The following is a 53,026-nucleotide window of genomic DNA, read 5'->3' as shown; positions in this document are numbered from 1 at the left end:
TGCGCGGGCGTGCCATAAAGGTGCGCATACCAGCCCGGCGAGGTGACGCCCGCGCCGTAACCGCTGGCCTGTGTAAGCCGCCCGTGTGTCCAGGGTGTGATGGTGAGGGCGACTTTTGCCTTGGGCAGCCCTTTTAAGCGCGCCGTGTCGGCCTTCGCCTCACGGGCCAGGACTTCGGGAGTCAGCGCCGGGGCGTGCCACGCGCCGCACACGACGGCCACACTGCCCTTTTTCAGCGCCGCGCGGATGGTCTGGCGCATCTGGGCCTCACGAATGAGGTCACGCTCCGAGGTGTGCCCGTCCTCAGCCTCGCGAACCGCGGCCATGACCTCGGCAATGGCCGCAAACACGGCCTCGCCCTCGCCGCGTGACTCGACCAGGGCGTCCCACCAGCGTTCGAAGTCACTGTAGCCAGCGGCCTGGGCCAGCAGCGCGAGAGGGTCTTCGCACATGGCGTCGGCGGGGGCAGGGTCGGCAGGGGTGGCCTCAGCGTCCGGATTGACGTTGGGGAGAGTCTCCTCTTCTCCTGACGCCAGGGTCACGCTGGCGGGCAGGTCCATAAAGGCTATCGGCACGCCGCGCGCGAGTGCCCAGCGGATCGCCACGAATTCGGGGCTGAACTCGGCCAGCGGGTAGAACACCGAGCGTTCGGGCTGGCCCTGCACGTGTGCCATCACCGCGACGGGGGGCGTGAGCGCGGGGTCGTTCAGGAAGGGCAGCAGGCCGTCAGCGTCCGCAGGCCCCTCAACCAGCAGCGTGGCGGGCGGATGGGCCTCCAGCGCCCGCGCCATGCTGCGCGCCGAACCGGGACCGTGGTGGCGGATGGGGAGGATGGTGAGGTCAGATTGGACCATGTCGGGACTCCAGGAGGGACGGGGAACGTTCGTTCTATAGTGTATCTACGGTATATACTCTGATGAGGTGAATCCATGACGCGCAGCCGAACCTTCAAGAGTGGCAACAGCCAGGCCGTCCGCATTCCGCAGGAGCTGCAACTGCCTTACGGCGAGGTCGAGATCGTCCGCCGGGGCCGTGACCTGATCATCACGCCGGTTCAGCGGCAGGACGGCCAGGCCATCTTCGAGGCCCTGACGGCCTTTGAAGGCCCCCTCGAACGGGAACAGCCTGCGGCGCAGCAGGAGCGGGAAGCGCTGGTGTGACCCCGCCCCTGCTCTATCTGCTCGACACCAATATCTGCATCTTCACCATGAACCGCCGCCCGGAGCAGGTGGGCCGCCGGATGCGGGAGGTAACGGCGGCAGGGCACCAGCTGGGCATCTCCAGCGTCACCCTGCACGAACTCTGGTACGGGGTGCGCCGCAGCGGTCGCCCGGAGCAGAATGCCGCCCGCCTGTCGACCCTGGTGCAGACCCTGGACGTCTTCGACTTCGGCCCGGAGGCCGCCGAAGCCGCCGCCGGGATTCGGGCCGCGCTGGCGGGCAGCGGCTCGCCCATCGGCCCCTATGACGTGCTGATTGCGGGGCATGCCCAGAGCCTGAACGCACTGGTCGTCACGAACAACCTCGGGGAGTTTGCCCGCGTGCCGGGGCTGCACTACGAGGACTGGACGCGGGAGGAGGGGGAAGGCTGAGACGGGGCGGCCCTTTCCCCACTGTGAAGACATGCTCAACTCACCTCCCGGCAAGCCGTGTAAAACTCCTTCCACCCGGCCCGCTTCTTGACCGCCGTTTCCAGGTACTCGTTCCACACGGCCTGGTCCTGCACCGGGTCTTTCACCACGGCCCCGATGAGGCTGGCGGCCACGTCGTGGCTGCTAAGTTCGCCGTCGCCGAAGTGGGCGGCCAGGGTCAGGCCGTTGGTGACCACGCTGATGGCCTCGGCCACGCTGAGGCTGCCGCTGGGCGTCTTGAGCTTCGTCTTGCCGTCCTCGGTGACGCCCGCGCGCAGTTCGCGGAAGACCGTCACCACGCGCCGAATCTCGTCGAGGGCCGGGGGCAGGTCGGGCAGGCCCAGGCTGCGACCCAGCGACTCGACGCGGCGGGTCACGATGCTCAGTTCGTCCTCCAGGCTGTCGGGCACGGGCAGAACCACGGTGTTGAAGCGGCGTTTGAGTGCACTCGACAGGTCGTTCACGCCCTTGTCGCGGTTGTTCGCGGTGGCGATCAGGTTGAAGCCGCGCACCGCCTGCACCTCGGTGTTCAGCTCGGGCACCGGCAGCGTCTTTTCGGAAAGGATGGTGATGAGGGTGTCCTGCACGTCGCTCTGCACGCGAGTCAGCTCCTCCAGTCGGGCGATCTTGCCCTGGCGCATGGCGTGCATGACGGGGCTTTCGACCAGCGCGGCCTCGCTCGGCCCCTCGGCCAGCAGGCGGGCGTAGTTCCAGCCGTAGCGGATAGCATTCTCGTCCGTGCCCGCCGTGCCCTGCACCAGCAGGGTGGAGTCGCCCGAGATGGCGGCGGCGAGGTGCTCGCTCACCCAGCTCTTGGCGGTGCCCGGCACGCCGAGCAGCAGCAGCGCGCGGTCGGTGGCGAGGGTCGCCACGGCTATCTCCATCAGCCGCGCCTCGCCCACGTACTTCGGCGTGATTTCGGTGTCGCCCGCCCGGCCTCCCATCAGGTACGTCAGGACCGCGCGCGGGCTGAGGTTCCATTTGGGCGGGCGCGGGAAGCGGTCGTGCTGCGCCAGCGCAGCGAGTTCGTGGGCGTAGGCCTGCTCGGCGTGCTGGCGCAGGACTTCGGGGGCGGTGTTGTTCTGGGGGGGGGTCATGGGAGGCTCCTTGAAGGGAAAGGGTCAGGGGGTCGAATGGGCCGCCAGGGCGTCACGCCACTCGCGGCGCAGGCGCAGGGTGTCCGTCAGGTCGCGCCAGGCCCGGAAGGCGGCCTGCTCCCTCTGAGCGTGCTGCTGGCGCTGGCTTTCCTCCCATTCGGCGGGGGTCTGCCAGGAGGGGAGCTTTTTCGGGAGGGGCGGCAGCTCGAAAGGCAGCGGTGTGGGCGGAGGCAAGGTCAGGTCGGGCGAGAGGCGCTCGCCCAGCAGACCGGCCAGGCCAGGCACCACGCCGCTCTGGCCCTCACGTTGAAAGAGATTGAGTGCGCGCGCGGCCAGGGTGACCTGTAGGTCGACCGGTTCTGCCACCAGGTCCGCCCCTGGATTCAGCAGCAGCGCCCGCACCGCGTCCAGCAGCTTTTCCGGGGACACCTTCGGCTGCCCGGCGAGGTCGCGCAGCCGGGCGCGGGCCGTGGCTGGGTCCAGCGACTCCGGCACGGGAGGCGGCGGCTCCTGCAATTCATTCGCCAGGGACCAGTGATGCGCCCTGGCCGCCTTGTGCAGCTCGTCCCAGCCCACACCCAGTGTTTTCAGGATCAGCGGCGTGGGCAGCGCACCCAGCAAGCGGTGCAGGTCGCTGTCGTCGTACTGTCCGGCGCGCGGTTTGCCGAGCGCGGCGGGCAGGTCGAAGGCCCCGAAGGTGAGCTTCTTTTTCAGCGTGCCACTGACCTTCACCGCCTGGGGCAGCAGCGCCAGCAACTCATCCTGAAAGGCACCGGGGAGGTGGCCCAGAAGTTGCCGGGCCTGCTTCTGCACCTCGGGCGAGCGGTCGCGCGTCGCCGTTTCCAGCAGGGGGCGGTCCTCGGGGCGCGGGTCTCGGCGCAGCAAGGCCAGCAGTTCCTTGCGCCGGTCGGCGGGCTGGCTGGCCCAGAGGGCTTGCAGGTCCTGTACAGCCTGCGCAGGGCCGCTCCGGCGAAGCTCGGCCAACGCTGCCAGCCTCGCGGCCCAGGCTGCTTCTTCCCCGTCCTTTTGCGCCTGCCCATGCAGGGGATGGGCGTCCAGGGTAGCCCGCGCCCGCAAATCCGCCAGGGTCCAGAGGGCGGGCGCAAGGTCGGCCTCCTGACGGTACAGGGCCAGCACCTGCGCGGCATTTAGGGTCCAGCCGCGTGCGGACACCGTGTCCAGCGCCCGGGCAGCCAGCGACGGGTCGGTGCGGACCAGTGGAGGCAGCAGGGTCGCCAGGACTGGCGGCATGGGACGTTCGGGGGCGGGCAGAGCCGCGGGCGGCGCAGGGGCCTTCAGGAGGGGCGCTCCGGCGCGGGCGTGCAGGCCCAGCAGGGCGGCGCGGCCCAGCAGCCGGGCCTCGGGCGTGTCACCGGGCACACTCGACAGGGCCTGGGCCAGCGCACCGGCAGGAGCGGGCAGCTCGGCCCGGCTGGTACCGCGGGTGGCAATCACGGCCAGCTCACGCAGGTCGCGGCTCATGCGGGCACTCCAGGTTCGTGCAGGGTCCCGGCAGCCTCCGGCTGGCTCGCTTCCATGGAGACGGCCCCTATCGGCAGGAAGGTCACGCCGTCCCACTCACCGAAATACGTCTGCATCCGCGTTTCGGCCTGGGCGAGCATGGCCCAGAGGTCGGCCTGTTCCACCCGCTCGCTCAGGGGGACCGCGTGCCCCTCGGCGTCGCAAAGCTGCGGCGGGTCAAGGTGGAGGTACGCCGGGCCGACAAACGCGCCGATGCGCTCCAGCCAGGGGTTCAGGGCCAGGGCCACTGCGTAGCGCTCTTGCAGTTCGGCCAGCGTCCCGCCGGGGAGGGGCAGTGGGGCGGCCGCCACCGACACCTCCCCCTGCACGAGGGCGCGTTGGGCATAGGCTGAGGGCGCATAGGCCAAGGCTGCCGTGAAGGGCTGCTGCGGGGCCAGGGGCAGGGGCAAGGCCTGTCCTGTCGGCGCGAAGTCGAGCAGCAGCGCCAGCTTCGGTTCTTCACCGGGCGACCCCTCGCCCAGCAGCCAGGTCCGGCGCACGTTCAGTTTCCCCTCTTCCTCCTGCACCGAACCGAGGGCCTGCCAGACCTGCGGCGCGGCCTGGGGCAGGCTGGCACGGTCAAGCGGTGCGCCCAGCGCCGTCAGGAGGTCGGCACGCTCGGCCTCGCCCAGGGCGTCCCGCTGCCGCCAGCCCTGCGTGAGCAGCCACAGCTGCCCCAGATGGGCGGTCAGGGCCTGGCCGGTTTCGTCATGCAGCAACCCGGGAATCTGCCGGACCAGCCGCGCCGCGCCCGCAAGCTGGGCATCGACCAGCCGCGCCGCCTGCCGGTCCCAGTCGACATACGGGCGGGCACGGGCCGCCTGAAGCCCTTCGCGCACGAGGTCGCTCAGCCACACTTCAAGGTCCTCCAGGCCCGCCGAACGCTTGCGGTCACGGGTGGCCTGGGCCTTTGCCTGCGCCCTGGCCCGCGCGGCGGGATCAGCGTCATCGCCGGGAGATTGCGCGGCCTTTTCAGTCCGGGCCACGCGGCCCCCCAGCCATTTGACGAGGTCGGGGGGCGGGGAGGAATCTTTCCACTCACCGGCCCGCGCGGCATGCAGGAGCAGCAGCCCCAGGGCGTGCTTGCAGGGAAATTTACGGCTGGGACAGCTGCACTTGCTGGCGATCTCGGCGTTGCGGGCATCCACACCCACCAGGTAGGGGTGTGTGCCGCTGCCCTGGCATTCGCCCCAGAGGACATTGCCGTCGCGGGCCAGCTTGGGCCACCCGGCGGGACGGGCGAGCTTCTGGGCCGCCCTAGCGCTGCTGCTGTCAGGTGCGAGGGCCAGCGCGGTGTCGGCGGTCAGTTGGTCGAGGATCGGGGGCAATACGTAAGCTCCTTTTTAATTACGCTCAGGACGTAATAGTAACAGACAGACCATTTCTTCGCAAGCCAGACGGGTTGCGTGGCGTGCGTCACGCGCACCTACGGCACAGAGCAGGCCTCTGCCGCCTTGAGCTGATCGTGCGCAACCCGGCCAACGTGGTGCGACTGTCAAGCCGCTGAAATTGGCCTTTCCATGCTCTCTGCCCACAACAGAAAACCCCGCTTCCGGCGGGGCTTTTTTCTGGTGCACTCGACTGGATTCGAACCAGTGGCCTGCCCCTTAGGAGGGAGAACCGGCGTCATTTACGGACGAAAATGCACGGTGACGCACCTTCCCATTTTTCCCCTCTCAGAGGGCGTTTTCGCCTCTTCACCGCCCCGCTTCATACGCTCTGGATAACGGACGTGCGCGGATGTGTTGGTCACGGGTTGGTCACGTTGGTCATGCTGCGGTTGAGGCAGGGAAACGGGGCTGTGATGTGCGTGTCTACGGTAAACATGCGTGCTAATCTGTGTGTGTCTCGCTGCTGGAGCGGCGAGAAATTGGCGCAGCCGCCCCACCTACATGCACAACACGGGCATACCCACGGCACACTGACGGCACCTTACTGAGGCACGCACCCGCGCAGAGCGCACCTAACCGCCTCGACCCCAGCCACCGACCCAGCCACGAACCCCACGCCCAACAACGCATAACTGGCGAATTGCTGCTGCTGAGAACCAAGGCTTAGACCTTCGATTCTCGCGGTGTTTTGCTGTATCAGCAACGCCGACCCGCTGGGGGGCTACAACATGACGGCGATTGGACATGAGGTGCAGGCTGCCGTGCCTGCTTATTACAGCGCTCAGGGTGCTGCGGAATACCTGAACGTACACCCGGCCCTGATCTATAAGGAGATTCGCGCCGGTCGCCTGCGGGCTGTGAAGATCGGGGCGAAGGTAATCCGCATCCCCCGCGAGGCGCTGGAGGCATACATAGCGGCTCAGAGCACGGGGGCCAATTAATGCCCCGCCGTCCTGTACACGGCGGGGGGCAGGCAGCGCAGGCGGGCGCTGTGGGCAGCTTACCAAGTGGGGGCGGGCGGCTCTCTCGGCTGGAACACGCCCGCAGCGTTGACCGGGAGTACTTCAGGAAGAACCCCCGCTCCCGCAGCTATACGCGGCCCTACATCGAGGGCGAGTGCCTGGCGCTGCCCGACGGGGCACCCCGCCCGCTGTTCGTGGCGGTCGCGTTCGTGTCGGCCCGGATGACCAGTAAGGCTCTGGCCTTCGACCGGGCAGAGTTGCGCCAGGCCAAGCAGGAGGCTGAGGCACTGGCCGCCATGTGGCGCGACGGTGCGGCTGAGCGCGGGGTGTCGGCGTGAGTGCCCACAAGTTTCCCTATGACCAGGCGAAGGCTGACCGGATTGCCTCCGCTGAGGCTGTGCGGTTGCTGGAGGCGCTGCGATTGCCGGGCGAGACGGTCATGCTCCAGACGTTCGCTGACGGACCTGATGACCTGTACGTGACCGAGGAATTCAAGGGCCGGAACGGCCAGCCCATGAAGGCGCAGAAGTACGGCCTGAGAAAGCCGGACGGGAAGGGCTTCAGCACCGGGCGCACGGCCCAACAGGGCAGTTTCAGCCTGGAGGAAGTGGCAGAGGGACAGTACATCCGCCCGAACCTCGCGCGGTGTGGCGTGTTCTTCGCAGTGAACGTGTTCCCGCCAGATACCGAGAGGCGTTCCTCTGACGGTGTGCAGCGGGTGGCGGCGGTGTTCCTCGACCTGGACGGCACACCGTTACCAGGGGGCGGCTTCCCACTTCAGCCAACGGCGATTGTGGAGAGCAGCGCCGGGAAATTCCACGTTTACTGGGCTGTTCAGGACTTGCCGCTGAGCGAATTCACGCCGGTTCAGAAGCACCTCGCGGGCCTGTATGGCGGTGATCCTTCCGTGTGCGACTTGTCGCGTGTGATGCGCCTGCCGGGGTACTGGCACGGCAAGAAGGAAGAGGGCTTCCTGACGCGCATTCTGGAGCTGAACGCGGCGGCCCAGTACAGTCGCGCCGATCTGCTGGGGGCGCTGTGAGCGGCTTCCCGGGACTGCGCGAGGCGCTGGCAGTGGCTGAAGCCGAGGCACTGAAGCGCGAGCAGGACGCTGCGCGGCGCAGAGCTGAGGCTGACCAGTTGCGGGCGCAGCTTTCCAGCGACACGGCGAGCGACCAGGCCGAGGCGCGGCGCAAATGGGCGCAGGTCGCCTTGCTGGGCTGCACGGCGGACGTGCTGAGCGCAGGCGAGGGCAGCCGGAATAACACCCTGAACGGCGCGGCCTACCGCCTGGGGCGGATCGCGGCTGCTGGCCTGCTGGAAGAATCGGAGGCCCGCGTTTCCCTGGCTGACGCGGCGGAACGTGTCGGCCTGGGCCGCCATGAAGTCGAGCGCACCATCGAGAGCGGCATGAGCGCGGGCAAGCTGGAACCCATCGACCCGGCAGATATTGGGTCCTTCGCAAGCCTGAAGAAGCACAAGCCTAGAGTGCTGACAGTGGGGATCGAGGTGGGCACGCTGCCTGACCCGGCAGACATTCCCGCTGCTGAGCATTGGGTGGCTGAGGACCGGGCCGAGTACAGCGACCGGCAGGTGCTGGGCCTGCTGGAGCTGGAGCGGTGGCCCGTGACGGCACCGGACACGGATACAGCACACGCTCACCGCCTGGCCGAGCTGGCAGCGGGGGACCTCTGCTACACCGGCAAGCTGGGCGGGTGGCTGGCCTACAACGGGCGGCAGTGGCTGACTGGCGCGGGCCGCAAGGGGGACGGCGAAGGCGACCTGCTGGCGCAGAAACTGGCCCAGCAGCTCAGCGGCACGATGAAGCCGGAAGTTGCGCGGCTGTTTGCCCTGGGCGGCTTGCTGGCCCCCATTGAGGCCCGCAAGATCGACGCCGAGGCGATGGAGCGGGCGGCATGGCGGCACATCCGGGCCAGCAAGGCCGCCGAGGGACGCGGGAAGCAGAAAGCCATTCTGGAGGCGGCCCGCCCGCTGCTGATGGTCGCCCACGCCCGCTTTGAGCCGCGCCCGTGGGTGCTGGGCTTCCAGAACGGTGTCTGGGAACGCGGGCAGTGGCGGGAGCATCGGCGCGAGGACTACATGCTGACCCTCGCGCCAGTCGAGTACCACCCTGACGCGGATCGCGGCGCATGGCTGGAAGTGCTGGAGCGCATGACCGGCGGAGATGCCGACCTGGCCCGTTCGCTTCAGGATGTGACCGGGTACGTTCTAAGCGGCACCAGCACTCTCCGGCTACTGCCCTGGCTGTACGGCCCGAAGGGCACCGGCAAGAGTACCTATGCCGAGCTGCTGGGCACGGTGCTGGGCGACATGGCGGCCAGCCTGGACACGAAGCTCTTCACTACGGACAGCGCGCGTGAGCGTCTGGGCGCAGCGATCTGGGGCAAGCGGGCCGTGTTCTGTGCGGAGGCCGGGAACGCGAAGCTAGACGCGGAGCTGCTGAAAACCCTCAGCGGCAGTGACCGCCTACCCGTGCGCTTCCTCTTCAGCGAGCCGTTTACCGCTGCGCCCCGGCATGTGCTGCTGATGGTGGCGAATGACGCGCCCAGGGTCGAGGCTTACGACGATGCGCTAAAAGACCGCGTGCTTGCTCTGCCGTTCCTGCACCCGCTCGCGGCACCGGGGCTGCCCCCGCTGCTCCGTGGGGCGCGGATCGAAGCGGAGCGGCAAGACCCGACTTCTCGCCTGGTGCTGGGCTTTACCGCTTGGGGCATGGAGGGGCTGACCAGGGTTTACGAGGCAGGCGGCGTGTACCGCTCCGAAGCTGCCGCGCGAGCTACGGCCCGGTTCTGGGCTGAGGTTGACCCGCTGCGGGAGTTCTGGCTGGAAGTGGGCCGTGAAGCCTTCGCGGTAGACGGGATCAAGGCGGGCGACCTTCGCACCCGGTATCAGGTGTGGGCGGATCAGGTGGGGGTGCGGCCCTACGCCATGAAGAAATGGGGGCAGGCTTGCGCGGCGGTGGGACTGGAGAACATCAAGAAAACGGCAGGAACCCGCTACTGGACGCTAAAACACCCCGAACTCTTCCCAACGGACGACGGCGCACCCTCGGCAGGCAGTGGCGAGAGTGGCGCAGTAGAGGCCTTTTCCAAATCGTTTCACGAGGAAAACCCTAAGAAAAATCCTTCCTTAGAAGAATTGGGGAACGGGTCAAGTTGCGCCACTCTCGCCACTCTTGCGCCCGCCTCTGGTGAGCTGTGACTCTGACCGAGTTGCGGCGCACCCTCGCCCCGCTGGGGGTCAGCCTAAGCGTGACGCCAGCGGGCAAGCTGAGGTATGACGCCCCGCGAGGCTTGCCCGCCGAGCTGGTCGAAGCCATGCGAGCGCAGCGCGCGGCCCTGCTGCGCCAGGTCGAGGAAGGGCGGCTGCCTGACGGGCGGCTTGATGTGGCCGCACTCGCGGCTGCGCCTGGGCGCTGTGGCTGCTGCGCCCGCTGGCAGGGGCCGGACGCCTACGGGGACGGGCTGTGCCCGCTGGGGCGCGCTGCGCACGGCTGGGCAGACGGCAACCCGAAAGCGCCGGTCCTGACGGTGGCGCACCATCACTGCGCGGCGCACGGGGGACAGGGCTGGAAGGGTGCGGCGTGAGTGCTCCGACTTCGGCTTTTTTCGGCTTCCCTTCTTGGAGATGGGTCGCATGACCGCTGCCCCTGCTGGTGTGCCTCAGGGCCTCACGGTGGGTCAGGTGGCCCTCGCTGAGGGCAGACCAGCGCCGCCCCCGCTGGTCTGCTAGGACTGCTGGGGCGGTAAGGGCCGACGGGGATAAAGCGTCGGTTTTGGCTGGTTCTACCAGTGTCGGCATTTTTCGGCATGTGCTGCTGCTATGGGTGATGGGAACCCCGCCCGGTGAAGGGCGGGGGAGTCATGCACTTTGGATGGGGGGTGGTGCCGGGACTGCTGAGGTGCGCTCAGTCCTGCTGAGAAGGATTGCCCAGTGCAAAGCGACTCAGGCCCAATGCCGCCAAAGCTGCGCGTCCTTCCCTGGTGCTGGTGTCTACGCGGAAGCGGTAGCAACCGTTGGCGTAGTCGCCCGGCGGGTACACATCGAGGGCCAGGATGCCCTGGAAGGGTGCGGCAGGGTCGAAGCCGGCAGGATGAAGCCAGCAGCCCCGACGGGGCAGCGTGAGAGGCGAGTAGCCTTCGGCATACAGGGTCAGGCTGTCGGTCAGCCGCTCGGCACCCGTGAGGGTCGGCAACGTGTCCATTCCGGTTGGCCTTCCCTCTGGGAAGTGGCGCAGCAGTTCGAGATAGAGGGCAGCGGGCACGGCATACGCGGCGCGGTCAGGGCCACCCCACTGATGGGTGAGGATCGCCAAGTTGTCGTGCCCAATGGGCAAAAGGGCGGCGCGGTCGCCTTCCGCGATGGTGACAAGTTGCCCGCTCTCCAGTTCGAGCGTGAAGCCATTTCCCTCGCCAGAGAGGACGTGGGCGACCTGGGGCAATTCGGCGCGAGCGGCACGGGTGTCTTCCTTCACGGCTGAACCTCCGGGGCAGGGCGAGGGCGGAAGGCGCGGGCGAGGGCGACCAGGCCCAGCAGTGGGCCGCAGAGGGTGGCGAGCTGCGCGAGGGGCAGCAACGGGGAACCGGCCAGCAGCACGCACAGGGCATAGAGCAGGAACAGAGCGAGCGTCACGGCGCGCACCTCCAGAGGGGAGAGCCGGGGGGAGCGGTGCCCCCCGTGAGGCTTCAGGCGGCGAGCTGGCGGGCCTGGGGGAGGGTGTGGCAGAGGTACGCCCACACCGCGCGCGCTTCCGCTTCCGTCAGGGTGGCGAGGCTGAACACCTCGCGCCCCACAGCACGGGCAGCGCTGCCGTAGTGGTCGGGGTTGCACAGCCCCAGGCGGCCCATGAGGCGGTGCAGGCGAGCGGCGCGGGCCTTCCCAATGGTGGGCGGGGTGGCCGGGACTTCCGCGAGGACTTCCACCCGGTCAGCCATGTCGAGGATGCTCACGGCGTCTGCAAGGGGCGCGGCCTGCCCGTCCACCTGGGCGGCGATGCCTTCCGGCGTGCTGGTCAGCGTGACAGTGTGCCGGGCCGTGCCCCAGTTCTCGCCGTGGGCGCGGTACTCGATCACGGCGGCGAAGGTGCGGCTCTGCATGGGCTGGGCGGGGCGAAGTGCGCTAGGTTGCATGGTGATCTCCTTAAACCGGGATTCCTGAGAGGCTTTTGGTTCCTAGGCCGTGCCTCTTAGGTGTTCATAGTTTAGTGAATCACTGTACTCCAGTCAAGTGTTTGACTTAACTCCAGTGAATCCCTAAACTCCCCTTATGGATACAGACGCGCAGATACGCGAGGCAATGCGCGCGGCCCTGAAGGCGCGTGGCTGGACTCAGCAGCAGTTGGCTGACCATCTGGGGGTCAGCAAGAGTGCGATTGCCCAATTGTTGAGCGGGGCCTACGGGAAGGTTCCCAGCAGCTTGCTGGAAGCCTTAGACGTGCTGGGGCTGGAGCTGATCGCCGCGCCCAGGAAGGAAGGCTGACCATGCCGCGCGCGAAGGCTCAGGACACCGGCAGGAAGAACGGCAACGGGCGCGGCACTATCGACGAGCTGCCCAGCGGGAAGTACCGCTGGAGAATCACGGTTGGGCTGAAGCCGGACGGAACGCCGATCCGCAAGAGTGGGACCGCGCCCACTGAGAAGGCAGCCTGGGCCGCCATGACCCAGGCCCAGGCGGATCACCTGCGCGGCGGGGTGGCGCTGCCCGATAAGGTCACGGTGGGCGAGTGGCTGAACCGCTGGCTAGAGGGCAAGAAAGCGCGGCTGGCTGCCAAAACACACCACAACTACCGGAAGGTGATTGACCTGCACATCACGCCCGCGCTGGGGCGGAAACGCCTTCAGGACGTGCGCCCGGCAGACCTGCGGGCGCTGTACAACGCGCTGACGGAAAAGGGCCTGGGCGATACCCAGCGGCAGGCACACAACATCCTGCATGGTGCCTTCAGTGAGGCGTTGCGCCTGGAACTGGTCGCCCGTGATCCCTCCGCCGTAGTGCGACCTGCGCCCGTGCGCCGTGATGCTGAGGCCGCTCCAGTCGATAAGGCCCTGACGGCGGAAGAGGTCGCCAAGCTGCTGCCCGTGCTTCAGGCGAGCCGCTGGGGGCTGATCTTTGAATTCATGCTCCATACCGGCCTGCGCCGGGGCGAGGCGTGTGGGCTGAAGTGGGAACACGTTGACCTAGAAAAGGGCGTGATCCGCATTCGGGAGAACTTGGTCGCGGTGGGCGGCAAGGTGCAGGTCAGCACACCAAAGACGGCGAAGAGTGCGCGGCGCGTCCATCTCTCCAGTGAGGGCTTGGCCTGTCTGCGCCGTCAAGCTGAGCTGCAAGCCTTTGAGCGCGAGGCGCTGAGCGCGGGACCGGTCAAGGGGCATCCCAAGAGCTACGAACGTAAGAAGCTCTGGCAGGACACCGGGTATGTGTTCACGGGCATTTCTGGGGTGCGCCTTCTGCCCGACGGAATCAAGAAGTACCTGAAGCAGTTCTGCAAAGAGGCAGGGATAAGGGAAGTCACGGTACACGGCCTGCGCCACACGCACGCCTCGCTAATGCTGCGCCGGGGTGTGCCGCTGGAGGTGGTCAGCGAGAAGCTGGGGCACTCGCGGGCCAGCTTCACGGCGGACGTGTACCGGACGGTCTACCAGAGCGAGCATGAAGAGTGGGCGGTGAACCTGAGCGAGCTGACCACAGCGCGGCCCAGAGTGGTGAATTAGGGCCGGTTGGTCACGGGTTGGTCACGCACCCGGTTGGTCACGAAAAGCCAAAAACAAAACCCCGCTCTCGGCGGGGTTTTTTCTGGTGCACTCGACTGGATTCGAACCAGTGGCCTGCCCCTTAGGAGGGGGCCGCTCTATCCAACTGAGCTACGAGTGCGGGCGCGTAGCGGCAGGAGTATAGCAGGCATTCCCTGCCGCAGGCACGCCCCGGCCAGCTTTACTGACTGATGATCGGCGTCGGCACGTGCAGCTCGTAGCGCCCCAGGCCCTGGGTTTGCAGGCTGCGGCGGTAGGTGCTGCTCTTCTGGGGCAGGTACACGTAGTGTTCGGCGCGGCTCCAGCCTGCGGCAAGCTGCCAGTGCTGCACCATGTTCGGCTCGGCGGTCCTGAAATCCACCGTCACGGCCTTTTCGGCGTAGGCGACGCGGTCGTGGGTCATCAGGTCGAGGTCCTCGCCCGCGTCGCGCTGGCCGTTGCTGTTGCGGTCCTGCCACATCACCCAGTGCAGGAACAGCACCGGGGTGGCGGGGGCACTCACGGTCACGTCGGCGGCCCCGGCCGGAATCCAGCCCTCCACCGGGGTTGCCAGGCTGGCCCGGTTCTGCCAGGCGGCCGGGTCCACCTCGGTACGGGTCGTGCCCGCAGACGCGGCTTTCTGGTAGACCTTCTCGCCCCCCTCGGTCAGCAGGCTGAGGTAGACGGACGTGCCGCCGGGCGCGGCGGGGTGCCGCACTTCCACGCCGCTGGGCAACTCCGGGCGGCCCCCCGTGGGCGAGGAGGGGCCAGCACCGCAGGCGGACAGGGCCAGGCCCAGCAGGGGGAGCAGGAACAGGGGCTTCATTTGTGACCTCCGGCGCGGGGCAGGCTCTGGCTGGTGAAGGCGTTCGTCGGCTCGTGCAGGCGGATATTCAGCCCCTCGTCGGCCTGCGGCACGCTGTTCATGCTCAGCAGGTAACGGTCCGGGGTGGCCGTGGGTTGCAGCACCTGATGATGGACCAGCGACCACCCCTTCGTCCGGGTGCCGGTTTCCGTGCTGCGGCCGTCGGGGCTGACGAAGCGGTAGGTGAAGGCCTCGGTGGCGTAGCTGTAGAGGTCATGCGTCTCGTACAGCACCTCGCCCGACTCCGGCGTACCGTTGCGGTTGGCGTCGCGGAACATCAGGAAGTAGATGTTGCAGGTCCTGACGGTGTCCGGCGTCACCGTTACTTCCTGCATCCCGGCCGTCTCGCCGCCCAGGAACGGCGTGGTGCATTTGGCGTTGTCCGCCCACGTTTTGAGCGTGTAGCCATCCAGATACAGGGAGGCCGCCGTGTTGGACGGGCCGTAGAGGGAGGTGGACGTCACCACTTTGGGGTCGTACCCGTTCGTCTTCTCATTGCGCTCGAAGGCGAGGGCGGCCAGCCTCACATCCGTGGTGTCCGTCAGTGCCGGGAAGGTGAAGGAGAGCGAAGCAGAGGGACCGGGGGGGGTGTACTGCCGGGGGCAGGCGGTCAGCAACGACAGGCCGAGCGCACTGATCCCCAGGAGCCGCAGGGCATGGGAAACGGGGGGTTTCATCACCCCCCGACTCTACAACGTAATCAAAACACGTTTTGCCGCATTTGCCGGGCGGCCCTGGCTCAGCGGTTCATGATGTGAATCGCCTGCTTGTGGCTGGCTTCCGCCGCCTCCAGCACGCTCTCGCCCAGGGTGGGGTGCGCGTGGATGGTCAGGGCGATGTCGGTAGCGGTGGCGGCCATCTCCAGCGCCAGGCTGGCCTCGCCCAGCATGTCCGAGGCGTGCGGCCCGACGATGTGGACGCCCAGCACCAGGTCGGTGTCCTTTTCGACCACCATCTTCACGAAGCCGTCGGTCTGCTGGAGGGTCATCGCGCGGCCCGAGGCGCTGAAGGGGAAGTTGCCGGTCTTGACCTCGTAGCCCTTCTCCTTCGCCTCGGCCTCGGTCAGGCCCACCCAGGCGAGTTCGGGGCTGGTGTACACCACGCCGGGAATGGCGACGGCATCCTGCGCGGCGGGCTTCCCGGCAATGACTTCCGCGGCGACCAGGCCTTCTTTCATCGCCTTGTGGGCCAGCATGGGGTTCCCGGCCACGTCCCCGATGGAGTAGATGTGGGGCACGTTGGTGCGCTGCTGCGTGTCGGCGGGGATGAAGCCACGGTCGGTGACGGTCACGCCCGCCGCCTGCGCGTTCAGGCCGTCAGTGCGGGGGCGGCGGCCCACCGCGACCAGCACGCGATCGAAGACCTCGGTGCGCTTCTCGCCGGTCCCCACGCTCTCCAGCTCGACGTGGATGCCGTCCTGCTTCTTCTCAGCGCGGTTGGCCTTGGTCTGCGTCTCGATCTCGATGCCCTGCTTCTTCATCGCCTTGCTGAATTCCTTCACGGCGTCGGCGTCGGCACCGGGGATGATGGTGGGCAGGAACTCGATGACTTTGACCTTGCTGCCGAGGTTGGTGTAGACATGCGCAAACTCGAAACCGATCACGCCGCCGCCCACGCACAGCATCCGCGCGGGGATAGGGTCGGGAACGACCAGCGCGCCGGTGGAGTCCACGATTCTCTCCTGATCCACCTCCAGCCCCGGCAGGCGGGCGGGTTCCGACCCGGTGGCGATGATGATGTTCGCCGCCGTGTAGGTCTTGTCACCCACCTTCACGGTGTGGGGGTCCACGAAGCTGGCCTGGCCGACCAGGTGCGTGACCTTGTTGGCCTTGAACAGCGCCCCCACGCCGCCCGTCAGTTTCTTGACGATGCCTTCCTTCCAGCCGTTGAGCTTCGCCACGTTCAGCTTCTGCTCGCCGAAGGTCAGGCCGAAGTCGCTGGCGTGGTGCGCGGCGGCCATCATCTCGCCCGCGTGCAGCAGCGCCTTGGTGGGAATGCAGCCCACGTTCAGGCACACGCCGCCCAGTGCTTCCCGTTCGGCGCAGGCCACCTTGAGGCCCAGTTGCGCCCCCCGGATCGCCGCGTGGTACCCGCCCGGCCCGGCCCCGATGACAAGGAGGTCAAAGTCCATCTGTTTCGTCATGCGGGCAGTCTAACGCCCGTTCGGGAGGGGCCAGCCACACGCGCGGCATAGCTGGACGGAGGACATTCACCTGTCCGGGTGGTGAATGCGGGCGGGGTGTTCAGACCTCCAGAAACTCCGTCACCACCCGGTTGAGCAGCCACCAGCCCTGCGGCGTGGCGCGCAGAAGCTCGCCCTCCAGCGTCAGCAGGCCCCGGCCTACGTTGGCGGCGATGGCGGCCGCATACCGCTCGCTCACGTTCAGCCCGCTGCGCCGCGTCAGGTCGCCCAGGTCCACGCCCTCCCGCAGGCGCAGGCCCATGAACAGGGCATCGGTGACGTATTCCTCGGCGTCCACGGGCTGCACCTCGCCGCGCCCGCCGGCGAGCCAGTCGTGCAGGTGGGGGTTGGTGCGGCGGAGGGTGAGGGGGGGGTTGTGGGCTGTGGGCTGTGGGTGGGGGGTGAGGGGGGCCTTCTGCCTTCCGCCTTCTGCCTTCTGCCATCTGCCTTCCGCCGGATAGTGCCCCGCCGCCCCCGGCCCCAGGCCCAGGTACGTCCGGTTGTGCCAGTAGGCGAGGTTGTGGCGCGACTCCTGGCCGGGGCGCGCGTAGTTGCTGACCTCGTAGCGGGTGAAACCGTGCGCGGTGAGGAGGGCTTCTGTCTGCTCGAAGCCTGCGCGCTCATCGTCCTCCCCCACGGTCACGCCGCGGCGGGCGAACTCGGTGCCAGGCTCAATGGTGAGGGTGTAGGCGCTGACATGCCCCACGCCCAGGTCCACCAGACCGCGAATGTCACTCTCCAGCGGTTGCCCCGGTACGGCGGTGATCAGGTCGCCACTTACCCGGAAGCCCTGCCGGGCGAGCGTGGTCACGGCCTCGCGGGCCTGCCGCGCGTCGTGCTGGCGGCCCAGGAACTTCAGGGTGGCGTCGTCGAGACTCTGCACGCCGACCGAGGCGCGGCCGAAGCCCAGGTCACGCCACAGCGCCGCCCGCCCCGCGCTGACGGTGCCGGGGTTGATTTCCAGCGTGTTTTCCAGGCGGCCCCAGCCCAGATGGCGGCGAATGCTCTGGGCCAGTGCCGTGATTTCCGCGTCGCGCAGGAAGCTGGGCGTTCCCCCGCCGATATACACCGTGTCGAGGTCCACCGCGTACCGGTCCGCAAGGCGGGCGGCCTCCTCCTCCACCCCGGCCAGGTACTTCTCGACCAGCCCGGCCCGGCGCGTCAGCACGTGGAAGTCGCAGTAGGGGCAGATGGTCGGGCAGAACGGCACGTGAACGTAGAGGTGGCGGACGGGGGACTGGGGGGCGGGCACGGGAGCAGGGTACGCGGTGCGCGGGAGGCGGTACGCGGTGAAGGTCGCGTTTGCCTCTCCTATCGGCCGTGCGGCGTCGCGTCCATCCAGGCTTCCAGGGTCGCCCGCACCCCCTGCGGGGCCGAGACGACCACGGGCATCCCCAGGGACGCTGCGGCACTCGCGGCCGCGTTCTCGCCCGGCTCGCCCTCCGTCCCCAGCGCCCCCTGCCAGGCCGGGAACTCGCCGCCCTCGCGGTACTCCGTGCCGCCCGCGTCCTCGATCAGACGTTCGGGCACGGTCACGGCGGGGCCGGAGGGCAGCGCACGCGGCGCGACCACCAGCACGCCGCGCGGTTCCAGTTCGTGCAGCGCGGCCAGCAGCGGCGTCAGGCCGTCGTGGACGAGCAGGTCCACCCGGCCCTTGCCGTCCAGGGTGGCGAGCTGTGGAGGCACCTCCGCCGCGAGTTCGGGCGGAACAGCGACCAGCCAGCGGTGTCCCCCCGCCCGGCCCTCGAAGCCCGCGTGGGCCGACCCGTAGACATCCGTCCAGGTGCGTACATGATTCATGGAGGCCAGGATACGGGGCCGTCGGGCGGCGCTGGCCCCATCTCCCCCACCGGACCAAAGGCAATAAAAAAGCCGCCTCTCGGGCGGTGATAAGAAAAGGATAGCGTGGGATGCAGGGGAAGTCAACTTATGCACGCCGAAGGTGGCCCCTGCCGACCGTGGCGAAGGCGGAAGCTGTCCTTCGCCACATGGTGCTCCATCCCACGGGGCCGCCTCAGACGACCTCAGGGATGCGGCACTGGGTCCACCCCCGCGCCCACCGGGGCGTCGGGCACCTCCGGCAACGTGTAGGAGTGGGCGAGCTGGGGCATCTCCAGGGACTCGTGCCCGCGATTCACGATGCGGCCGCCGCTGTAGCGCGCCACGCTGGTGAGGGTCAGCTCCCAGTTGCGGCGCTGCGCGGCATGAACGCCGAAGATGTACGCCAGCCGGTCGAAGTGCGAGTTGGTCCGCAGCAGCGACTCGATTTGCAACACCATCTGGCCCGGTGCCTCGCCGGGGTAGACGCGGAAATCGGAGGTGCCCGCGTCGGGGTGCAGGCGCAGGGTGCGGACGCGGAAGCCCAGGGGGTCCACATGCTCGACGACCACCCGGCCGCGGCGCACCAGCAACATGCGAATCCACAGGCGGTCGCCCCGGTTCACGGGCGGCACGGGGTGATCCAGGCCGCGGAACCAGGCCAGCCACTTCGGCACGTGGTCGGGCAGGTGGTTGCGCCAGTGCTCGGCCACCTCCTGGGGCGTGTGGGTCGCGCCCTCCACCTCGACCCAGTAGCGGCGGCGGGTGATGGGTCCCACGCCGTCCTCGGGGCCGGAGGGACGCAGCGGGTCGGCGGGACCCTTGAGGGCGTAGGCGGCCAGGGCCAGGGCGGGAAGGGCAAGCAGGCGGGGCAGTCGGGACATGGGGCAAAAACCTCCGGGCGGGGGCGGGAAGGACGGCAGCCGGACAACGGGCGCAAGATACCCGCCGCGCCACGGCAAGCGGCACCCCGCGCATTTATGCAGCCGAAAGGAAACCGGGCCGCTACGCTGACGGCATGAACACCGACCCCCTCCCCCGCCTGGCCCGCGCGGAGGCCGCCGCGCATGCCCGCTTCGGCCTTCGGGGCGAAATCGCCCGCTTCGGGCCGCTCGTGGCCATGTTTGCCGGGCCGAAGCTGCCGGTAGACACCGCCTGGCATGACGGGAGCGGGACACCCAGCGAGGCGGACCTGGAAGCCTTCGAGACGTTCAGCGCCCGGCACGGGCAGCCCGCGACCCTGCACGTCCTGTCGCACGCCACACCCCCGCTCCTGCCGCTGTTACGGGCCAGGGGATACGCGCTGGGCTACGTCCTGCACGCCTACACGCACGACCTGACCCGCCTGCCGCCACCTGCGACCCTGGACATCCGCGAGGAGGCGGACGCGGACGCCTGGGCGGCCCTGTCGGCTCGGGGCTTCGGGCCGGGCACCGAACGGATAATGCAGCTCGTCGCGCACGCGCCCGGCACCCACCGCCTCGTCGCGTGGGTGGCTGGGCAGCCCGCCGCCACCGCGGCCCTGAGCTTTCAGGACGGCATCGCGGCCCTCTTCGGCACCGCCACCCTGCCGGAGTTCCGCGGCCAGGGCGCGCAGACGGCGTTGCTGGCCGCGCGGCTGCATCAGGCGGCGGAGGCCGGGGCAGACCTCGCCAGCGTCTTCGTGACGCCGGGCAGCGGCAGCGAACGCAACGTGCGGCGGGCGGGGTTCGGGCTGGCGGGGATGCGGCTGACGTTCACGCGGGGGGCGTGAGGGGGGCAGGTGGGTCCTCAGCCGGGCGGCGTACCCGGCCCGTTGTTCCGCAGGCATCCTCGCGCCGTGGGTCAGATACAGCTCGTCGCCCGGCCAGCGCGGAAAAACGTGCAGATGGTAGTGCCAGACGTCCTGATTCCCCGCCGGTTCGTTGTGCTGCCGGGTGCTGACGCCCGCGCAGCCATACGCGGCCTTCATGGCGAGGGTGACCTGACGCGAAAGGGCGTGAATCCGTGCCCCCAGGTCATCGGGGAGGGTATAGAGGTTCTCGAAGTGCGCGACGGGAACAATCAGGACGTGGCCGGGGGTGCCGGGCCACTGCCCCGCCGCGATGAACGCCATCACCCCTTCGTCGCAGTACACGATGCCGCTCTGGCGGCTCCAGACGTGTTCGTTCACGACCCCAGCCGCCAGCAGACAGAAGGGGCAGACATATTCCGGTGGGGCGTGCGTCACGGGAAGCGCGGTCCTGTCCGGCCCCGCAGCAGCGCCAGCGCCTGCCGGTCCACCGGGCCGAGGTGTTCCGGCAGGGCGTCCAGGGGGAAGAAGTGCAGCGCCACGCCCTCTTCCCCATCGGCTGCGGGGGGGCCCTCCCAGTCGCGGACCAGGTAGACCGCCGTCACCTGATAGAACTCGTCGCCGTTGGGGAGCTTCTGGTAGGTGCCGGGGCCGCTCACGACGGCGAGCAGTTCGGCCCCGCGTGGTGTGAGACACGCTTCCTCGCGCAGTTCGCGCCGCAGCGTGTCTTCCAGCGCCTCCCCCAGTTCCGCGATGCCGCCCAGGGTGCCCCAGCCGCCCGTGTCGGTGCGCCGTTGGAGCAGCACCTCGCCCGCCGCGTTCAGGACGAGGGCGCAGACACCTGCCCAGTTCACGGGGCGGGGGCCGACCAGCCGCCGCAGGTCGCGGACGTAATCCGGGGCGCTCATGTCAGGACCTCGCGGGCCTTTTCGCCCAGCCGCGTGAGGGGCGGGAGGTCGTCCAGCGCGAAGAAGCGCGCCTCCGCGATTTCCACGCCGTCCGGCACCGGGTCGCCGCTCCACCCGGTCACGCGGAAGAGTGCCGTGTAGCTGTAGAACTGGTCGCCGTTCGCCACCTGGGCGAGGCGGTCGGGACTCAGCATGTCCAGCAGCTCGGCATGGTGCAGGGTCAGGCCCGTTTCCTCCAGCAGCTCGCGCCGCAGCGTCTCTTCCAGCGCCTCGCCCAGTTCGCTGATGCCCGTGACCAGGCCCCACCGCTCCGCGTGGGCGCGCCGCAGGAGCAGCACCTCGCCACGTGCGTTCTGAATAAGGCCCGCCGCCCCCACGAAGTTGACCGGGCGGGGGCCGACCAGCGCCCGCAGGTCACGCACGTAATCTTTTGTACTCATGTGAGTACTTTACACATTCTCCTCAAACCCGTTCGCCATTCTGACCGCGTCTCGTACCGCCGCACAGACCGCCTCCTGCACCAGCGCGCCCAGCAGCAGGGGGTCGGCGGGGGGCAGCGTACAGGAGCTGAGCATGAAGGCGCTGTCGCCGTCCCAGAAGGTGTGGCTGGGGGCAATCACGCGGCCCAGCGCGGTCTGGGCGGCGTCGGCCAGGCGGCGGGCCTCTGCTTTGGTGAGGGTGTGTTCGGTGGCGACGGCAATCAGGGTGGTGCTTTCCACCTCGCCCGGCGTGAAAGCCACGGCCCCCGGCCCCACGCCCGGCCCGGCCAGCACCTCTCCTCGCTCGTCCAGCACGTCCCCGATGGGGTTGACCACCGCCAGCGCGCCCACGCGGACGCCGTGCCGCTCCAGGCACACGCTGCCCAGGCCGCCCGGCACCGCGCCGACGCCCAGGTACTTGCCCGCCGTCGCGCCGGTGCCCGCGCCCACCCGTCCACGGGGCACGGGAGCACTGGAGGCCGCCCGCGCCGCCGCCTCTCCCTCCCGCTCGCCGGGCCGCGCCCGTGGGTCGCCCACGCCCAGGTCGTAAATCACCGCCGCCGGAACGATGGGCACGCGCGCCCAGGGAGTCTCGTGGCCCACGCCGCGCTCCTCCAGCACGCGCACGACGCCCGCCGCCGCCGCGAGGCCGAAGGCGCTGCCGCCCGTCAGCAGCAGGGCGTGAACGCGCTCGACCTTCTTCTCGGGGGCGAGCAGCACGCCCTCCCGCGTGCCGGGACTCGGCCCCAGAAAGGACGCCGAGGCCACCGCGCCCGCGTCGGGGCACAGGATCACCGTGCAGCCGGTCAGGCCTACCGGGTCGGTCCAGTGGCCCACGCGAAAGCCGGGAATGGCGGTGAGGGTGGGATGGGGCGGATTCATGCCCGCATTGCAGCACGCCGGGAGTACGGTGGGCGCATGGCAGAGGAACTCCAGTTCCGCGCGGGGGACCGCACCCTTTCCGGTTATCTCGCCCGGCCCGCCGTCCAACGGGAGGCCGCGCCGGGCGTGCTCGTGCTACATGAGATTTTCGGGCTGACGGACGCCATGCGCGCCGTGGCCGACCGCCTGGCCCGCGCGGGGTACGTGGCGTTGGCCGTGGACCTGTTTGCCGGGCAGAACCGGGCCGTCTGCATGAGCCGGATGCTGGCCGGGACCTTCCTGCATCCCCTGGAACATCAGGGCGTGCGCGACACCCGGCGCGCGCTGGAGGTGCTGGGCGGGTTGCCGGGGGTGGACCCGGCGCGGCTGGGGGCCATCGGGTTCTGTCTGGGCGGCTCGCTCGCCGTGGCGATGGCCTGCACCGATAACCGCGTCCGGGCCATCGCCCCCTACTACGGCTTCAACCCCCGGCCCCTGGAGGCCGTGCGCCGCAGTTGCCCGGTGGTGGGCAGCTACCCGCAAAAGGACGCGACCGCGCGGGCGGGCCGGGCGCTGGAGGCCGAACTGGACGCGGCGGGCATCCCCCACGACGTCAAGATCTACCCCGGCACCCGCCACTCCTTCGCCACCCCCGGCCCCACCTTCGACCCGGTCGCCAGTGAGGACGCCTGGAACCGGGTGATGGCCTTTTTCGACGAGCATGTCGTGGGGGAGCCGTCAGCGGTCAGCCGTTAGCCCTCAGCAGCCACCAGACGGCAAATGCCCCCGGCCAAAGCTCCGGGGGTTCTCCTGAAGGCTGACGGCTGAAAGCTGACCGCTTCCTACGGTGTCTTCAGCGCGTACCCGATGCCCCGCACCGTCCGGATGATGCCGTAGCCGTCGAGGTCGCGCAGCTTGGCGCGCATGTTCGCCATATGCACGTCCACCACGTTGGAGTTGCTGGGCAGTTCGCCGTTCCAGACCTCGCGCTCGATTTCCTGGCGCGAGTACACCCGGCCGGGCTGCCGCGCCAGGAAGGTCAGCAGGTCGAACTCCTTGGGCGAGAGGCGGACCTCGTGGCCGTTGTAGTGGCACAGCCGCTTCTGGGGGTGAATTTCCAGTGCGCCAATAGAAATGACCTCGCCGTGCTGCTGGTGCCGGAGCTGCACCTTGACGCGCGCGACGAGTTCTTCGGGGTGAAAGGGCTTGGTCATGTAGTCGTCCGCGCCCGCTTCGAGCAGGTTGACCTTGCGGTCCACGGCGTCCATCGCGGTCAGGATGATGATGGGCACGCTGCTGGTCTTGCGCAGGCGGCGGGCGATTTCTGCCCCGTCGAAATCGGGCAGGCCCAGGTCGAGTATCACGAGGTCGGGACTGTTCTCGCGCGCGCTGGTGAGGCCCGTGACTCCGTCCGGCGCGGTCAGGACCCGGTAGCCGGCCTGTTCCAGTTCGTACTGGACGACGCGGGTGATGTCCGGGTTGTCTTCGATCAGGAGGATACGTTGGTCCATGAAAGTCTGCCTCTGTCTCTCGCGCCTCTCTGGCTGGGCGTGCGCCTGTTTCCGGTCATCGTAGGGGCCGGAGTGAGCGGGGCGGGTGACCAGAGCGGTTTATGGTCCCTTAACGCGGGGTCAGCCCCCCTGGGGCGGGTCCTGCTCAGGAACGTGGATGGAGTCCACCTGCACGCCGTACCGCAGCAGCAGGGTCTTGAGGCGTTGCATGGCCTGCACCGCGCGGGTCCGGTCCTCTGGCCGGAACACCAGGGTCAGGCGGGCGGGGTGAGCGGGCCGCGGCTCCTGCGCCTGCACCTGGAGGGGCCGGGCAAAGGCGGCGTCCCCCAGCACGTCGCGCAGGATGCGTGCGAAGGTCAGCTCGTCCACCCCGTCGAGCGTGAAGGCGATGCCCTGTGGCGCGGCGTCCGGTGGTGCGGGAGACATGCGTGCAGGGTAGCCGAGGCGCGGCGGCGTTCCGGTGAGGCTCGCCCTTGCCAGACCCTGATGGAAGGGCACAGAGAACCCGGCGGGTGGCCCCACTCTCCCGCGCCGCGCCCCTACAATGCCGCCATGACCACGCCGGACGAGCCGAACCTGGAGCGCCTGAACGGAGCGGACCTGTACTTCGAGGTCAGCGGCCCGGAGGACACGCCCGCCAGCGAGCCGCCCCTCGTGTTCCTGCACGGCGGCCCCGGCTACAACAGCTACTCGTTTCAGGAACTGTTCGGGGAGCGCCTCGCGGGGCGGCGGGTGGTGTACCTCGACCAGCGAGGTTCGGGCCGCAGCGGGCCGCTCGCGGACACCGAGCAGGGCGCGGACATGCTGGACCTCGACACCCTGGTGGCCGACCTGGAGGCCCTGCGCGACCACCTGGGGGCCGAGCGAATCGTGCCGCTGGGCCACGGCTTCGGCGCGCTGGTGGCGCTGGAGTACGCGCGGCGGCACCCGGAGCGCACCGCCCGCGTCGTCGTGGTGAATCCCTGGGTGCATTTCCCCGAACTCGCCCTGACGCTGCTGCGCGAGGCCTCCGCCCTGCGCGGCGTGCCGCTCGACGACCCGGCACAGGCGGTGCGCGCCCGCACGCCGGAAGGCGAGCACCCGGCGGTCGGCGAGGCCCGCATCGAGGCCGCCTTCGGCCTGCTCAACGCGCGCGACCTGCTCAACACCCTCCAGTTCCGCGACCGCGCCAGCCGGATGCGCCTGGAGTTCGCGGACGCGGAAGGCCAGCTCGCGGGCGGCGGCGAGGTGCAGGAGGCGCTGGTCAACCAGGGCCTGTGGGAGTTCGAGTACCCGCCCTTCCTCCAGGAACTGCGCCGCCCCCTCTTCGTGATCGCGGGCGTCCACGACCGCACCAGCTACCCCGAACAGGTCGAGTGGCTCGCGGACCTGGGCGGGGCCGACGTGACCGTGCTGGACGCGGGCCACTACCCCTGGCTTGACGACGAGGACGCCTTCGCGGAGGCGCTGGAGGAGGCGCTGACGCGGTAGGGAGGGGTGAGGGGTTAGGGATTAGGCGTCAGGGGCGCATTCAGCCTCTTGTGAGAGACGTCCGCGAGAACAGCGTGCAGGGCGCAAAAAGCCCCTCTCCCCGTGCGGGAGAGGGGTTGGGGAGAGGGGTGGCAAGCGCAGCTTGCCCTCATGCCAGGCAGGGAAAACGGGAAGGGAAACAGTTCTGCGTGCCCTGCCCGCCCTGTCATGCGTCCCAGGCGTCGCAAGGGCGCGGCGGGTTGCCTCCTCACCCCGTCCCGCAACCACCCTCGGCCCAGCTCGCCGCTCTCTCACAGATGGGCCGCTATACTTGCCACACCGTATGAAAGGCGTCATTCTCGCTGCCGGTCGGGGCAGCCGTCTTCTTCCTGTGAGTGCCGGTCGGCCCAAGCATGCCGTGCCCATTGCCGGGGTGCCCATCATCGCGCGGGCGGTGCGGGCGCTGCGGGCGGCGGGGGTGGAGGAGGTCGCGGTGGTGACCAGTGCCAGCAGCGAGGCGGCCCTGCGCGCGGCCACCCGGAACGAGGGGCCGCTGACCTTTGTGCGCCAGGAGGAACCGCTCGGCACCGGGCACGCGGTCCTGGCGGCGCGCGCCTTTCTGGAAGGCGGCCCGGCGCTGCTGTACCTGGGCGACAATCTCTTCGCGGATGCCCTGACGCCGCTGGCGGAGGCGCTGGACGGGGCCGACGCCGCCCTGGGCGTGAAGCGGGTGCCCGACCCCAGCGCCTACGGGGTGGCGGTCGTGCAGAACGATCTGCTGACCCGGCTGGACGAGAAGCCGCGCCGCCCGGAAAGCGACCTGGCGGCCTGCGGCGTCTTTGCCTTTCATCCGCACGTGCTGGACGAGGTGGCCTGCCTGACGCCCAGCGTGCGCGGCGAGATCGAGTTCCCGCAGGCGCTGCTGCGGGTGATTGCCGCGGGGGGCCGGGTGCGCGCGGTGCCGCTGCCCGGCTTCTGGAGCGACGCGGGCACCCCCGCCGACCTGCTGACCGCCAGCGCGCACTTTCTGGCCGGGCTGACCCCCCGCATCGACGGCGAGGTGAGCGGCAGCACCCTGGACGGCCCGGTGGTGGTCGAGGCGGGCGCGACCGTGCAGGACTGCACCCTGATCGGCCCGGTGCTGATCGGGGCCGGGGCCAGCGTGCGCGGCAGCACCCTCGGCCCAAATGTCAGCATCGGCCCGCGCGCGAGGGTCGAGGGCGCGACCCTGGCCGACACCCTGATCGACGAGGAAGCGGCCGTCCAGTCGCCCTCCCGCCCGCTCGTCCGGACCGTGATCGGGCGGCGGGCCGCCGTCGCCGCCCCCAGCGACACCGGCCTGCAAATCGTGGTGGGCGACCACAGCGTGGTGCGGGTCTAGACGTAAAAAGACCCCCTCTCCCCTTGCTTCGCAAGGCCCTCTCTGCTCCGCAGCTCTACGAGTCCCGCAAGGGGAGAGGGTCAAAAAATGACGTCATCTTTACGACAAATGCTCTAGACCGGGCCGCAACAAGGGCGGCGCACCCCGGCTCCACATCACCCCGCCCCGTGCCTGCCGTACCCTGGAGCATGACCCAGGACGAGAAACGCACCGGACAGACGCCGCACGACGAGACGCGGGGCGAGGTCGTCATCAGCGGTCTGGACACCGGTCCCGGCCCGGCAGAGCGCGAGAACACCTCCCCCACCGATGAACTCGCCCGCCTGACGCCCACCCGGCCCCACCCGGAACCCACCGACGAGGACGGCTGAGCCGGACTGCGGTGGACCCGTGAGCGAAACAGTCTCACCTGGCCCGCTGGAGAAGAATCAGCACGGCGACCGGGAGGCGCGCAAGTCGCCACGTCGTCCCCTCACCCCTTGCGGGGCAAGGCCCTCTCTGCGCCGCAGCTCTACGAGTCCCACCGGGGGCGAGGGTCAAAAAACGAAGCTATCTTCACTGCTTTATTCCGCATTCCGCCGGGCGAACCTGACCCACCTCCCCGTCCCGGCGCTGCCGGTTCACCCGCAGGGCAAGCGGCCAGGTCAGCGCCAGCAGGGCCAGCGCCGCGCCCAGGCCCAGCATCAGCGCAGGCGTGCCCAGGGGCCGGGCGGCGAGGGCCGCGCCCAGCGTGAGGCCAAAGGCATTCACGCCCATCAGCGCCCCGACCACCCGCCCCCGCATCTCCGTGGGCACCAGCTGCTGCGAGCGGGTGGTGGCGGCGACCTCCAGCAGCCCCAGCCCCAGGCCGAAGACGGCGGCGGCCCCCCACCACACCGCCACGGGCGTGAACACGAAGCCCAGCGTGCCCAGTACCAGCACCCAGCGGCCCGCGCCGATCAGGGCGTCGAGGCTCCGGCGGGCGGCGAGCGGCGTGACCAGCACGATCCCCACCAGCACGCCGCCTGAAATCAGCATCTCGAACACGGCGTAGTCGGGCGCGCCCTGCCCAGAGGTGGTCATATGCAGGGGGGCGCGGACGTTCATCACGTTCATGGCGACGTTCAGCGCGAAGCTCATGCCCAGCAGGGCCAGCAGCAGCGGCGAGCGGCGAATCACGGTCAGGCCCGCGCGCAGGTCGGTGAGGGGTCGCACCCGTCCACCCGCTGCGGCCCCCGGCAGGGTCGGCAGCGCCAGTGCGGCAAGCGCCAGCCCCAGGATCAGCGGGGCGCTCGCCAGCAGCGTGCCGCCCGCGCCCAGCAGGTGAATCAGCCCACCGCCCAGGCCGTAGCCCACCAGCGGCGCACCCATCAGCGCCCCGCTGTTCAGGCTGTTGGCGCGGGCCAGTCCCTCCGGCGCAACGAGCCGCGGCACCAGCGCGCCACCCGTGGCATAGGCCAGTGTGGACAGCAGTCCATTCAGAAACGCCAGGGCCAGCAGCGCCGCGAGCGGCAGCGTCCCGTGAGCCGCCAGCACGCCCACCGCCGCGACCGCCAGCGCCCGCACCCCGGCGCTGAAGCCCAGCAGGCCACGCGGCGCGAGCCGGTCGGCCAGCGCGCCCAGCAGCGGGGCCAGGAAGCGCGGCAGGCTCCCCGCCAGCACCACCGCGCCGACGGCCCCCGCTCCCCCTGTCCCTGCCGGATGCGCGGCCAGAGCCAGGAAGGGCAGGGCGACATAGACGGCAGCGTCCCCCAGCGCGGTGAGGGTCACGCCCGCCCAGTACGTCCAGAAGGCGCGGGGTAGGCGGGCGGCGGCAGGAGTCCGGGTCATGCCCCAGCGTCCGGCGTACCCTGACGAAAATGCCGCACACCATTTTGGGTTCGTTCGAGGGGGAGTGGTTCGAGGTGACCACGCCCGAACAGGCGAGGCTGCTCAGCGACCCGGCGGCGCTGCGGCACCTCGAACCCTTCATGGGGCGGACGCTGGGGGCGGCGGGGGCAGCGCGTGAGGCGGGCGTCAGCGTGGAGCGGATGCTCTACCGCGTGCGGCAATTTCTGGCGGCAGGCCTGCTGGAACGGGCCGGCGAACGGCGGCGGGCGGGGCGGCCCGTGGCGCTCTACCGCGCCCCCGGCGGGTTCCGGGTGCCCTTTCACCTGACACCCTTCACCGACCTCGAAGCGCAGATCGCCCGGCATGGTCGGGCCTTTGACCGCCTGCGTGCGCGCGCCCAGGCCAGGCGGCTGGTCCAGCTCGATCTGAATGCCCGGCTGCTGTACCGTGACCCCGGAGGAGAGATTCATTCGGAAGTCTTCCTGCCCGATGCCCGGACCTATGCTGCCCTCCGCCAGCACCACATCGGCGGGGACTACATGGGCGTCCTGTGGCTGGACGACGCGACCGCCCGCCAGGTTCAGGAAACGCTGGACGCCCTCCGCGACCTGCTCGCCGCCCAGGGTCACCAGCGCGAGGGCCGGCAGCCCTACCTGCTCCAGACGGCCCTGGCCCCGCTTGACCCGCAGGACCCCGACGCCCTCGCGGGTCCGCCCGGCTGACCCCCGCCGCCGCCTTCCCCGGCGCGGCATGGCATCTCCCGCCGCGTCCGTGTAGCCTGGACGTGTGCTGTCCCTTCAGAAAGCCGCCACTATCCTCGGAGCCTTCAGTGCCGAGCAGCCCGAGTGGGGGGTGCGGGCGCTGGCCGCTCACCTGAACGTGCCCCGCGCCACCGCGCACGCCTACCTCGCGGGCCTGACCGAGGCTGGCTTCCTGCGGCGCACCCCGGCCGGCAAGTACCGCCTCTCCTGGCACATTGCCGAGATGGGAGCGCAACTCACCTCGGCCCTGCCCTGGTTTCAGGAGGCCCGCGCGCTGCTGACCCGCCTCGCGCTGGAGGTCAAGGCGGTCGCGTTTCTGTGCATCCTGGAAGGCGAGGAGGTCGTCTGCGCCATCCGCGAGCGCCACCCCGACGCCGACATCGACCTGCCGCTCGACATCTACCTGCCCGCCACCGCGACCGCGAGCGGCAAGATTCTCTACGCGCACACCGACCTTCAGCCGCGCGATTTTGCCGTCTGCACCCAGAGCAGCATCACCACGCCCGACGAGTGGCGCACCGAGCTGGCCCGCGTGCGGCGGCGGGGGTACGCCTATTCCATCGAGGAATGGATTCCGGGCCAGTGTACGCTGGGGGTGCCCTACCGCCATGCCGGGCAGGTGGTGGCCGCCATCGGCGTGCAGATGAGCGCGCGCCGCTACCTGCGCGAGGAACGCAGCATCCGCGAACGTGTGCTGAAGCTCGTCCACGAGGCGGAAGACCGGAGCTGAGCGCGCCGCCGGGCTGCCAGTCTTGCTCCGGCCAACGCCTCACTGTGGCGGCGGCCGGAGCAAGACCTGGAGGAAGAGGAACAGAGTGGATTTCAACCAGCTCCATGCACAGAACCCGCCCCACCGCTCAGGACCTACCCTCCAGCGGCACGCCATGCGGCTGAAGCCCGCCCCTGTGCTTTCCGTGCCACGCAGAGCTGCACCTGAGTCAGCTCCTCCTGGGGGAGCTTGCACCCAGAGACAGGCCAGACGTGGCGACTGACGCCCCAGCCATGCCAGAAGCTTCACTCGCCGCCAAGCCCTTTCTGAAATGGGCGGGGGGCAAGACGCAGCTTATTCCAGAGCTGGCGAGATTCCTTCCCGAGCGGCCGGATGGCACTTACTTCGAGCCGTTCATGGGGAGTGCGGCCCTCTTCTTTTATCTCAGGCGCGAGCGTGGCTGGAGGAAGGCTGCCCTCTCCGACACGAACGCCGAGCTGGTGTCCACCTTCCTGGCCGTCCGTGACTCACCGCAGGCTCTGCTGGAAGCTCTGCTAGAACACCATCACATGCACAACGTCGTTTACCGGGACAGCGAGGACAAACGCAGAGAGTATTTTGAAGCTGTCAGAAGTCTCGACCGCCGACCCGACTGGATGCCGGAAGTTCCCGCAGACGCTCAGGCCAGGGTTCTCAAGGCGGCCCGCTTCATTTATCTCAACCGCACCTGTTTCAATGGCCTGTGGAGGGTCAACCGCAAGGGCCAATTCAATGTCCCTGTCGGAAGATATTCCAATCCCGCCATCCACAATCCCAGCCTGATACTGGAGGCTTCCGCGGCGTTGCAGGGCGTCGATATGACCTGCACTCCATATCCCCACGTTCTGGGAACGAGTGCTGCCGGAGACACTATTTATTTCGACCCTCCCTATGTTCCCCTCTCGGTCACCTCGTCTTTTGCGGCCTATTCGAGGGATGAGTTCGGAACGGCAGAACATAAGAAGCTGGCCGTTCTCTCTACGCTGCTCGCTCTGGGGGGCAGGCGCGTCCTCCTTTCCAACTCGGATACGCCGTTCACCCGCAGTCCCCTGGACTTCTCCAGCGACCGGGAAATCGAGGACCTCCTTCAGGAATTAGAGGCAGAGGGCACCTCGCCGCAGTCGCTCAGGGAAGCATACCGGGACTTCTGGAATGTGGAGACAGTCCGGGCAAACCGGAGGATAAACTCCGTGGCCGAGAGCAGGGGGGATATCACGGAGATTGTGGTCCACAATAAAGCCGACCAAGAACTATAGTTTCCTACGCGCTTTGATTTATCCCACGTCGCCAAGTCCAAAAGGGCCTGTTCTTACCTGGCATCACACTCCCCCACGGCGTGCCTTCGGCGGCAAGACGCATGACTTTCAGTACCTAACCCTTACTACCGCAGACAACCCTGCACCCCAAAAGTGAAAAGACCCCGCCTGAGACGGAGTCTTTTCGTTTGGTGGCCAGGGCCGGACTTGAACCGGCGACCCAACGATTTTCAGTCGTTTGCTCTACCAGCTGAGCTACCTAGCCGTGTCCCCTAGGGGGACTTTGGCGGTCCGGACGGGATTTGAACCCGCGACCTTCTGCGTGACAGGCAGATATGCTAACCGCTACACTACCGGACCATCTGGTAAATACTGCGCTGCTCGAAAAGCAGCGGGGTTAAGGATAGCCGCGCCTCCCCGCCTTGTCAACCTGCCCACAGTTCCATCCTGTACTTCCAGCCCTCCACCAGCACGGCCCGGCCTCAGAACGGGACAGCCCTCACGCTGCGCAGGGGCTGGGGCTGACCCGCATCGAGCAGCAGTTCCAGATACTCGCGTTCGTGCAGGGCATCGATCATGGCAAAGCCCGCCGACTCGTCCAGCAAGATGCTGCCGGTCATCTGGGTGTGGCCGTAGATGCCGAAGCTCAGCCCGGCCATCTGTACGTATTCCGGGGTATCACGAAACCAGCGTTTGGTGCTGGCGTCGGCATAGAAGAGGTCGTCGTAGTAGGTATGCGCGGGCAGCGGGGAAACGTGGGCGAACTGCACGCTCCCGACCCGCAGCTCACGCGGAAAGCCCTGCATCCAGGCGCGCAGGTGCTCGGGCAGATGCACGCCGCCCCGTGCCGGGTCGAACTCCAGGTGAGACAGGCCGCCACTGGTCCCCAGCACGAAGCGGGGGTTGAGCACCGCGTCGTCGTGGTTGCCCAGCAGGATATGCACCGCGTGCGGCGCGGCGGCCTGGTAGGCACGCAGCTTTTCGAGCTGGCGCACCTGCTCGCGGGCGGCGAGAAACAAGTGGTCCGGGTCACGCGAGTTGAAGCGGGTCACCCCGGTCAGCCGCTCGTACTCGCCGGCATTCTTAGGGTGTACCAGGTCCCCGATCAGCACCACCTGATACAGGCCCGCCTGAACGGGCGGCGTCGGCTGGCAGGCGGCGTCCGCGCAACTGGCCGCGCGCAGGGCTGCCCACAGGCTCTCCCAGTCGGCATGCACGTCTCCCACGGCAATGAATTTCCGCACGCGCTAGCCCCGCAAGATCGCCTGGAGTTCCTTGTAGATGGCGCGGCTTTCCTCCAGCGTCTCGCCGTAGCCGCGCATCATCAGGTGGGCCGCTTCCTTCCCCTTGCCCGCCGCCCGGATCTGGTCCATCAGGTCCTCGATGTGACGGCGGGCCTTTTCCATCTGGGGGTCGCGGGGCGGCTCGGGGAGGTGCGCGGCGGGCCGGGGGGCAGGCGCTGCCGCGCCCTCGGCCTCGGCATCCAGGTCCGCCGTGTTGGGACCCTCGTCGGGGTCGTACTCCACCCACTGCGCCTCGGGGGTCGGCACGCCGAAGAAGCGGGCGGCGTCGGCCAGGGCGCGCAGCTTGGCGTCCTGGAGGGTGTGACCGCTGCTCAGCCCCTCGCGGCCAGCTCCCTCCACGCTGAGGTGGGCGCGCACCACGGGCGGCGTCATGCTCTCGCAGGCCCAGGACAGGGACCAGGCGGGGTCCACCCGCTCCAGATGCAGGGCGAGCTGGTCCGGGTCGGGCACCAGGGTCACGCGGGCCTGGTCCCCCCGCACCTCCGCCACCGCCCAGGCAGTCAGACTGGCACGCAGCGCCTCACGGACACGGTCAAGGTCGGCCATATAGGCAGAGTCTAGCGGGGCAGGCCACGCCAGGACACGCCCCGCCGGACTGAGCCTTTCTTGACCTGACTGGACCCCGCGTCTCAGCCCGGTGGGGCAGGCTGGGGGGACCATGAGTGAACTGACCGATAAGCAGCGAGACCACCTGAAGGACCAGCAGTTCGCCTACATCGATCGGGAGGGCGGGCGACACCTGCCCATCGAGGACGAGACGCACGTGCGGAATGCCGTCGCCCGCTTTTCCCAGACCCACTTCGAGAGCGAGGGGGCCAAGCATCAAGCCGCTCAGAAGATTGTGAAGGCCGCCCACCAGTACGGCATCGAACTGAGCGAGGACGACGAGGTGGTGAAGGCGAGCCAGGGCTGAGGCAAGCAACAACCCCCAGCCTGTTTGCTGGGGGCAGGCCGTGGGCGGGTCGGGACACGGTGGGCACGCACAGGAGGCTTCAGCTCAGGTGAGGAGGTGAAGCCTCTCGACCAGCAGCTTGAGCATGGTCAGGACGGCTGTCCTGAGCACCCCCCATTCCATGAGTCGCTTCGGTTAAACCGGCTTCCGTTTCCAGTAGGCTTCGCGTCTCAAGGAACACCACCTTTCCGGGCATGCGCTGTTGGTCGCGGTGTCTGTCCTTTCCTCTGGCCGAGAGGTGGCCTCCCGTCTCTCCCGCTTGGCATGCAGCCCGAGCGCAGGCCGGGGCGTTCTGACCCCTCTTCGTCACGCCCCTGACATTTGTCACCCCGCCCCCCTGACAGGCGGCACTGGGGCCGGAACGCGCCGGGGCGCAAGCTGGGGGCATGAACGAAGCGGCGATTGAACTGCGGGGGGCGGGCAAGACGTTCGGGCGGGTGCGGGCGCTGGATGACCTGAACCTGTCTCTCCGGGCCGGGGAACTGACGGCGCTGCTGGGGCCGAACGGCGCGGGCAAGACGACGGCCATCGGGCTGATGCTGGGGCTGCTTCAGCCCTCGGCGGGGATGGTGCGGGTGCTGGGAGGCGACCCCCGCGACGCCCGGACCCGGACGCAGGTGGGGGCGATGCCTCAGGAAAGCGCCCTGCCCCCCGCCCTGAAGGTGCGTGAGGTGGTCGCGCTGTTTGCCCGGATGTACCCCGCGCCGCTCCCCGTGGAGGAGGCGCTGGCGCTGGCCGACCTTCTACCGCTCGCGGGCCGCCGGGCCGGGGCACTGTCGGGCGGGCAGGCGCGGCGGCTGGCCTTTGCGCTGGCGGTGGTCGGGAATCCGGCGGTGCTGTACCTGGACGAGCCGACCGCCGGCATGGACGCCGGGAGCCGTCAGGCGTTCTGGGCGGCCGCCGAGCGCATGAAGGCCGCCGGAAAGACCATCCTGCTCACCACCCATTACCTGGAAGAAGCCGAACGCACCGCCGACCGGGTGGTGGTGATGAACGCGGGGCGGATTCTGGCCGACGGCACGCCCGAACAGCTTCGCGGCAGCATCGCCACGGCGCGAGTGCGCTTCACCTCGGACCTGGTGCTGGCGGAACTCCGGAATCTGCCGGGCGTGGAGGCCGCCGAGTCGGACGGGCACGGGCACGCCACGCTGACGACCCGCACGCCGGAAGCCCTGGTCACGGCGCTGGTACAGTCCGGCACCTCCTTCGCGGAGCTAGAGGTCACGCGCGCCAGCCTGGAAGACGCCTTCATGAACCTGACAGCGCGGCACTCGGCCTGAAGCCGCTTATCCCCCGGAGGAAGAACCCATGACCCTACTGACCCCCACCGCTGCCGCCTCCACCCGCCGCGCGCCCCTGCTGCCGCTGCTGACCCAGCTCGTGCTGGCCGAGCTGCACCGCTTGACACGCAATCCAATGTTCGCCATCGGCACCCTGGGCTTTCCCATCATGTTCTTCGCGCTGTTCGGCCTGCCCCTGGTCCACGAGAAGACGGACGCCGGGGTGAATGTCGGGCAGTACATTCTGGTCAGTTTCGGCACCTACTCGCTGCTGTCGGTGGCGATGTTCTCGTTCGGGGCGGCGGTGGCGACCGAGCGTACCGGCGGCTGGCTGCGGCTGCTGCGCGCCTCTCCCCTGCCCGCGGCGCTGTATCTGGCGGCCAAAACCATCGCCGCGCTTCTCTTCAGCGCCCTGGGCCTGACGCTGCTGTACCTGTTCGCGCACTTCGCGGGCGGCGTGACGTTTCCTGCGGGGCAGGCTCTCCTAATCGCGGGCAAGCTGCTGCTGGGCATGATTCCGCTGATTGCCCTGGGCCTATGCATCGGCTTCCTGGCGAGTCCCGCCAGCGCCAGCATCGTGGCGAACATCTTTAGCGTCCTCGTGTCCTTCGGCTCGGGCCTGTTCGTGCCGCTGGAGCAGCTCCCGAAGTTCATGCAGAGTCTCGCGCCGTATCTGCCCAGCTACCACCTCGCGCAACTCGGCTGGAACGCGGTCGCGGGGCAGGGCAGCGGGGACATCCGGCACTGGGCGTGGCTGGCCGGGTATACGCTGGTCTGCGGCGCTGTCGCCGCCTGGGCGTACCGCCGGGACGAGGCGCGCGGGCAGTAGACCGGCAGGGACCGGGCCGGGAGGATGAAGGCCGCCCCGGTTCCCTCGCCCGGCAGGAGGACGTGCATGAAGGTGTTCAGCCGACGACTCAGCGTGTGGGACGTGTTCCCACTGCTGTGGCTGGTGTTTCTGACCTTTCCAGTCATGGCCTTTTTCGGGGAGGCGCGGACCCCCGCGCAGGGGACGCTGTTCTGGGGTGTCGTGGCAGGCTTTCTGGCCGTGTACTGGCGGGTCTTCGGGCGGCCACAGCCGGAGCGCTGGGCCTTGCTAGGGTGGGTGTACACGCTGCTGGCGTACCTGCTACTGTATCCGGTCGTCGGCGGAACGGCGGGCACCTTTCTGGTCTACGGCGGGAGTCTGGTGGGGATGCAGCCGCGCGTCTCGCTGGCGCTCTGGCTGGCCCTGCTGAACAGCGCCGTCATGGCCCTGCCCTTCTGGACGGGGCCGTATCAGGCGGGCGACCTGGGCTGGCTGCTGCCGAACATGGTGTTCACGCTGGTCGCCGCCTACGCCAACCATGCCAGCTACCGCCAGCAGGTCGCCAGTCGCCGCCTGGCCCAGGTGCAGCGCGAGAAAGAGCTGCTCGCCGCCGACGCCGAACGCGAGCGCATCGCCCGCGACCTGCACGACCTGCTGGGGCATACCCTCAGCGTCATCGTGCTCAAGAGCGAACTGGCGAGCAAGCTGGCCGAACGTGACCCGGCCCGCGCCGCCGGGGAAATCCGCGAGGTGGAGCGCATCAGCCGCGAGGCGCTTTCCGAGGTGCGCGCGGCGGTGAGCGGCTACCGGGGCAGCGGCCTGAAGGCGGAACTCGCCCGCGCGAAGGTGGCCCTGGATGCGGCGGGCGTGCGGCTGGAGTACGGCGGTCAGCCCGCCCCCCTGCCCCCGGCGGTCGAACACGGCATGGGCATGGTGCTGCGCGAGGCCGTGACCAACGTGGTGCGCCACGCCCGCGCCCGCGAGTGCCGGGTGAGCATCACGCAGGAGCGCAGCGGCTACCGCCTGGAAATCGTGGACGACGGCGTGGGCGGCGAGGCCCCCGAAGGCACCGGCCTGACCTCCATGCGCGAGCGGGTGCGCGCCCTGGGCGGCGAGTTCACGCGCGACGGAACGCGGGGAACCCGGCTGGTGGCGAGCTTTGCCGGGGCGGAAGGCGAAAGCGTCTCTGCGCCTCTGCCTTCTGCCTTCCGCCTTCTGCCGGGCCGGAGGCCCCAGTGATTCGCGTCCTGCTGGCCGAGGACCAGGCCCTGGTGCTGGGCGCGCTCTCGGCGCTGCTGTCGCTGGAAGGCAACCTGGACGTGGTGGGCACGGCGGCCGACGGGGAGACGGCGCTGCGGCTGGCCTGCGAACTACGCCCGGACGTGCTGGTGACGGACATCGAGATGCCGCGCCTGAGCGGGCTGGACGTGGCCGAGCGGCTGCGGGGGACGTGCCCGGAGGTGCGCGTGGTCATCGTGACGACCTTCGCCCGCGCGGGCTACCTGCGCCGCGCGCTGGAAGTCGGGGCACGCGGGTATCTGCTCAAGGACGCCCCCGCCGCCGACCTCGCAGACGCCATCCGCCGCGTGCAGGCTGGGGGCCGGGCGGTGGACCCCGGCCTCGCCGCGGAGGCGTGGCAGGGCCGCAGTCCCCTCACCGACCGCGAGCGGCAGGTGCTGCGCGAGGCCGAGACGGGGGCCTCGACCGCCGACATCGCCCGCACGCTGCGTCTTTCCGAGGGTACGGTGCGCAACTACCTCTCGGAGGCCATCGGGAAGCTGGGGGCCGGAAACCGGGTGGAGGCCGCCCGGCAGGCGCGCGAGCAGGGGTGGCTGTAGCGCGGGCGGCCCCAGCTCCCACGAACGGCTCTGGGGGCGTCAAGCGAGGGTCAGGCGCAGGACACGCAGTCCCCGTAGCGTGAAGTTGGGCAGGTAGGCCAGCGCCTGCTCGGGCACGCTGTACTCAGGAAAGCGGCGCAGAAAGCGTGTCAGGAAGATGGCCGCCTCCATCCGCGCCAGGCTCGCGCCCAGGCAGTAGTGTGCGCCCGCCGCGAAGCTCAGGTGCAGGCGGGCGTTCTCGCGGGCCAGGTTCAGGCGGTGCGGCTCGGCAAAGACGCGCGGGTCGCGGTTCGCCCCAGCCAGGCTGAGGCCCAGGTGCAGCCCGGCGGGCAAGGTCACGCCGCCGACCGTCAGGGGTGCCGTCGTGAAGCGCCCGGTCCCCTGCACGGGCGAGACGAAGCGCAGGAGTTCCTCCACCGCGTTCGCAGCGCGACCCTCCGGGTCCTGGGCCAGCCAGGCCCGCTCGTCCGGCCACTCGTGCAGCGCGTGCAGGCTGCCGGAAATCAGGTTGCTGGTGGTCTCGTGCCCCGCCACCAGCAGCAGCACGGCGTTGGCGAGGAGTTCTTCCCCGCTGAGCCTTCCCGCCTCGTCCTCGGCGGCGGCCAGGGCCGAGAGCAGGCCGGGCCGGGGGTGCGCGCGCAGGTCGTCGGCCAGGGTGCGGAAGTAGGCGCGCATGGCGGCGGCGTCGGCCTCCACCTGTGCCCAGCGCTCCGGCGTCACGTCCAGCCCGCCCAGCAGGTCGGCCACGCTGCCCGCCCAGGTCTTGAAGCGGTCGGCGTCGGTGCCCTCCAGCCCCAGCATCTGCACGATGACCGACACGGGCAGGGGCACCGCGAGGGCCGCCACCGCGTCCACCTCTCCCCCACCCGCCCTGGCCTGCTGCCTCGCCCGGTCGAGCAGGTCGTCGGTCAGCCCGGTGAGAAAAGCGCGGCTCTCCTCCAGCACGCGCGGCGTAAAGGCCCGCTGCGCGAGCGAACGCAGCCGCGTGTGTGAGGGGCCGTCGTGGAACAGCATCATCGGGGCCATCAGGGCGTAACTGGCGGTGGCGCGGAAGGCTGGGTCGCCGTCGTACTTGCCGGTACGGACCACGGGGCTTTTGAGGGCCGCGCTGGCTTCCGCGTGCCCGCTCAGCAGTGCGAAGCCTGCCTCGGGGGCATACAGCACGGGCGAGGCGGCGCGCATCCGGTCGAGATAGGCGGGCGGGTCGGGGAGGTGCGCGCCCTGCCAGTAGCCTTGCAGCAGGGCGCCGGCGTCAGCGGCGGCGGTCATGCCCCAGGCTACTCCTCTGCCCCTCCCCTCTGGCCCTCCCCTCTGGTGCGCCGCGCCTCTGCTACCCTGCGCCCTATGTCAGCAGGGCGGCTCGTCGTCGGCGTGAGTGGGGGCAGCGGCATTCCCTACGCGCTGAATGTCCTGCGTGCCCTGCGGGAGCTGGACGTGGAGACGCATCTGGTCGTGACCAGCGGGGCCAAGCGGGTGATGACGGCGGAGGGGGGGCCGCAGCTCGCGGACCTGACTGCCCTCGCCACCGTCACCCACGACGACCGCGACCTCGCCGCCAGCATCGCCAGCGGCTCCTTTCGCACGGCGGGGATGCTGGTCGTGCCGTGCAGCGCCGGAACCCTGGCGAAGGTGGCGGGCGGCTTTGCCGACAACCTGCTCGCTCGTGCCGCCCACGTCACCCTCAAGGAACGGCGGCGGCTGGTACTGGTGCTGCGGGAAGACCCCCTCCCCCGGCCCATGCTGCTGAACATGCTGGCCGCCCATGACGCGGGGGCCACCGTGATGACCGCCAGCCCCGGCTTCTACCACGCGCCGGGAGACGTGGAAGAACTGCTGCATTTCGTGACGGCCCGCGTGCTGGACCAGTTCGGGCTGGACGTGCCGGGCTTCCGGCGCTGGCGGGAACCCCCCCGGCAGAAGGCAGAGGGATGACAGGCATCTGCTTCCTGGCAGGCCGCACTGCCGCCCTGATTCCCGCCGCCGGGTCGGGCACCCGCCTGGGCCTGGGGCCGAAGGCGTTCGTGGAGGTGGCGGGAAAGAGCCTCCTCGTCCGCAGCGTGGCCGCCCTCGCCCCCCTGGTGGATGAGGTGCTGGTGGCGCTGCCGGAAGGGTCGAGCCTGCCGGAAGGCCTCCCCGCGCGGGCCATCCTGGGGGGCGAGACGCGGCAGGACAGCGTGCGCCGGCTGCTCCAGGCCACCTCGGCCGATGTGGTGCTGGTCCACGACGCGGCGCGGCCCTTCCTGCCCGCGCATGTGGTTCACGCGCTGCTGGAGGCCATTCCTGAAACGGGCGCGGCGACAGTGGCCCTGCCCGTGGCCGACACCCTGGTGCGGGGTGAGGCGGGGCGGTGGGGTGGCCTGGTTCCCCGCGAGAGCCTCTGGGCGGTGCAGACGCCGCAGGGCTTCCGCCGTGAGCTGCTGCTGCGGGCGCACGCGGCGGCGCGGGCGGAGGGCTTCGCCGCGACCGACGACGCCGGTCTGGTCGCCCGACTGGGCCTCCCGGTAACACTGGTGCCCGGCGACGCCCGGCTGTTCAAGGTCACGACGCCCGGCGACCTGGCCCTGGCGCAGGCCCTCGCCCGAGTATGGGATGCTGGCACCGATGATGCCTGAAGCGGTCCCCACGACCTACTTCGCCCCCGCCAAGGTCAACCTGGGCCTCAGCGTGCGCGGCCTGCGCCAGGGCGGCTACCACGAGCTGCACTCCATCATGGTGCCGCTGACGGTGGGCGACGAGCTGGACATCGCCCCCGCTGACACCCTCACGTTGCGGGTAGAGGGCGCGGACCTCCCGGCGGACGGGCACAATCTGGTCTACCGGGCGGCGCGGGCGTATCTGGACGCGGCGGGGCAGCCGAGCGGCGCGGCCATCACCCTCCGCAAGCGGCTCCCGCTGGCCTCCGGCCTGGGCGGCGGCAGCAGCGACGCGGCGACCACCCTGATGGCCCTGGCCCGCCTGTATCCCGCGTCCGTTCACCTCCCCACGCTGGCCCTGACACTGGGCGCGGACGTGCCCTTCTTCCTGCTGGGGCAGGCGGCGCTGGCCGAGGGGGTGGGGGAGGTCCTCACGCCGCTGCCGGTGCCGCGCGTGCCGCTGGTGCTGGTCAATCCGGGTGTGGAGGTCAGCGCGCGGGACGCCTACACCTGGCTCGACGAGGAGGAGGCCTTCACCCCGCCCCTGGACGTGGAAGGCATCCTCGCCGCGCTGACCAGCCGCCACGAGGTGCCCTTCCACAACGCCCTGCAAGACCCGGTGGCCGCCCGCCACGCCCCCATCCGCGAGGCGCTGACCGCCCTGGCGGACACGGGCCTGCGCTCGCCTTTGATGAGCGGCTCCGGGGCCACCTGCTTCGCCCTGGCCGAAAACGACGACCAGGCGCACGCGGCGGCGCGGACCATTCAAGCGCGGCAGCCGGGGTGGTGGGTGGCGACGGCCTGCACGCTGTAGGGGCCGATGGCAGATGGCACACGAGGCCAAAGCTTCAGCAAAAGCTCTCCTGGCCATCGGCGTTCAGCCTTCCGCCATCGGCACCCGTCAGGGGTGATACGTCTTCAGCACCCCGCCAAACCCCGGCTGCACCCCGGCGCGGTAGAACACCAGGCTGATGGGCAGGTTGCTGCCGCTGGCGGGCACGAAGTCGATGTTCAGGCGGTCGGACTGCGCGCGCCACAGCAGCACGGGCTGGTCGGGGGTGAGGGCGTTGCCGCTGCGGGGCAGCTTGATGGTCTGGGTGATGGGGCCGTCCTCGATGTTCATCGCGCCGCGGTAGAGGCCGCCGCGCGGGCTGAAGGCGACGGCGGTTCCAGCGACGCCGCTCACCTCCAGGTCGTACAGCACGCCGTAATTGCCGCTGAGTCGCTGGGGGCGGCCCGTCAGCATGTCGGTGCCGGTGAGTGCCGGGTCCACCTGGCCGTCCCCGATGATCAGGCGGGCGGGCAGGGTGGTGAGGTTCACCCGCAGGGACCGCACCGCGTTCGGGAAGGTGCCGCGCACGTGGCGGCCGTCGGGCTGGAGGTAGGGCAGCTGCTGCACGACCTGGGCGCTGGGCGGCAGGCCCTCTTCCAGCATCACGAAGGTGAGTTCGACCCGGCCCGAGGCCGTCAGGTCCTGCATCACGTTGACGCCGCTGCCGGCGTTCAGGGTGGGGCTGGCGTACACCGCCGCACTCTGGCCGGGCGCGAGGGTCAGGCTGTGCCCGCCCGTGCTGGCGAAGTAGTCCAGCAGCGTGACCTGCCCCAGCAGCCCCTCGATGCGGGTGGGGGCCGTCTCGCCCAGGCGTTCGGTGCGGACCTCCACCGCGCGGGGTTCGAGGTTCCGCGCCAGGATGTAGAGCCGCGCGGGGCGGGCCAGCGCGTTCAGGTGGTAGGCCAGCAGCCGCGCCCGCCCCGACACGGTGTCCTGGTACAGCACGCCGCTCTGGGTGGGCACTTCCGGGCTGTCACTGAACAGCAGCGGGTAGCTGGCACTGGGGACCGGCAGGGCCGTCACGGCGGGGTAGCCGGACACCAGCGGGTCGGGAAAGCGGTCGCCGGGTTCGGCGTACTTCAGCGCGTAGCTCAGCGGCGTGTCCACGGGCGCGCCCTCCACGCGGATGGTGCGGCTGTAGGGCTGGCTCTGGAGGCCGCGGCTGTTGGTGACCTGGAGGGTGACGGTGTAGGTGCCGGGCTGGAAGTACACGTCCTGGCGGCCCGTCCATTTGCGGGCGGTGATGTCGGCCCCGTCCGGGTCGAAGGGGTAGTCGGTAAAGATAATCCGCTCGCCGGGCGCGTAGGTGCCCTTGTCGGTCGAGAAGCGGGCCTGCGGCGAGAGCGGGTTGCCCCCCTCGCGCAGCGCCGTGAGAGTCAGGCTGCGGCCCCCGTCGTCCACCGAGAGGTTCGCGTTCAGCGCGTCGGCCAGCAGCCGGACACTCACGTACAGCGTGGTCCCGACCGTGACGACGCTGCCGCCGGGTTGCGGTGCCCCCGCCAGAAAGGCCGTGTTGCCCACCGGGTCCACCGTCAGGCGACCGAGCTGCACCTGGCCGCCCGCCTCGACCAGGGACTGCCCCAGCAGGGCCGCCGCCTCGCGCAGCGGCACCATCGTGCGGCCGTTCAGCAGGCGCGGCGGCGCGCTGAACTGCGCGGCCTCGCCGTTCACGTAGGCGGCGGTCTGGTCAGGGGTGAAGGAAAGCTGGACGGCCCCCACCGCCGCGGCGGGCAGCGCGGTCAGGCCCAGCGTCAGCGCCGCGAGCAGCGTGCGGCCCCCACTTCGGAGGCGGGCAGCGTGAGTCAGGGAAGAGAGCAGGGCGGACACCGGCATCCGGCCAGTATGCCGGGCCAACCTGACGCGTGTCTGCCCCACCCTGTCCCGTCCAGTCCAGACATGAAGGACCGGTGAGGCGGCGGAGCCTCCTACGGGATGGCTCTGCTCAATGGTGCGGACAGATTCATAACTTTCTGGACCTTTCCCACGCTGGGACGGCGTTGCCGTCCACCCCCCTCCCCAACCCCTCTGCAAGCAGCTCTGCGAGTCCCCCGCAAGGGGAGAGGGGCTTTTTGCGCCCTGCACGCTATTTTCGAATACACCTCTCTACACCTCTCGCAAGAGGATGCAAAACTGTCCGCACAATCGCTGATACGGACTCCGAAAGGTTGACTTGTAAACCTGAAATCCGAGCGGAGCGAGTGGGAGAACGTCGGATGTTCCTGCCCGCCCTGAAAGCATGTCCAGAGGCAGCTCTGGGCACTGGGGGTTCCATCTCCGCCACCCCGTATTTTTTGCTTCTCGCTTCGCTCGGTTGATGCTTGCAAATCAACGCAATCTGGTATCAGTCCGTCTGGCCCGACCGCCGCCGTCTGCGGGCCACGCGCAGTTCGGCCCCCACCAAGGCCAGCGTGTTCAGCGCGTAGGTGGCGGCCAGCAGCGTGAGCAGGCCCGCGCGGGTCGCGGGGTTCGTGGGGTCCAGCGGGGTGGCGAAGCGGGTCAGGCCCGCCAGGGGGGCCAGGGCCGCCATGGCCCCCGCCCAGGCCAGCAGCAGCACCCCGCCCCAGGCCCCCTCCAGCAGGGCGGTGCCGGGCAGCAGCAGCGCGGCCAGGCGGTAGGCGGCGGGGCGGCCCTGGCGGGCAGCACCCGCCGGACGCGGCACCAGCAGGGACAGCCCCAGCAGCGTCAGCAGGGCCAGTGCCCCCAGAAAGGCCCAGCCCAGGCGCACGCTGGCCGGGCTGCCGCCGGGAGAAAGGTTGCCCAGCGGGTCCCGCAGGTCGCGCAGCAGGGTCACGCTCAGGTCGCCCTGCACGGCGCGGGTCAGGCTGCGGTCGTCGGGGTAGCACAGCCGGGGATCGCCGGGTCGGTAGGTGCGCTGGAAGATGGTGCCGGGCGTGCCGGGATTCAGCCCCAGGTTGTAGGCGGGGGCGGCCAGGTCGGGCCGGGCGGCCAGCGCGGCGCGGTACTGCTCGCGGGCCTGCGGTTCGTCGCCGTGCGTCTGCGCGAGGGTGCCCAGGTTGTTCAGCGCGCAGGCGTCCCCGGCGCGGGTATAGCGGTCGCGGGCGGCGCTGTCCTCGCCGCCGAGCTGGGTGCTCAAACCGGCCAGCAGCGCCGTGTCGGGCGTGGCACGCAGGTCCAAGTCGTCCAGGCGGGCCGCGTACCAACCCCCGCCATAGGTGCCGATGTTCAGCGCCGGGGCATTCAGCCGCTGGGCCGTGGTGTTGGCCCACTGCCAGCCCGCCACGCTGACCACCAGCCCGGCGGCCAGGGCCACCAGCCCCAGCCGCTCGCCCCAGGGGGCGTACAGCACCGCCACCCGCCGCACGCGGGCCAGCGGGTGCCGCAGCCAGGCCCCCCAGCGGCCGCCCAGCGCGCGGGTGTCCTCGCCCTGCACGCGCCAGGCCCGGACGGTCAGGACCAGCAGCGCGGACAGGAGCGCCAGCAAGAGGGCCAGCGTCGAGAGCCGGACGACGTCCCGCACCTGCCGCGGCGCGTCCGGCCCCAGGTTGTAGAGGGTCCCGGCCCGCAGCCCGCGCGTGAACTGCCGCCACTCCTCCGCCTCGCCGCTGCGGCCCTGGGCGTCGAGCAGCGCGGCGTAGCGGGCGTACAGGGCCGGGCCGCCCTCGAAACGGGGGTGCAGGTCGCGCAGGTAGCGCAGCCACACCTCGGCGCGGCCCAGGCGGCCCTGGTCGAGCAGCGTGCCCACGTAGCCGCTGGGGTTCCCGTAGGCGAAGAGGGCCTGGCGGCTGACCCGCACCTCCGGGTCGTAGCCGCGGGCGGCGGCGTCACGGCGGGCACGGTCCAGGGCCAGGTTGGCCGCCGCCGGAAAGCCGCTGGCATCCAGCCCGGCGGCCAGCTCCACCCAGGCGGGAAAGGGCAGGTCGCCCCCCAGGCTGCGCCGCACCGCGCCCAGCATGGCGTAGCGGTCGCCGCGCCGGGCGGCCTCCTGCGCCTCGCGCAGCGCCAGGAAGGGGTTGAGGGGGTCCTCGCGCGCCGCCCGCGCCAGGTCCTCGGCCGGGACCAGGGCCGCGGCGTGGCGCAGCCACCCGGTCACGTCCGGGTCGGGCGGAAAGACCACCCGCTCCTGCACCCGTCCGCCATCCTGCGCGCTGCCCAGCGTGAAGCGCTCCATGTACCCGTCGCCGCTGGTGCTGACCCGCACGGTGCCGCCCGTCGTGTCCAGCGACGTGACGGTGCCGGGCAGGTCGGAGCGTGCCCGCGCCGTGCCGTCCGGCCCCAGCGCGTACACCACCGGGCCGACCCCCAGGTACGTCACGTCCCCCAGCGTGACCGGGCCGGTCAGGTCGCCCAGACCAGCGGGATAGTGGCGGGACCAGAGGAGGTTCGCGCCGTCCTCGAAGCGCAGGGTGCGGCCTTCCAGCACAGCGTCTGCCCCCGCGCTGCCCCCCAGCAGGGCGAGGGCGGCGAGGACTGGCCCCATGAGGACTGGCCCGGCGAAACCGCGCCTCATGCGGGCCGCTTTTGCCCGGTCAGCAGGTGCAGGGCGCGCACCGCCATCGCCGCGCCCCCGGCCAGCAGGTCGGGCAGGCCGCCGAAGCGCGCCGCGAGCAGCAGCCCCAGCGGCACGGCGACGGCGGTGGCAAAGGGCACCGCGTTCAGCCCCAGCCGCCGCTGGAGGGTCACGCGGTAGAGCGGAATCAGGGCCAGGCCGGCGGCCACCGTTCCCGCCAGCGTCACGGGCGCGGCCACCAGCAGCGCCCCCAGCAGCGGCGCGATGCCGCCCCCACCCCGGAAGCCGAAGAACACGGGGTAGCAATGGCCCAGCACCACGAACAGCGTGGCGACCCAGGTGTGCCCCGGCGTCAGCCAGCGCGCCAGCAGCACGGCGGCGGCCCCCTTGAGCATGTCACCGGCCGTCACCAGCAGCGCCGCCGCGAGGCCGTGCTGGCGGTAGGTCCCGCTGCCCCCCGGCAGGTCGCGCGCGCGAATATCCTCCCCCAGCGCCCGCGAATACAGCACCCCGGCCACCAGGGAACCGAGCAGATACGAGGCGAGCGCGACCAGGAGGAGCATCGCCGCGCATTCTAGCCGGGCGGGCAAGCGTGAAGCGCACTTCATACGAATTCCGGTTGAGCAGTTATGGCATAACTGCGAAACCCGACTGGAAGGAGTAGGAAAAGGACGGATTCCAGAATGGAGTTCTCCTTCGGCTCTTTCCCGAAGGAGAACGGAGTGGCCGGAATCCGTATCCAGGCCCCCTTCAGGCGCAGGCGGCAGCGTGACCCGTAGCCTCTGCCCATGACACAGCAGCAGAAGAACGTGCAGGGCAAGAAGGTCGCCATCCTGGTGGCCGACGGCTTCGAGAGGGTGGAACTCGAACAGCCGCGCCAGGCGCTCCAGCAGGCCGGAGCCGTGACCCAGGTCGTCAGCCTGAAGCCGGGCGAGGTGCAGGGCATGAACCACGACCTCGAACCCGCCGGCAAGGTGAAGGTGGACCGCACCATCACTGAGGTCAGCGCGAACGACTTCGACGCCCTGCTGCTGCCCGGCGGCACCGTCAACCCCGACAAACTGCGCCTCAGCCCGGAGGCGATGGCCTTTGTGCGCGCCTTTTACGACGCGGGCAAGCCCATTGCCGCCATCTGCCACGGCACCTGGTCGCTGCTCGAATCCGGCATCAGCCGCGGCCTGAGAATAACGAGCTGGCCCAGCCTCCAGACCGATCTGCGCAACAGCGGGGCCGAGTGGGTGGACGAGGAGGTTGTCACCGACCGGGGCGTCGTCACCAGCCGCAAGCCGGACGACCTCTCCGCCTTCAACGCGAAGATGCTGGAGGAGTTCGCGGAGGGCGACCACAGCGCGAAACGCTGAGAGCAGACGCCGGAGCCTCCCCCCGCTCTATCCCCGCTCTACACTGCCCCCATGACTTCCGGCCCCGCCTCTCCCCTCTCCCGGACCGAACTGCGGCGCTACTCGCGGCAACTGCTGGTGCCCGAATGGCTGGATGCGGGGGCGCAGGAGCGCCTGCGGGCCGCCGCCGTGCTGGTGGTCGGCGCGGGCGGGCTGGGAGGCCCGGTCATCCTGCAACTGGCAGGCGCGGGCGTGGGGCGGCTGGTGATTGCGGATGGCGATACGGTGGACCTCAGCAACCTGCACCGTCAGACGCAGTTCGGGGTGGGGGACGTGGGAAGGCCGAAGGCGGAGGTGGTCGCCGCCCGCGCCCAGGCCCTCAATCCCTTCGTGCAGGTGGAAGCGGCCCCCTGGCTGGACGAGGCGAACGCCGACGCCCTGGTGGGCGGCGTGGACCTGGTGGTGGACGCCACCGACAATTTCGGGGCGCGCTACGCCATCGCGGATGCCTGTGGGCGGGCGGGGCGCGAGTGGGTGTGGGGCGCGGCGAGCGGCAGCAGCGGCCTGGTCAGCGTGTTCGGGCCCGACCTGGGGCTGCGCGACGTGTTCCCCGACCCCGGTGGGGCCGAATCCTGCGACGAGGCGGGCGTGCTGGGGCCGCTGCCGAACGTGGTGGGCAGCGTAATGGCGCTGGAGGCCCTCAAGGTGCTGGGCGGCGTGGGCGAGGCGCTGCGCGGGCGGCTGTGGACCTTTGACGCCCTGACCGGGCGGGTGCGGGTGCTGCGGCTGCGGGAAGGCTGAACTGTCCCCATACGGACAGCAGGTCGGGGGCAAAAGCCGCGCCCAGTGGGGGTTGCGGGCTTGCATCACGACAAACGTGTGTTACTGTGCATTTGAGCCAACAATTCGCTCAAATCCACCTTTCGGAGGACCACGCATGGCCAGAACATCGCCGTCCGAAGCCAGGGGCAACGACGCCGGGGGAGCAGAAACCCGCGCGGGCAGCGGCAAGATTGCCAAGACCCAGATCATCGACCAGATCGCCGAGCGGACCAGCCTGAGCCGCAAGCAGGCGGGTGAAGCCGTCGCCACCCTGCTGGGCGGCATCGCCGAGGCCCTGCGCGACGGCAAGACCGTGGGGCTGCCCGGTCTGGGAACGCTGAGCGTCACGGAAACGGCCGCCCGCACCGGCGTGCGCCCGGGCACCAGCGAGAAAATCCAGATTCCGGCGGGCAGGAAGATTCGCTTCAAGGTCGCCGGTACCCTCAAGGGCAACCTCTAGCGCATTTGACGTAAAAAGAACCCCTCTCCCCTTGCTTCGCAAGGCCCTCTCTGCTCCGCAGCTCTACGAGTCCCGCAAGGGGAGAGGGTCAAAAAATGACACCATCTTTATGACCAATGCTCTAAAACGCAGGCAGCCGGGCGGGCCGCTCTACAGGGGCGGTCCGCTCGCCTGCCGGGCTTTGTGACCTGTCCTACCGGTGGGAGGCCGGGGGGCGGGTACGTTGAGCCTCAGCATGAACAAGGTTCTCTGTCTCTCGCTGGCCGTGCTGGTGGGCAGCGCCGCCGCCAAACCCATCGTGGTGGGCAGCAAACTCGACCCCGAGGCCCAGATTCTCGGGCAGATGATCGTCCTGACCCTGCGCAATGCGGGCCTCGATGTCACCGACCGGACCAACCTGGGCGACACGGGCGTGAACCGCAAGGCGCTGCTGGCGGGCGAGATCGACGTGTACCCCGAGTACACCGGGAACGCCGTGTACCTCTTTCCGCAGGCGAAGATCAGCGCGAAGGAGGCGGGCAATCCCGGCAGGATCTACGGGTACGCGCGGCAACTGGACCTCAAGAACGGCGTCACCTGGCTGAAGCCCGCCAACGTCAACAACACCTGGGTGATCGCCGTGCCGCAGGCGCTGGCGGCGCAGCAGAAACTGGGCAGCGTGGCCGACCTGGCCCGTTACCTGAAGGGCGGCGGGCGGTTCAAGATCGCGGGCAGCCCCGAGTTCTTCAACCGCCCCGACACCATGCCCGCCTTCGAGGCGGCCTACGGCTTCAAGCTGCGGCCCGACCAGAAGCTGGTGCTGGCCGGCGCGACCCCGCCCCAGACGCAACAGGCCGCCGCCAGTGGCACCAGCGGCGTCAACGCGGCGATGGCCTACGGCACCGACGGGACGCTCGCCGCGCTGAAGCTGGTGGCCCTGAAGGACCCGAAGGGCGCGCAGGCCGTCTACCAGCCCGCGCCCATCATCCGCAGCGAGGTGCTCAAGGCCAACCCGCAGATCGCGGCGCTGCTGAACAAGACTTTCGCCACCCTCACCCAGTCCACGCTGCAAGGCCTGAATGCCCAGGTCGCGCTGGAAGGCCGCACCGCGCAGGACGTGGCCCGCACGTACCTCAGGGGCAAGGGCCTGATCAAGTGATCCCGGGCGGCTTCCGCCCACGCCAGGCGTGAGCCGTTCCGCCTCCCCGTCCGGTCCCGGCGGCACGGGCACCGTTCTGCTGCTGGCCGCCCTGCCGATGCTGGCGGGGGCACTGCTGCCGTGGGTGCTGCTGCGGCCCAACCGCCTCGCACCCGGCGAATACCTGCGGCTGCCGCCCGCGCTGCTGGGTGGGGCACTGCTGCTGGCGCTCCTGCCCCTGTGCACCTTCCGGCTGGCCCCGCGCCTGACCTGGCTGGCCGCGTCGCTGGCGGTCGCGGCGGGGTTCTGGGGGCTGGGGGCAGAGACGCGGACGGCGCTGGTCGGGCAGCCGCCCTTCGCGCGGGCGAGTGCGGCGGGCGGCGTCTGGCTGTTTCTGCTGGGGGCCGGCATCGCCGCTTACGCCGCGGGGCTGCTGGGCCGCACCCGCCGGGAACGCGGGCTGGCCTGGGCCTGGCTGCCCCCGGTGGCCGCCCTCTTTCTGGCCGGACACCTGAACGCCTGGTCGGTGCTGGTGGAGGGCCGCAGCGAGGGGCCGCGCTGGGTGCAGGAACTCGGGCAGCACCTGCGGCTGGTGGGCGGCGGGCTGGGCCTGGCGCTGCTGCTGGGGGTGCCGCTGGCGGTGTGGGCGGCGCGGCGGGAGCGGCCAGCGGGCGTGGTGCTGGGCCTGGCGAACGGCATCCAGACCCTGCCCAGCCTGGCCCTGCTGGGCCTGCTGATCGCGCCGCTGGCGGCCCTGGCGAACGCCTTTCCCTGGCTGCGCGAGCTGGGCGTCAGCGGCATCGGGGCCGCCCCGACCCTGGTGGCCCTGACGCTGTATGCCCTGCTGCCCATCCTGCGCAACGGGGTGGTGGCGCTGCGCGGTGTCTCCCCCGGTGCCCTCGACGCCGCGCGCGGCATGGGCATGACGGCCGCGCAGATGTTCTGGCGGGTCGAGCTGCCGCTGGCGCTGCCGGTGTGGCTCAGCGGGGTCCGGCAGGCCGCCGTGCTGCTGGTCGGCGTGACGGCGGTGGCGGCGCTGATCGGCGCGGGGGGCCTGGGCAGCTACATCTTCAAGGGGCTGCAAAGTGCGGCCAGCGACCTGATCCTGCTGGGCGCGGTCCCGGCGGCCCTGCTCGCCCTGCTGCTCGACGCGGCGCTGCGCGCCCTCGAAGGGGTGCTGGGCCAGCGCCTCGGGCGGGTGGAATGAGCGGGGGAGGCGAGACAAACCGCACCCCGCCTCCCCCACCCCGCCTTCCTTTTCCGGAGCCGTCATGATTGAGTTGCAACACCTGGAAAAACAGTACGGCGGCACCTTTGCCGTGCGTGACCTGAGCCTGGTCTTCCCGGAGGGCGAACTGACCGCCCTGCTTGGCCCCAGCGGCTGCGGCAAGACCACCACACTGCGGATGATCAACCGCCTGATTGAACCGGGCGGGGGGCGGGTGCTGCTGGACGGCCGCGACACCCGCGACCTGCGCCCCGAGGTGCTGCGCCGGGGCATCGGCTACGTGATCCAGCAGATCGGCCTGTTCCCGCACCTGACCATCGCGCAGAACGTGGCCACCGTCCCCGACCTGCTGGGCTGGGACCGCCAGCGGACCGCCCGGCGGGTGGACGAGTTGCTGGAGCTGGTGGGCCTCGACCCCGCTGTGTACCGCAGCAAGAAACCCGGTGAGCTGTCGGGCGGCCAGGCGCAGCGCGTGGGTGTGGCCCGCGCCCTGGCCGCCGATCCGCCCGTCCTGCTGATGGACGAACCCTTCGGTGCGCTGGACCCGCTGGCCCGCGACCGCCTGCAACAGGCCTTCCGCGCCATCCAGCAGCGGCTGAGAAAGACGGTCGTGCTGGTCACCCACGACATCGACGAGGCGCTGCGCCTGGGGGACCGCATCGCCCTGATGAACGCGGGAACGCTGGCGCAGTTCGGCACCCCGGCCGAGCTGATTCACCGCCCCGCCAGCCCCTTCGTGCGGCAGTTCCTGGGCGAGGACGCGGCGCTGCGGCAACTGGCGGGCCGCCGCGCCGCCGAGTTCGTCCGGCCCGGTCCGGCTGGCGACCTCCCCGCCGTTGACGGCGAGCTGGACGCCCGCAGCGCCCTGGGCGTCATGCTGCGCGAGGGCACCGGCACCCTGGCCGTAACGCGAGCCGGCGTTCCCCTCGGCGTGCTGCGCTGGGAGGACCTCGGCCAGCCCGGGGAACCGGACGCATGACGGCCCGCAGGCTGCCCCGGCCCACCCGGTGGCCCTGGGGCGCGGCCCTGTGGCCGTTGCTGCTGGCCGTCTCGCTGCTGCCGGGTGTCCTGCCCCGGCTGGTGCAGCCGCTCTCGCCGGGCGGGCCGCTGACCTTCGACCCGCCGCTGTGGCAGCTCACCCTGACGCACCTGGGCCTGGTGCTGCTGGCAACCGCCGCCGTGCTGCTGCTCGGCGTGCCCCTGGCCGTGATCGTGACCCGCCCCGGACGCGAGAGCCTGCGCGCGCTGACGGAGACGCTGGCCGGGCTGGGGCAGACGGTCCCGACCCTCGCCATCCTCGCCCTGGCCGTGCCCGCCCTGGGCTTCGGCTGGGCACCGACGCTGCTGGGCCTGGTCGTCTATGGCCTGGTGCCCGTCATCGGCAACGCCATCGCCGGGCTGCTGGCCGTGGACCGGGGCCTGCTGGACGCCGCTCGTGGCATGGGCATGTCAGAGCGGCAGCGGCTCTGGCGGGTCGAGCTGCCGCTGGCTCTGCCGGTGCTGCTGGCGGGCGTCCGCACCAGCACCGTCTACAACGTGGGCACCGCGACCGTCGGCGCGGCCCTGGGAGCCGGGGGACTGGGCGTGCCCATCATTAACGGCCTCTCGCAGCAGAACACGGGCCTGACGCTGGTCGGGGCCATCCTCGCCGCGCTGCTGGCCCTCAGCCTGGACGCCCTGCTGGGGCTGCTGGTGCCCCTCCGGGAAGCGGGCAGATGAAGAACCTGGCCCGCTGCCCCCTCAACCTGGGATGCAGGCCTCATAGAAGGCTGCTAAGGTGAGAATCATGCGGACAGGTAAGCCTTTCGACTTGCGGTTCGCTCTGGCAATGGCTCTTCCGGCCCGCCCCTTCCCCCTCTGAATGTTCCGGCCCAGCCCCGTGCTGGGCTGCTTTCATCTGGGACCGCCCCCAACAGCGAGAAGAGGGTGGGGGAAAGAGGGGAGGCCCGGCCCCACGCCGAACGTGGGAGCGTGTTCGATGGTTGCGGTCTGAGGGTTTCGCACGGCAGCAGAGGTGACCACGGTGAAAAGAATGTCCTTCCACACGGGTGATCGCGTCGTTCTTCCTCCCTATGGCATCGGGGTGGTCAGTGGCACCTGCCACCGTCCGGTCGCCGGGGAAACCCACGTCTACTATCAGGTGGACTTTCCCAACACGGCGAGCCGGGCCTTCGTGCCGGTCCGGGCACCCCAGGGCGCGGGGATGCGCGCGGCCCTGACCGCCGCCGATATGCCTGATCTGCTGTGCCGGCTCCAGGACAGCCAGACCCTAAATCTGCCCCGCCAGTGGGCCGCCCGCCACCGCCGCGTCACCGAGATTCTGGTCGGCGGCGATCCCTACGAACTCGCCACCCTGACGTGCGAACTGCGCCGCTGGAATATCGAACGTGGCCTGCCCGATCTGGACCGCCAGGCCTTCCGCCGCGCCATCCGTCTGCTGGAACAGGAAGTCCGCGGGCTGGAAGACCAGTGCGCGCAGGACGTGCAACGCCTGCTGGACCACGCCTGGAACGAAACCCCCACCTGAACAGAAAAGAAGCCGGGGCGGCAGAGATTTCACTCTGCCGCCCCGGCCTGTTCCAACAGGGTCTGCAAGCGCACACCCCCGCGTGGGGCGGGGGTGAAGGGAAGACATAAAACAGGGGGTGAAGAGGGGGTGCGGAGCGTGTAGAAAGGAGGTGATCCAACCGCACCTTCCGGTACAGTTACCTTGTTACGACTTCACCCCAGTCATGCGCCACAGTCTAGACGCCTGCCTTGCGGCTCCCGGCGGTTTCAACTGCAACGTACTCCCA

At 70.0% G+C, this 53,026-nt stretch carries 58 protein-coding genes, 4 tRNA genes, 1 rRNA gene and 1 pseudogene (1 of these 64 cut by a window edge); 33 read left to right on the top strand and 31 right to left on the bottom strand.

The genetic code is table 11. The features are described 5' to 3' along the window. Nucleotides 1-854, bottom strand: partial view of a DUF5682 family protein gene (locus tag ABEA67_RS12875; RefSeq protein WP_345465759.1) — the 5' end (the start) only. The gene continues 1,393 nt to the left of window position 1, outside the view; 854 of the gene's 2,247 nt are visible here — the first part of the coding sequence; its start codon is at nt 852-854; its stop codon lies off the left edge, out of view. 75 nt (nt 855-929) lie between these two features. On the opposite strand from ABEA67_RS12875, the gene ABEA67_RS12870 reads away from it, so the two are divergent. Both ABEA67_RS12870 and vapC read left to right on the top strand, forming a co-directional pair. Continuing rightward, on the top strand, nt 930-1,160 hold the full coding sequence (locus ABEA67_RS12870; protein WP_345465757.1) for an antitoxin: 231 nt from the start codon (nt 930-932) through the stop codon (nt 1,158-1,160). Further along, a complete protein-coding gene (gene vapC / locus ABEA67_RS12865; protein WP_345465755.1) occupies nt 1,157-1,591 on the top strand; it encodes a type II toxin-antitoxin system tRNA(fMet)-specific endonuclease VapC in 435 nt (144 codons plus the stop codon). Before ABEA67_RS12870 ends, vapC begins: the two co-directional genes overlap by 4 nt. 35 nt (nt 1,592-1,626) lie before the next feature. Here vapC and ABEA67_RS12860 read toward each other — a convergent pair whose 3' ends face one another. From ABEA67_RS12860 to ABEA67_RS12845, 4 genes are all read right to left on the bottom strand, one after another. Next, complete coding sequence (locus ABEA67_RS12860; RefSeq protein ID WP_345465753.1) at nt 1,627-2,727, bottom strand: ATP-binding protein; 1,101 nt, start codon at nt 2,725-2,727, stop codon at nt 1,627-1,629. 24 nt (nt 2,728-2,751) lie between these two features. Continuing rightward, entirely contained in the window at nt 2,752-4,209 is a 1,458-nt protein-coding gene (locus ABEA67_RS12855; protein ID WP_345465751.1) for a DUF5691 domain-containing protein, read from the bottom strand. Beyond that, a complete protein-coding gene (locus ABEA67_RS12850) occupies nt 4,206-5,576 on the bottom strand; it encodes an SWIM zinc finger family protein (RefSeq protein ID WP_345465749.1) in 1,371 nt (456 codons plus the stop codon). The genes ABEA67_RS12855 and ABEA67_RS12850 overlap by 4 nt, the downstream gene beginning before the upstream one ends. A gap of 241 nt (nt 5,577-5,817) precedes the next feature. Next, nucleotides 5,818-5,894: transfer RNA gene (locus ABEA67_RS12845), tRNA-Arg, on the bottom strand. Between the two features lie 473 nt (nt 5,895-6,367). Between ABEA67_RS12845 and ABEA67_RS12840 the strand changes: the two genes are divergently transcribed. The 5 genes from ABEA67_RS12840 to ABEA67_RS12820 are packed head-to-tail and all read left to right on the top strand — an operon-like array spanning nt 6,368 to nt 10,209. Next, complete coding sequence (locus ABEA67_RS12840) at nt 6,368-6,580, top strand: helix-turn-helix domain-containing protein (protein WP_345465747.1); 213 nt, start codon at nt 6,368-6,370, stop codon at nt 6,578-6,580. Next, nucleotides 6,580-6,939: a hypothetical protein gene (locus ABEA67_RS12835; RefSeq protein ID WP_345465745.1), complete on the top strand. Its 360-nt coding sequence runs from the start codon at nt 6,580-6,582 to the stop codon at nt 6,937-6,939. Before ABEA67_RS12840 ends, ABEA67_RS12835 begins: the two co-directional genes overlap by 1 nt. Next, nucleotides 6,936-7,643, top strand: coding sequence for a DNA-primase RepB domain-containing protein (locus tag ABEA67_RS12830; RefSeq protein WP_345465743.1), 708 nt, complete (start codon nt 6,936-6,938; stop codon nt 7,641-7,643). Before ABEA67_RS12835 ends, ABEA67_RS12830 begins: the two co-directional genes overlap by 4 nt. Further along, nucleotides 7,640-9,823: a phage/plasmid primase, P4 family gene (locus ABEA67_RS12825; protein ID WP_345465742.1), complete on the top strand. Its 2,184-nt coding sequence runs from the start codon at nt 7,640-7,642 to the stop codon at nt 9,821-9,823. The genes ABEA67_RS12830 and ABEA67_RS12825 overlap by 4 nt, the downstream gene beginning before the upstream one ends. Further along, the gene (locus ABEA67_RS12820; RefSeq protein WP_345465739.1) at nt 9,820-10,209 is read left to right on the top strand and encodes a hypothetical protein; all 390 of its coding nucleotides are present in this window, start codon (nt 9,820-9,822) and stop codon (nt 10,207-10,209) included. The genes ABEA67_RS12825 and ABEA67_RS12820 overlap by 4 nt, the downstream gene beginning before the upstream one ends. A gap of 320 nt (nt 10,210-10,529) precedes the next feature. On the opposite strand, the gene ABEA67_RS12815 is transcribed toward ABEA67_RS12820, so the two are convergent. The 3 genes from ABEA67_RS12815 to ABEA67_RS12805 are packed head-to-tail and all read right to left on the bottom strand — an operon-like array spanning nt 10,530 to nt 11,751. Further along, complete coding sequence (locus ABEA67_RS12815) at nt 10,530-11,096, bottom strand: hypothetical protein (RefSeq protein ID WP_345465737.1); 567 nt, start codon at nt 11,094-11,096, stop codon at nt 10,530-10,532. Further along, nucleotides 11,093-11,254, bottom strand: a complete 162-nt coding sequence (locus ABEA67_RS12810) for a hypothetical protein (RefSeq protein WP_345465735.1) — start codon at nt 11,252-11,254, stop codon at nt 11,093-11,095. Before ABEA67_RS12810 ends, ABEA67_RS12815 begins: the two co-directional genes overlap by 4 nt. Before the next feature lie 53 nt (nt 11,255-11,307). Beyond that, complete coding sequence (locus ABEA67_RS12805) at nt 11,308-11,751, bottom strand: hypothetical protein (protein WP_345465733.1); 444 nt, start codon at nt 11,749-11,751, stop codon at nt 11,308-11,310. A 136-nt stretch (nt 11,752-11,887) separates the two neighbouring features. On the opposite strand from ABEA67_RS12805, the gene ABEA67_RS12800 reads away from it, so the two are divergent. Continuing rightward, the gene (locus ABEA67_RS12800) at nt 11,888-12,100 is read left to right on the top strand and encodes a helix-turn-helix domain-containing protein (RefSeq protein ID WP_345465731.1); all 213 of its coding nucleotides are present in this window, start codon (nt 11,888-11,890) and stop codon (nt 12,098-12,100) included. Between the two features lie 2 nt (nt 12,101-12,102). Further along, nucleotides 12,103-13,332, top strand: coding sequence for a tyrosine-type recombinase/integrase (locus ABEA67_RS12795; RefSeq protein ID WP_345465729.1), 1,230 nt, complete (start codon nt 12,103-12,105; stop codon nt 13,330-13,332). Between the two features lie 83 nt (nt 13,333-13,415). On the opposite strand, the gene ABEA67_RS12790 is transcribed toward ABEA67_RS12795, so the two are convergent. The 7 genes from ABEA67_RS12790 to ABEA67_RS12760 form a co-directional block, all read right to left on the bottom strand. Beyond that, nucleotides 13,416-13,492, bottom strand: a tRNA-Arg gene (locus ABEA67_RS12790). Nucleotides 13,493-13,552: 60 nt separating this feature from the next. Beyond that, nucleotides 13,553-14,176: a hypothetical protein gene (locus ABEA67_RS12785; RefSeq protein WP_345465727.1), complete on the bottom strand. Its 624-nt coding sequence runs from the start codon at nt 14,174-14,176 to the stop codon at nt 13,553-13,555. Beyond that, nucleotides 14,173-14,892, bottom strand: a complete 720-nt coding sequence (locus ABEA67_RS12780; RefSeq protein ID WP_345465725.1) for a hypothetical protein — start codon at nt 14,890-14,892, stop codon at nt 14,173-14,175. The genes ABEA67_RS12785 and ABEA67_RS12780 overlap by 4 nt, the downstream gene beginning before the upstream one ends. Before the next feature lie 62 nt (nt 14,893-14,954). Continuing rightward, on the bottom strand, nt 14,955-16,358 hold the full coding sequence (gene lpdA, locus ABEA67_RS12775; RefSeq protein WP_345465723.1) for a dihydrolipoyl dehydrogenase: 1,404 nt from the start codon (nt 16,356-16,358) through the stop codon (nt 14,955-14,957). A gap of 100 nt (nt 16,359-16,458) precedes the next feature. Next, nucleotides 16,459-17,649 carry a radical SAM family heme chaperone HemW gene (gene hemW / locus ABEA67_RS12770; RefSeq protein WP_345465721.1) on the bottom strand — a complete coding sequence of 397 codons (1,191 nt, stop codon included), beginning with the start codon at nt 17,647-17,649 and terminating at the stop codon, nt 16,459-16,461. Between the two features lie 59 nt (nt 17,650-17,708). Next, the gene (locus ABEA67_RS12765) at nt 17,709-18,197 is read right to left on the bottom strand and encodes a hypothetical protein (RefSeq protein ID WP_345465719.1); all 489 of its coding nucleotides are present in this window, start codon (nt 18,195-18,197) and stop codon (nt 17,709-17,711) included. 224 nt (nt 18,198-18,421) lie between these two features. Then, the gene (locus ABEA67_RS12760; protein WP_345465717.1) at nt 18,422-19,099 is read right to left on the bottom strand and encodes a DUF1990 family protein; all 678 of its coding nucleotides are present in this window, start codon (nt 19,097-19,099) and stop codon (nt 18,422-18,424) included. Between the two features lie 134 nt (nt 19,100-19,233). Between ABEA67_RS12760 and ABEA67_RS12755 the strand changes: the two genes are divergently transcribed. Further along, on the top strand, nt 19,234-19,968 hold the full coding sequence (locus tag ABEA67_RS12755) for a GNAT family N-acetyltransferase (protein WP_345465715.1): 735 nt from the start codon (nt 19,234-19,236) through the stop codon (nt 19,966-19,968). A 108-nt stretch (nt 19,969-20,076) separates the two neighbouring features. Here the strand turns inward: ABEA67_RS12755 and ABEA67_RS12750 are convergent. From ABEA67_RS12750 to ABEA67_RS12735, 4 genes and pseudogenes are all read right to left on the bottom strand, one after another. Beyond that, nucleotides 20,077-20,331, bottom strand: a pseudogene (locus tag ABEA67_RS12750) (HIT family protein); the annotation flags it as partial. Nucleotides 20,332-20,420: 89 nt separating this feature from the next. Next, the gene (locus ABEA67_RS12745) at nt 20,421-20,894 is read right to left on the bottom strand and encodes an NUDIX hydrolase (protein ID WP_345465713.1); all 474 of its coding nucleotides are present in this window, start codon (nt 20,892-20,894) and stop codon (nt 20,421-20,423) included. Continuing rightward, entirely contained in the window at nt 20,891-21,334 is a 444-nt protein-coding gene (locus ABEA67_RS12740) for an NUDIX hydrolase (protein WP_345465711.1), read from the bottom strand. The genes ABEA67_RS12745 and ABEA67_RS12740 overlap by 4 nt, the downstream gene beginning before the upstream one ends. 9 nt (nt 21,335-21,343) lie before the next feature. Further along, on the bottom strand, nt 21,344-22,255 hold the full coding sequence (locus ABEA67_RS12735; RefSeq protein WP_345465709.1) for a P1 family peptidase: 912 nt from the start codon (nt 22,253-22,255) through the stop codon (nt 21,344-21,346). A 36-nt stretch (nt 22,256-22,291) separates the two neighbouring features. Between ABEA67_RS12735 and ABEA67_RS12730 the strand changes: the two genes are divergently transcribed. Then, nucleotides 22,292-22,990 (top strand): dienelactone hydrolase family protein, encoded by a 699-nt coding sequence (locus tag ABEA67_RS12730; RefSeq protein ID WP_345465708.1) that lies wholly within the window; start codon nt 22,292-22,294, stop codon nt 22,988-22,990. Between the two features lie 86 nt (nt 22,991-23,076). On the opposite strand, the gene ABEA67_RS12725 is transcribed toward ABEA67_RS12730, so the two are convergent. Further along, entirely contained in the window at nt 23,077-23,745 is a 669-nt protein-coding gene (locus tag ABEA67_RS12725) for a response regulator transcription factor (protein ID WP_011529345.1), read from the bottom strand. A 120-nt stretch (nt 23,746-23,865) separates the two neighbouring features. Then, on the bottom strand, nt 23,866-24,171 hold the full coding sequence (locus tag ABEA67_RS12720) for a hypothetical protein (protein ID WP_345465706.1): 306 nt from the start codon (nt 24,169-24,171) through the stop codon (nt 23,866-23,868). A gap of 126 nt (nt 24,172-24,297) precedes the next feature. Between ABEA67_RS12720 and ABEA67_RS12715 the strand changes: the two genes are divergently transcribed. From ABEA67_RS12715 to ABEA67_RS12705, 3 genes are all read left to right on the top strand, one after another. After that, nucleotides 24,298-25,215, top strand: coding sequence for an alpha/beta fold hydrolase (locus ABEA67_RS12715; protein ID WP_345465705.1), 918 nt, complete (start codon nt 24,298-24,300; stop codon nt 25,213-25,215). Nucleotides 25,216-25,537: 322 nt separating this feature from the next. Further along, nucleotides 25,538-26,575 (top strand): sugar phosphate nucleotidyltransferase, encoded by a 1,038-nt coding sequence (locus tag ABEA67_RS12710; RefSeq protein ID WP_345465703.1) that lies wholly within the window; start codon nt 25,538-25,540, stop codon nt 26,573-26,575. Between the two features lie 188 nt (nt 26,576-26,763). Beyond that, the gene (locus tag ABEA67_RS12705; RefSeq protein WP_345465700.1) at nt 26,764-26,946 is read left to right on the top strand and encodes a hypothetical protein; all 183 of its coding nucleotides are present in this window, start codon (nt 26,764-26,766) and stop codon (nt 26,944-26,946) included. Nucleotides 26,947-27,130: 184 nt separating this feature from the next. On the opposite strand, the gene ABEA67_RS12700 is transcribed toward ABEA67_RS12705, so the two are convergent. Next, nucleotides 27,131-28,384, bottom strand: coding sequence for an MFS transporter (locus ABEA67_RS12700; protein ID WP_345465698.1), 1,254 nt, complete (start codon nt 28,382-28,384; stop codon nt 27,131-27,133). A gap of 29 nt (nt 28,385-28,413) precedes the next feature. Between ABEA67_RS12700 and ABEA67_RS12695 the strand changes: the two genes are divergently transcribed. The 3 genes from ABEA67_RS12695 (at nt 28,414) to ABEA67_RS12685 (ending at nt 31,149) form a co-directional block, all read left to right on the top strand. Further along, on the top strand, nt 28,414-29,106 hold the full coding sequence (locus ABEA67_RS12695; protein WP_345465696.1) for a hypothetical protein: 693 nt from the start codon (nt 28,414-28,416) through the stop codon (nt 29,104-29,106). A gap of 64 nt (nt 29,107-29,170) precedes the next feature. After that, nucleotides 29,171-29,875, top strand: a complete 705-nt coding sequence (locus ABEA67_RS12690; RefSeq protein WP_345465694.1) for an IclR family transcriptional regulator — start codon at nt 29,171-29,173, stop codon at nt 29,873-29,875. Nucleotides 29,876-30,126: 251 nt separating this feature from the next. Continuing rightward, nucleotides 30,127-31,149: a DNA adenine methylase gene (locus ABEA67_RS12685; protein ID WP_345465691.1), complete on the top strand. Its 1,023-nt coding sequence runs from the start codon at nt 30,127-30,129 to the stop codon at nt 31,147-31,149. Nucleotides 31,150-31,338: 189 nt separating this feature from the next. Here ABEA67_RS12685 and ABEA67_RS12680 read toward each other — a convergent pair. The 4 genes from ABEA67_RS12680 to ABEA67_RS12665 form a co-directional block, all read right to left on the bottom strand. Further along, nucleotides 31,339-31,414: transfer RNA gene (locus ABEA67_RS12680), tRNA-Phe, on the bottom strand. Nucleotides 31,415-31,433: 19 nt separating this feature from the next. Further along, nucleotides 31,434-31,509 (bottom strand) — tRNA-Asp (locus ABEA67_RS12675). A gap of 122 nt (nt 31,510-31,631) precedes the next feature. Beyond that, entirely contained in the window at nt 31,632-32,393 is a 762-nt protein-coding gene (locus tag ABEA67_RS12670; protein WP_345465689.1) for a metallophosphoesterase, read from the bottom strand. Nucleotides 32,394-32,396: 3 nt separating this feature from the next. Continuing rightward, complete coding sequence (locus ABEA67_RS12665; protein ID WP_345465686.1) at nt 32,397-32,999, bottom strand: single-stranded DNA-binding protein; 603 nt, start codon at nt 32,997-32,999, stop codon at nt 32,397-32,399. 112 nt (nt 33,000-33,111) lie between these two features. On the opposite strand from ABEA67_RS12665, the gene ABEA67_RS12660 reads away from it, so the two are divergent. The 5 genes from ABEA67_RS12660 (at nt 33,112) to ABEA67_RS12640 (ending at nt 37,331) form a co-directional block, all read left to right on the top strand. After that, nucleotides 33,112-33,366, top strand: coding sequence for a DUF6582 domain-containing protein (locus tag ABEA67_RS12660; protein WP_345465683.1), 255 nt, complete (start codon nt 33,112-33,114; stop codon nt 33,364-33,366). A 425-nt stretch (nt 33,367-33,791) separates the two neighbouring features. Continuing rightward, a complete protein-coding gene (locus ABEA67_RS12655) occupies nt 33,792-34,685 on the top strand; it encodes an ABC transporter ATP-binding protein (RefSeq protein WP_345465681.1) in 894 nt (297 codons plus the stop codon). 28 nt (nt 34,686-34,713) lie between these two features. Next, nucleotides 34,714-35,514 (top strand): ABC transporter permease, encoded by an 801-nt coding sequence (locus tag ABEA67_RS12650; RefSeq protein ID WP_345465679.1) that lies wholly within the window; start codon nt 34,714-34,716, stop codon nt 35,512-35,514. A 66-nt stretch (nt 35,515-35,580) separates the two neighbouring features. Further along, on the top strand, nt 35,581-36,732 hold the full coding sequence (locus tag ABEA67_RS12645) for a sensor histidine kinase (RefSeq protein ID WP_345465677.1): 1,152 nt from the start codon (nt 35,581-35,583) through the stop codon (nt 36,730-36,732). After that, on the top strand, nt 36,729-37,331 hold the full coding sequence (locus ABEA67_RS12640; protein WP_345465675.1) for a response regulator: 603 nt from the start codon (nt 36,729-36,731) through the stop codon (nt 37,329-37,331). Before ABEA67_RS12645 ends, ABEA67_RS12640 begins: the two co-directional genes overlap by 4 nt. Before the next feature lie 39 nt (nt 37,332-37,370). On the opposite strand, the gene ABEA67_RS12635 is transcribed toward ABEA67_RS12640, so the two are convergent. Then, entirely contained in the window at nt 37,371-38,600 is a 1,230-nt protein-coding gene (locus tag ABEA67_RS12635; protein WP_345465672.1) for a cytochrome P450, read from the bottom strand. 75 nt (nt 38,601-38,675) lie between these two features. Here ABEA67_RS12635 and ABEA67_RS12630 point away from each other — a divergent pair, with 75 nt between their 5' ends. The 3 genes from ABEA67_RS12630 to ABEA67_RS12620 are packed head-to-tail and all read left to right on the top strand — an operon-like array spanning nt 38,676 to nt 40,778. Continuing rightward, the gene (locus ABEA67_RS12630; RefSeq protein WP_345465669.1) at nt 38,676-39,263 is read left to right on the top strand and encodes a UbiX family flavin prenyltransferase; all 588 of its coding nucleotides are present in this window, start codon (nt 38,676-38,678) and stop codon (nt 39,261-39,263) included. Beyond that, nucleotides 39,260-39,943 (top strand): 2-C-methyl-D-erythritol 4-phosphate cytidylyltransferase, encoded by a 684-nt coding sequence (ispD, locus tag ABEA67_RS12625; protein WP_345465667.1) that lies wholly within the window; start codon nt 39,260-39,262, stop codon nt 39,941-39,943. Before ABEA67_RS12630 ends, ispD begins: the two co-directional genes overlap by 4 nt. After that, nucleotides 39,933-40,778: a 4-(cytidine 5'-diphospho)-2-C-methyl-D-erythritol kinase gene (locus ABEA67_RS12620; RefSeq protein ID WP_345465665.1), complete on the top strand. Its 846-nt coding sequence runs from the start codon at nt 39,933-39,935 to the stop codon at nt 40,776-40,778. The genes ispD and ABEA67_RS12620 overlap by 11 nt, the downstream gene beginning before the upstream one ends. An 87-nt stretch (nt 40,779-40,865) precedes the next feature. Here ABEA67_RS12620 and ABEA67_RS12615 read toward each other — a convergent pair whose 3' ends face one another. The 3 genes from ABEA67_RS12615 to ABEA67_RS12605 form a co-directional block, all read right to left on the bottom strand. Next, nucleotides 40,866-42,629 (bottom strand): stalk domain-containing protein, encoded by a 1,764-nt coding sequence (locus tag ABEA67_RS12615; protein WP_345465663.1) that lies wholly within the window; start codon nt 42,627-42,629, stop codon nt 40,866-40,868. A 508-nt stretch (nt 42,630-43,137) separates the two neighbouring features. Then, the gene (locus tag ABEA67_RS12610) at nt 43,138-45,264 is read right to left on the bottom strand and encodes a hypothetical protein (protein WP_345465661.1); all 2,127 of its coding nucleotides are present in this window, start codon (nt 45,262-45,264) and stop codon (nt 43,138-43,140) included. Next, entirely contained in the window at nt 45,261-45,827 is a 567-nt protein-coding gene (locus ABEA67_RS12605) for a glycerol-3-phosphate acyltransferase (RefSeq protein ID WP_345465659.1), read from the bottom strand. The genes ABEA67_RS12610 and ABEA67_RS12605 overlap by 4 nt, the downstream gene beginning before the upstream one ends. A gap of 225 nt (nt 45,828-46,052) precedes the next feature. Between ABEA67_RS12605 and ABEA67_RS12600 the strand changes: the two genes are divergently transcribed. From ABEA67_RS12600 to ABEA67_RS12565, 8 genes are all read left to right on the top strand, one after another. Beyond that, entirely contained in the window at nt 46,053-46,625 is a 573-nt protein-coding gene (locus ABEA67_RS12600; protein ID WP_345465656.1) for a type 1 glutamine amidotransferase domain-containing protein, read from the top strand. A gap of 51 nt (nt 46,626-46,676) precedes the next feature. After that, nucleotides 46,677-47,405, top strand: coding sequence for a HesA/MoeB/ThiF family protein (locus tag ABEA67_RS12595; RefSeq protein WP_345465654.1), 729 nt, complete (start codon nt 46,677-46,679; stop codon nt 47,403-47,405). 136 nt (nt 47,406-47,541) lie between these two features. Beyond that, nucleotides 47,542-47,886: an HU family DNA-binding protein gene (locus ABEA67_RS12590; protein ID WP_345465652.1), complete on the top strand. Its 345-nt coding sequence runs from the start codon at nt 47,542-47,544 to the stop codon at nt 47,884-47,886. 235 nt (nt 47,887-48,121) lie between these two features. Next, on the top strand, nt 48,122-49,024 hold the full coding sequence (locus tag ABEA67_RS12585) for an ABC transporter substrate-binding protein (RefSeq protein ID WP_345465650.1): 903 nt from the start codon (nt 48,122-48,124) through the stop codon (nt 49,022-49,024). 97 nt (nt 49,025-49,121) lie between these two features. Then, nucleotides 49,122-50,210, top strand: coding sequence for an ABC transporter permease (locus ABEA67_RS12580; protein ID WP_425557197.1), 1,089 nt, complete (start codon nt 49,122-49,124; stop codon nt 50,208-50,210). Nucleotides 50,211-50,274: 64 nt separating this feature from the next. Further along, a complete protein-coding gene (locus ABEA67_RS12575) occupies nt 50,275-51,210 on the top strand; it encodes an ABC transporter ATP-binding protein (RefSeq protein WP_345465646.1) in 936 nt (311 codons plus the stop codon). Beyond that, on the top strand, nt 51,207-51,950 hold the full coding sequence (locus tag ABEA67_RS12570) for an ABC transporter permease (protein WP_345465644.1): 744 nt from the start codon (nt 51,207-51,209) through the stop codon (nt 51,948-51,950). The genes ABEA67_RS12575 and ABEA67_RS12570 overlap by 4 nt, the downstream gene beginning before the upstream one ends. A 313-nt stretch (nt 51,951-52,263) precedes the next feature. Beyond that, a complete protein-coding gene (locus ABEA67_RS12565) occupies nt 52,264-52,758 on the top strand; it encodes a CarD family transcriptional regulator (protein WP_345465876.1) in 495 nt (164 codons plus the stop codon). A gap of 144 nt (nt 52,759-52,902) precedes the next feature. Here the strand turns inward: ABEA67_RS12565 and ABEA67_RS12560 are convergent. Continuing rightward, nucleotides 52,903-53,026 (bottom strand): 16S ribosomal RNA (locus ABEA67_RS12560); the annotation flags it as partial.

It is taken from the genome of Deinococcus carri, from assembly GCF_039545055.1.
In the GTDB taxonomy this organism is placed as follows: Bacteria; Deinococcota; Deinococci; order Deinococcales; family Deinococcaceae; genus Deinococcus; species Deinococcus carri.
Note: the sequence above shows the minus strand (reverse complement) of the source record. Positions and strands in the feature narration are given on the sequence as shown.

Bases quoted from the DNA above. Each gene is read 5' to 3' on its own strand.
- ABEA67_RS12870 (WP_345465757.1), top strand. From the start codon at position 930: ATGACGCGCAGCCGAACCTTCAAGAGTGGCAACAGCCAGGCCGTCCGC.
- ABEA67_RS12860 (WP_345465753.1), bottom strand. From the start codon at position 2,727: ATGACCCCCCCCCAGAACAACACCGCCCCCGAAGTCCTGCGCCAGCAC.
- ABEA67_RS12855 (WP_345465751.1), bottom strand. From the start codon at position 4,209: ATGAGCCGCGACCTGCGTGAGCTGGCCGTGATTGCCACCCGCGGTACC.
- ABEA67_RS12840 (WP_345465747.1), top strand. From the start codon at position 6,368: ATGACGGCGATTGGACATGAGGTGCAGGCTGCCGTGCCTGCTTATTAC.
- ABEA67_RS12835 (WP_345465745.1), top strand. From the start codon at position 6,580: ATGCCCCGCCGTCCTGTACACGGCGGGGGGCAGGCAGCGCAGGCGGGC.
- ABEA67_RS12805 (WP_345465733.1), bottom strand. From the start codon at position 11,751: ATGCAACCTAGCGCACTTCGCCCCGCCCAGCCCATGCAGAGCCGCACC.
- ABEA67_RS12800 (WP_345465731.1), top strand. From the start codon at position 11,888: ATGGATACAGACGCGCAGATACGCGAGGCAATGCGCGCGGCCCTGAAG.
- ABEA67_RS12795 (WP_345465729.1), top strand. From the start codon at position 12,103: ATGCCGCGCGCGAAGGCTCAGGACACCGGCAGGAAGAACGGCAACGGG.
- ABEA67_RS12785 (WP_345465727.1), bottom strand. From the start codon at position 14,176: ATGAAGCCCCTGTTCCTGCTCCCCCTGCTGGGCCTGGCCCTGTCCGCC.
- ABEA67_RS12780 (WP_345465725.1), bottom strand. From the start codon at position 14,892: ATGAAACCCCCCGTTTCCCATGCCCTGCGGCTCCTGGGGATCAGTGCG.
- lpdA (WP_345465723.1), bottom strand. From the start codon at position 16,358: ATGACGAAACAGATGGACTTTGACCTCCTTGTCATCGGGGCCGGGCCG.
- ABEA67_RS12765 (WP_345465719.1), bottom strand. From the start codon at position 18,197: ATGAATCATGTACGCACCTGGACGGATGTCTACGGGTCGGCCCACGCG.
- ABEA67_RS12760 (WP_345465717.1), bottom strand. From the start codon at position 19,099: ATGTCCCGACTGCCCCGCCTGCTTGCCCTTCCCGCCCTGGCCCTGGCC.
- ABEA67_RS12755 (WP_345465715.1), top strand. From the start codon at position 19,234: ATGAACACCGACCCCCTCCCCCGCCTGGCCCGCGCGGAGGCCGCCGCG.
- ABEA67_RS12745 (WP_345465713.1), bottom strand. From the start codon at position 20,894: ATGAGCGCCCCGGATTACGTCCGCGACCTGCGGCGGCTGGTCGGCCCC.
- ABEA67_RS12740 (WP_345465711.1), bottom strand. From the start codon at position 21,334: ATGAGTACAAAAGATTACGTGCGTGACCTGCGGGCGCTGGTCGGCCCC.
- ABEA67_RS12735 (WP_345465709.1), bottom strand. From the start codon at position 22,255: ATGAATCCGCCCCATCCCACCCTCACCGCCATTCCCGGCTTTCGCGTG.
- ABEA67_RS12730 (WP_345465708.1), top strand. From the start codon at position 22,292: ATGGCAGAGGAACTCCAGTTCCGCGCGGGGGACCGCACCCTTTCCGGT.
- ABEA67_RS12725 (WP_011529345.1), bottom strand. From the start codon at position 23,745: ATGGACCAACGTATCCTCCTGATCGAAGACAACCCGGACATCACCCGC.
- ABEA67_RS12720 (WP_345465706.1), bottom strand. From the start codon at position 24,171: ATGTCTCCCGCACCACCGGACGCCGCGCCACAGGGCATCGCCTTCACG.
- ABEA67_RS12715 (WP_345465705.1), top strand. From the start codon at position 24,298: ATGACCACGCCGGACGAGCCGAACCTGGAGCGCCTGAACGGAGCGGAC.
- ABEA67_RS12710 (WP_345465703.1), top strand. From the start codon at position 25,538: ATGAAAGGCGTCATTCTCGCTGCCGGTCGGGGCAGCCGTCTTCTTCCT.
- ABEA67_RS12705 (WP_345465700.1), top strand. From the start codon at position 26,764: ATGACCCAGGACGAGAAACGCACCGGACAGACGCCGCACGACGAGACG.
- ABEA67_RS12700 (WP_345465698.1), bottom strand. From the start codon at position 28,384: ATGACCCGGACTCCTGCCGCCGCCCGCCTACCCCGCGCCTTCTGGACG.
- ABEA67_RS12695 (WP_345465696.1), top strand. From the start codon at position 28,414: ATGCCGCACACCATTTTGGGTTCGTTCGAGGGGGAGTGGTTCGAGGTG.
- ABEA67_RS12665 (WP_345465686.1), bottom strand. From the start codon at position 32,999: ATGGCCGACCTTGACCGTGTCCGTGAGGCGCTGCGTGCCAGTCTGACT.
- ABEA67_RS12660 (WP_345465683.1), top strand. From the start codon at position 33,112: ATGAGTGAACTGACCGATAAGCAGCGAGACCACCTGAAGGACCAGCAG.
- ABEA67_RS12655 (WP_345465681.1), top strand. From the start codon at position 33,792: ATGAACGAAGCGGCGATTGAACTGCGGGGGGCGGGCAAGACGTTCGGG.
- ABEA67_RS12650 (WP_345465679.1), top strand. From the start codon at position 34,714: ATGACCCTACTGACCCCCACCGCTGCCGCCTCCACCCGCCGCGCGCCC.
- ABEA67_RS12645 (WP_345465677.1), top strand. From the start codon at position 35,581: ATGAAGGTGTTCAGCCGACGACTCAGCGTGTGGGACGTGTTCCCACTG.
- ABEA67_RS12635 (WP_345465672.1), bottom strand. From the start codon at position 38,600: ATGACCGCCGCCGCTGACGCCGGCGCCCTGCTGCAAGGCTACTGGCAG.
- ABEA67_RS12630 (WP_345465669.1), top strand. From the start codon at position 38,676: ATGTCAGCAGGGCGGCTCGTCGTCGGCGTGAGTGGGGGCAGCGGCATT.
- ispD (WP_345465667.1), top strand. From the start codon at position 39,260: ATGACAGGCATCTGCTTCCTGGCAGGCCGCACTGCCGCCCTGATTCCC.
- ABEA67_RS12620 (WP_345465665.1), top strand. From the start codon at position 39,933: ATGATGCCTGAAGCGGTCCCCACGACCTACTTCGCCCCCGCCAAGGTC.
- ABEA67_RS12615 (WP_345465663.1), bottom strand. From the start codon at position 42,629: ATGCCGGTGTCCGCCCTGCTCTCTTCCCTGACTCACGCTGCCCGCCTC.
- ABEA67_RS12610 (WP_345465661.1), bottom strand. From the start codon at position 45,264: ATGAGGCGCGGTTTCGCCGGGCCAGTCCTCATGGGGCCAGTCCTCGCC.
- ABEA67_RS12605 (WP_345465659.1), bottom strand. From the start codon at position 45,827: ATGCTCCTCCTGGTCGCGCTCGCCTCGTATCTGCTCGGTTCCCTGGTG.
- ABEA67_RS12600 (WP_345465656.1), top strand. From the start codon at position 46,053: ATGACACAGCAGCAGAAGAACGTGCAGGGCAAGAAGGTCGCCATCCTG.
- ABEA67_RS12595 (WP_345465654.1), top strand. From the start codon at position 46,677: ATGACTTCCGGCCCCGCCTCTCCCCTCTCCCGGACCGAACTGCGGCGC.
- ABEA67_RS12590 (WP_345465652.1), top strand. From the start codon at position 47,542: ATGGCCAGAACATCGCCGTCCGAAGCCAGGGGCAACGACGCCGGGGGA.
- ABEA67_RS12585 (WP_345465650.1), top strand. From the start codon at position 48,122: ATGAACAAGGTTCTCTGTCTCTCGCTGGCCGTGCTGGTGGGCAGCGCC.
- ABEA67_RS12580 (WP_425557197.1), top strand. From the start codon at position 49,122: ATGCTGGCGGGGGCACTGCTGCCGTGGGTGCTGCTGCGGCCCAACCGC.
- ABEA67_RS12575 (WP_345465646.1), top strand. From the start codon at position 50,275: ATGATTGAGTTGCAACACCTGGAAAAACAGTACGGCGGCACCTTTGCC.
- ABEA67_RS12570 (WP_345465644.1), top strand. From the start codon at position 51,207: ATGACGGCCCGCAGGCTGCCCCGGCCCACCCGGTGGCCCTGGGGCGCG.
- ABEA67_RS12565 (WP_345465876.1), top strand. From the start codon at position 52,264: ATGTCCTTCCACACGGGTGATCGCGTCGTTCTTCCTCCCTATGGCATC.